Source organism: Streptomyces anulatus (assembly GCF_000721175.1).
Classification (GTDB): Bacteria; Actinomycetota; Actinomycetes; order Streptomycetales; family Streptomycetaceae; genus Streptomyces; species Streptomyces anulatus_C.
Map to the genome: position 1 here is coordinate 112916 of NZ_JOEZ01000005.1, position 55530 is coordinate 168445.

General features: G+C 73.6%; 53 protein-coding genes, 1 tRNA gene and 1 pseudogene (2 of these 55 only partly in view). 29 read left to right on the forward strand and 26 right to left on the reverse strand.

The features are described from left to right. The 3 genes in view from IG90_RS0107030 to IG90_RS0107040 are tightly spaced (at most 9 nt apart) and all read left to right on the forward strand, a layout consistent with a single transcriptional unit that may run on beyond the window. Positions 1-13 carry the 3' end of a SigE family RNA polymerase sigma factor gene (locus IG90_RS0107030; RefSeq protein WP_030579170.1) on the forward strand. It extends 497 nt beyond the left edge of the window, so only the last 13 of its 510 coding nucleotides appear in the window; the start codon falls outside the window, past its left edge; it ends in the stop codon at positions 11-13. A 9-nt stretch (positions 14-22) separates the two neighbouring features. Then, complete coding sequence (locus IG90_RS0107035) at positions 23-937, forward strand: superantigen-like protein SSL4 (protein WP_030579174.1); 915 nt, start codon at positions 23-25, stop codon at positions 935-937. Further along, positions 934-1947 (forward strand): DUF3152 domain-containing protein, encoded by a 1014-nt coding sequence (locus IG90_RS0107040; RefSeq protein ID WP_030579176.1) that lies wholly within the window; start codon positions 934-936, stop codon positions 1945-1947. The genes IG90_RS0107035 and IG90_RS0107040 overlap by 4 nt, the downstream gene beginning before the upstream one ends. A gap of 20 nt (positions 1948-1967) precedes the next feature. Here IG90_RS0107040 and IG90_RS0107045 read toward each other — a convergent pair whose 3' ends face one another. From IG90_RS0107045 to IG90_RS0107060, 4 genes are all read right to left on the reverse strand, one after another. Next, complete coding sequence (locus IG90_RS0107045; RefSeq protein ID WP_030579179.1) at positions 1968-2618, reverse strand: imidazolonepropionase-like domain-containing protein; 651 nt, start codon at positions 2616-2618, stop codon at positions 1968-1970. A gap of 8 nt (positions 2619-2626) precedes the next feature. After that, entirely contained in the window at positions 2627-3826 is a 1200-nt protein-coding gene (mqnC, locus tag IG90_RS0107050) for a cyclic dehypoxanthinyl futalosine synthase (RefSeq protein ID WP_030579183.1), read from the reverse strand. Positions 3827-4043: 217 nt separating this feature from the next. Then, complete coding sequence (locus tag IG90_RS0107055; protein ID WP_030579186.1) at positions 4044-6089, reverse strand: serine/threonine-protein kinase; 2046 nt, start codon at positions 6087-6089, stop codon at positions 4044-4046. 254 nt (positions 6090-6343) lie between these two features. Beyond that, entirely contained in the window at positions 6344-7225 is an 882-nt protein-coding gene (locus tag IG90_RS0107060; protein WP_030579189.1) for a menaquinone biosynthetic enzyme MqnA/MqnD family protein, read from the reverse strand. Between the two features lie 330 nt (positions 7226-7555). On the opposite strand from IG90_RS0107060, the gene IG90_RS0107065 reads away from it, so the two are divergent. Both IG90_RS0107065 and IG90_RS0107070 read left to right on the forward strand, forming a co-directional pair. Further along, positions 7556-7759: a cold-shock protein gene (locus IG90_RS0107065; protein ID WP_003967102.1), complete on the forward strand. Its 204-nt coding sequence runs from the start codon at positions 7556-7558 to the stop codon at positions 7757-7759. 181 nt (positions 7760-7940) lie between these two features. Next, positions 7941-8768: a MerR family transcriptional regulator gene (locus IG90_RS0107070; RefSeq protein ID WP_030579192.1), complete on the forward strand. Its 828-nt coding sequence runs from the start codon at positions 7941-7943 to the stop codon at positions 8766-8768. Positions 8769-8849: 81 nt separating this feature from the next. Here the strand turns inward: IG90_RS0107070 and IG90_RS0107075 are convergent, their stop codons facing one another. Continuing rightward, positions 8850-10070, reverse strand: coding sequence for an amidohydrolase family protein (locus IG90_RS0107075; RefSeq protein WP_030579195.1), 1221 nt, complete (start codon positions 10068-10070; stop codon positions 8850-8852). A 291-nt stretch (positions 10071-10361) separates the two neighbouring features. Between IG90_RS0107075 and afsR the strand changes: the two genes are divergently transcribed. The 4 genes from afsR to IG90_RS0107095 all read left to right on the forward strand — a co-directional run bounded on the left by afsR (position 10362) and on the right by IG90_RS0107095 (position 14801). After that, entirely contained in the window at positions 10362-13319 is a 2958-nt protein-coding gene (gene afsR / locus IG90_RS0107080) for an SARP-family global regulator AfsR (protein WP_030579198.1), read from the forward strand. Between the two features lie 207 nt (positions 13320-13526). Beyond that, a complete protein-coding gene (locus IG90_RS44700; RefSeq protein WP_164493874.1) occupies positions 13527-13679 on the forward strand; it encodes a hypothetical protein in 153 nt (50 codons plus the stop codon). A 448-nt stretch (positions 13680-14127) separates the two neighbouring features. Continuing rightward, the gene (locus IG90_RS0107090; protein WP_030579201.1) at positions 14128-14406 is read left to right on the forward strand and encodes a hypothetical protein; all 279 of its coding nucleotides are present in this window, start codon (positions 14128-14130) and stop codon (positions 14404-14406) included. Then, positions 14403-14801 carry a type II toxin-antitoxin system VapC family toxin gene (locus IG90_RS0107095; protein WP_030579203.1) on the forward strand — a complete coding sequence of 133 codons (399 nt, stop codon included), beginning with the start codon at positions 14403-14405 and terminating at the stop codon, positions 14799-14801. Before IG90_RS0107090 ends, IG90_RS0107095 begins: the two co-directional genes overlap by 4 nt. A 186-nt stretch (positions 14802-14987) precedes the next feature. Here IG90_RS0107095 and IG90_RS0107100 read toward each other — a convergent pair whose 3' ends face one another. Further along, entirely contained in the window at positions 14988-16544 is a 1557-nt protein-coding gene (locus IG90_RS0107100; protein ID WP_030579206.1) for a FadD3 family acyl-CoA ligase, read from the reverse strand. 96 nt (positions 16545-16640) lie between these two features. On the opposite strand from IG90_RS0107100, the gene IG90_RS0107105 reads away from it, so the two are divergent. From IG90_RS0107105 to IG90_RS0107115, 3 genes are read left to right on the forward strand one after another with little or no spacing between them, the layout of a single operon-like run. Then, positions 16641-17789 carry a lipid-transfer protein gene (locus tag IG90_RS0107105; RefSeq protein WP_030579209.1) on the forward strand — a complete coding sequence of 383 codons (1149 nt, stop codon included), beginning with the start codon at positions 16641-16643 and terminating at the stop codon, positions 17787-17789. Between the two features lie 4 nt (positions 17790-17793). Further along, a complete protein-coding gene (locus IG90_RS0107110; protein WP_030579212.1) occupies positions 17794-18255 on the forward strand; it encodes a Zn-ribbon domain-containing OB-fold protein in 462 nt (153 codons plus the stop codon). Positions 18256-18258: 3 nt separating this feature from the next. Further along, a complete protein-coding gene (locus IG90_RS0107115) occupies positions 18259-19041 on the forward strand; it encodes an enoyl-CoA hydratase/isomerase family protein (protein WP_030579215.1) in 783 nt (260 codons plus the stop codon). A 50-nt stretch (positions 19042-19091) separates the two neighbouring features. On the opposite strand, the gene IG90_RS0107120 is transcribed toward IG90_RS0107115, so the two are convergent. Further along, positions 19092-19625 carry a hypothetical protein gene (locus IG90_RS0107120; protein ID WP_030579218.1) on the reverse strand — a complete coding sequence of 178 codons (534 nt, stop codon included), beginning with the start codon at positions 19623-19625 and terminating at the stop codon, positions 19092-19094. 213 nt (positions 19626-19838) lie between these two features. On the opposite strand from IG90_RS0107120, the gene IG90_RS0107125 reads away from it, so the two are divergent. Next, a complete protein-coding gene (locus tag IG90_RS0107125) occupies positions 19839-20525 on the forward strand; it encodes a hypothetical protein (RefSeq protein WP_030579222.1) in 687 nt (228 codons plus the stop codon). Positions 20526-20590: 65 nt separating this feature from the next. On the opposite strand, the gene afsK is transcribed toward IG90_RS0107125, so the two are convergent. Beyond that, a complete protein-coding gene (afsK, locus tag IG90_RS0107130; protein WP_030579224.1) occupies positions 20591-23020 on the reverse strand; it encodes a protein serine/threonine kinase AfsK in 2430 nt (809 codons plus the stop codon). Positions 23021-23238: 218 nt separating this feature from the next. Further along, positions 23239-24048 carry a VOC family protein gene (locus tag IG90_RS0107135; protein WP_030579226.1) on the reverse strand — a complete coding sequence of 270 codons (810 nt, stop codon included), beginning with the start codon at positions 24046-24048 and terminating at the stop codon, positions 23239-23241. Positions 24049-24371: 323 nt separating this feature from the next. On the opposite strand from IG90_RS0107135, the gene IG90_RS0107140 reads away from it, so the two are divergent. Then, positions 24372-25019 (forward strand): TetR family transcriptional regulator, encoded by a 648-nt coding sequence (locus IG90_RS0107140; RefSeq protein WP_030579228.1) that lies wholly within the window; start codon positions 24372-24374, stop codon positions 25017-25019. Between the two features lie 159 nt (positions 25020-25178). On the opposite strand, the gene IG90_RS0107145 is transcribed toward IG90_RS0107140, so the two are convergent. Further along, the gene (locus IG90_RS0107145; RefSeq protein ID WP_030579229.1) at positions 25179-25664 is read right to left on the reverse strand and encodes a nitroreductase family deazaflavin-dependent oxidoreductase; all 486 of its coding nucleotides are present in this window, start codon (positions 25662-25664) and stop codon (positions 25179-25181) included. Then, positions 25661-26935, reverse strand: coding sequence for an acyl-CoA dehydrogenase family protein (locus IG90_RS0107150; protein ID WP_030579230.1), 1275 nt, complete (start codon positions 26933-26935; stop codon positions 25661-25663). Before IG90_RS0107150 ends, IG90_RS0107145 begins: the two co-directional genes overlap by 4 nt. A gap of 162 nt (positions 26936-27097) precedes the next feature. On the opposite strand from IG90_RS0107150, the gene IG90_RS0107155 reads away from it, so the two are divergent. From IG90_RS0107155 to pspAB, 4 genes are all read left to right on the forward strand, one after another. Further along, positions 27098-28300, forward strand: a complete 1203-nt coding sequence (locus tag IG90_RS0107155; RefSeq protein WP_030579231.1) for a thiolase C-terminal domain-containing protein — start codon at positions 27098-27100, stop codon at positions 28298-28300. Between the two features lie 98 nt (positions 28301-28398). Further along, complete coding sequence (locus IG90_RS0107160; protein ID WP_030579232.1) at positions 28399-29079, forward strand: pyridoxine/pyridoxamine 5'-phosphate oxidase; 681 nt, start codon at positions 28399-28401, stop codon at positions 29077-29079. 143 nt (positions 29080-29222) lie between these two features. Further along, the gene (gene htpX / locus IG90_RS0107165) at positions 29223-30131 is read left to right on the forward strand and encodes a zinc metalloprotease HtpX (RefSeq protein WP_030579235.1); all 909 of its coding nucleotides are present in this window, start codon (positions 29223-29225) and stop codon (positions 30129-30131) included. A gap of 40 nt (positions 30132-30171) precedes the next feature. Beyond that, a complete protein-coding gene (gene pspAB, locus IG90_RS0107170; protein WP_030579242.1) occupies positions 30172-30756 on the forward strand; it encodes a PspA-associated protein PspAB in 585 nt (194 codons plus the stop codon). Positions 30757-30781: 25 nt separating this feature from the next. Here pspAB and IG90_RS0107175 read toward each other — a convergent pair whose 3' ends face one another. Then, entirely contained in the window at positions 30782-32002 is a 1221-nt protein-coding gene (locus IG90_RS0107175) for a cytochrome P450 family protein (protein ID WP_051860038.1), read from the reverse strand. 422 nt (positions 32003-32424) lie between these two features. Here IG90_RS0107175 and IG90_RS0107185 point away from each other — a divergent pair, with 422 nt between their 5' ends. Beyond that, a complete protein-coding gene (locus IG90_RS0107185; RefSeq protein WP_157846299.1) occupies positions 32425-33678 on the forward strand; it encodes a cytochrome P450 in 1254 nt (417 codons plus the stop codon). 132 nt (positions 33679-33810) lie between these two features. On the opposite strand, the gene IG90_RS0107190 is transcribed toward IG90_RS0107185, so the two are convergent. From IG90_RS0107190 to IG90_RS0107205, 4 genes are all read right to left on the reverse strand, one after another. Beyond that, positions 33811-34482, reverse strand: a complete 672-nt coding sequence (locus IG90_RS0107190) for a hypothetical protein (RefSeq protein WP_030579249.1) — start codon at positions 34480-34482, stop codon at positions 33811-33813. After that, complete coding sequence (locus IG90_RS0107195; RefSeq protein WP_030579252.1) at positions 34479-37952, reverse strand: CHAT domain-containing protein; 3474 nt, start codon at positions 37950-37952, stop codon at positions 34479-34481. The genes IG90_RS0107190 and IG90_RS0107195 overlap by 4 nt, the downstream gene beginning before the upstream one ends. A gap of 181 nt (positions 37953-38133) precedes the next feature. Further along, complete coding sequence (locus tag IG90_RS0107200) at positions 38134-38577, reverse strand: Zn-ribbon domain-containing OB-fold protein (protein ID WP_030579255.1); 444 nt, start codon at positions 38575-38577, stop codon at positions 38134-38136. Continuing rightward, entirely contained in the window at positions 38574-39026 is a 453-nt protein-coding gene (locus IG90_RS0107205; protein WP_030579258.1) for a hypothetical protein, read from the reverse strand. Before IG90_RS0107205 ends, IG90_RS0107200 begins: the two co-directional genes overlap by 4 nt. Before the next feature lie 170 nt (positions 39027-39196). On the opposite strand from IG90_RS0107205, the gene IG90_RS0107210 reads away from it, so the two are divergent. The 5 genes from IG90_RS0107210 to IG90_RS0107230 all read left to right on the forward strand — a co-directional run bounded on the left by IG90_RS0107210 (position 39197) and on the right by IG90_RS0107230 (position 42551). Beyond that, positions 39197-40393 carry a flavin-containing monooxygenase gene (locus IG90_RS0107210; RefSeq protein ID WP_030579261.1) on the forward strand — a complete coding sequence of 399 codons (1197 nt, stop codon included), beginning with the start codon at positions 39197-39199 and terminating at the stop codon, positions 40391-40393. A gap of 43 nt (positions 40394-40436) precedes the next feature. After that, complete coding sequence (locus tag IG90_RS0107215; RefSeq protein WP_030579264.1) at positions 40437-40934, forward strand: hypothetical protein; 498 nt, start codon at positions 40437-40439, stop codon at positions 40932-40934. Beyond that, entirely contained in the window at positions 40934-41281 is a 348-nt protein-coding gene (locus IG90_RS0107220; RefSeq protein WP_030579267.1) for a VOC family protein, read from the forward strand. Before IG90_RS0107215 ends, IG90_RS0107220 begins: the two co-directional genes overlap by 1 nt. 109 nt (positions 41282-41390) lie before the next feature. Next, positions 41391-41552, forward strand: a complete 162-nt coding sequence (locus tag IG90_RS44230; protein ID WP_157846298.1) for a hypothetical protein — start codon at positions 41391-41393, stop codon at positions 41550-41552. A 39-nt stretch (positions 41553-41591) separates the two neighbouring features. Then, entirely contained in the window at positions 41592-42551 is a 960-nt protein-coding gene (locus IG90_RS0107230) for an AraC family transcriptional regulator (RefSeq protein ID WP_030579270.1), read from the forward strand. Positions 42552-42621: 70 nt separating this feature from the next. Here the strand turns inward: IG90_RS0107230 and IG90_RS0107235 are convergent, their stop codons facing one another. Beyond that, positions 42622-43488 (reverse strand): NAD(P)H-binding protein, encoded by an 867-nt coding sequence (locus IG90_RS0107235; RefSeq protein WP_030579272.1) that lies wholly within the window; start codon positions 43486-43488, stop codon positions 42622-42624. A 146-nt stretch (positions 43489-43634) separates the two neighbouring features. Continuing rightward, a tRNA-Met gene (locus tag IG90_RS0107240) sits at positions 43635-43708 on the reverse strand. A gap of 234 nt (positions 43709-43942) precedes the next feature. Between IG90_RS0107240 and IG90_RS0107245 the strand changes: the two genes are divergently transcribed. Both IG90_RS0107245 and IG90_RS0107250 read left to right on the forward strand, forming a co-directional pair. Next, positions 43943-46171, forward strand: a complete 2229-nt coding sequence (locus tag IG90_RS0107245) for an acetate--CoA ligase family protein (RefSeq protein WP_030579275.1) — start codon at positions 43943-43945, stop codon at positions 46169-46171. Next, positions 46162-47133 carry an enoyl-CoA hydratase/isomerase family protein gene (locus IG90_RS0107250; RefSeq protein ID WP_030579278.1) on the forward strand — a complete coding sequence of 324 codons (972 nt, stop codon included), beginning with the start codon at positions 46162-46164 and terminating at the stop codon, positions 47131-47133. The genes IG90_RS0107245 and IG90_RS0107250 overlap by 10 nt, the downstream gene beginning before the upstream one ends. 88 nt (positions 47134-47221) lie before the next feature. Here the strand turns inward: IG90_RS0107250 and IG90_RS0107255 are convergent, their stop codons facing one another. Together IG90_RS0107255 and IG90_RS0107260 are read right to left on the reverse strand one after the other, a co-directional pair. Further along, positions 47222-48157 carry a pyridoxamine 5'-phosphate oxidase family protein gene (locus tag IG90_RS0107255; protein WP_030579281.1) on the reverse strand — a complete coding sequence of 312 codons (936 nt, stop codon included), beginning with the start codon at positions 48155-48157 and terminating at the stop codon, positions 47222-47224. A gap of 27 nt (positions 48158-48184) precedes the next feature. Further along, a complete protein-coding gene (locus tag IG90_RS0107260) occupies positions 48185-48640 on the reverse strand; it encodes a VOC family protein (protein WP_030579284.1) in 456 nt (151 codons plus the stop codon). 169 nt (positions 48641-48809) lie between these two features. On the opposite strand from IG90_RS0107260, the gene IG90_RS0107265 reads away from it, so the two are divergent. Both IG90_RS0107265 and IG90_RS0107270 read left to right on the forward strand, forming a co-directional pair. Next, positions 48810-49427, forward strand: a complete 618-nt coding sequence (locus IG90_RS0107265; protein WP_030579287.1) for a CGNR zinc finger domain-containing protein — start codon at positions 48810-48812, stop codon at positions 49425-49427. A 103-nt stretch (positions 49428-49530) separates the two neighbouring features. Next, positions 49531-50142 carry a flavin reductase family protein gene (locus IG90_RS0107270; protein ID WP_030579289.1) on the forward strand — a complete coding sequence of 204 codons (612 nt, stop codon included), beginning with the start codon at positions 49531-49533 and terminating at the stop codon, positions 50140-50142. Between the two features lie 144 nt (positions 50143-50286). On the opposite strand, the gene IG90_RS0107275 is transcribed toward IG90_RS0107270, so the two are convergent. The 5 genes and pseudogenes from IG90_RS0107275 to IG90_RS0107295 all read right to left on the reverse strand — a co-directional run bounded on the left by IG90_RS0107275 (position 50287) and on the right by IG90_RS0107295 (position 54374). Further along, the gene (locus IG90_RS0107275; RefSeq protein WP_078585225.1) at positions 50287-50766 is read right to left on the reverse strand and encodes a ribosomal maturation YjgA family protein; all 480 of its coding nucleotides are present in this window, start codon (positions 50764-50766) and stop codon (positions 50287-50289) included. Beyond that, positions 50763-51125: pseudogene (locus tag IG90_RS0107280) on the reverse strand (MFS transporter); the annotation flags it as partial. The pseudogene IG90_RS0107280 and the gene IG90_RS0107275, both read right to left, overlap by 4 nt. 25 nt (positions 51126-51150) lie before the next feature. Beyond that, positions 51151-52200, reverse strand: coding sequence for a Zn-dependent alcohol dehydrogenase (locus IG90_RS0107285; RefSeq protein WP_030579298.1), 1050 nt, complete (start codon positions 52198-52200; stop codon positions 51151-51153). Next, on the reverse strand, positions 52197-53321 hold the full coding sequence (locus tag IG90_RS0107290; protein ID WP_030579301.1) for an acyl-CoA dehydrogenase family protein: 1125 nt from the start codon (positions 53319-53321) through the stop codon (positions 52197-52199). The genes IG90_RS0107285 and IG90_RS0107290 overlap by 4 nt, the downstream gene beginning before the upstream one ends. A 120-nt stretch (positions 53322-53441) precedes the next feature. Further along, positions 53442-54374, reverse strand: coding sequence for an SDR family oxidoreductase (locus tag IG90_RS0107295; protein WP_030579305.1), 933 nt, complete (start codon positions 54372-54374; stop codon positions 53442-53444). Between the two features lie 84 nt (positions 54375-54458). Here IG90_RS0107295 and IG90_RS0107300 point away from each other — a divergent pair, with 84 nt between their 5' ends. Beyond that, positions 54459-55385 carry a cyclase family protein gene (locus IG90_RS0107300; protein WP_030579308.1) on the forward strand — a complete coding sequence of 309 codons (927 nt, stop codon included), beginning with the start codon at positions 54459-54461 and terminating at the stop codon, positions 55383-55385. Between the two features lie 30 nt (positions 55386-55415). Here the strand turns inward: IG90_RS0107300 and IG90_RS0107305 are convergent, their stop codons facing one another. Then, a protein-coding gene (locus IG90_RS0107305) for an ATP-binding protein (protein ID WP_030579311.1) crosses the window boundary here: on the reverse strand, positions 55416-55530 show its 3' end. Its footprint extends 383 nt past the window's final position; the window shows 115 of its 498 coding nt (coding positions 384-498); its start codon lies off the right edge, out of view; the stop codon is at positions 55416-55418.

Consider the following 55530-nt stretch of genomic DNA (forward strand, 5'->3'; position numbering starts at 1 on the left):
CTCCGGAAGCTGAGGGCCGGTCATGACCCCTGAACCGTACGAGCGCCTGTCGCCCAGCGCGCGTGACGAAGAGCTGTTCCGGGACGCCCTGCGGCGGACCGCCGGACCGCTGTCCCTCCAGCCGGATCTGGTCCCCGACGCCGTACGGGAGGGGCACCGGCGGCGGGCCAGGACCCGGGCGCTCGCGGTCGCGGGTACCTTCGTCGCGGTCACCGCCGTGACCCTGGGCCTCGCCGTCCTCGGCCCCTGGCTGGTGGCGGGGCCGGAGGCGGATCCCGCCGCGCCCGCCGGACCGTCCCTCTCCTCGCCCGCCCCTGCCCCCTCTCCCCAACGTACGGAGCCACGCCCCGAGATGCCGAGCCCTACGTCCACCCCCGAGTCGAAGGGGCCCGAGGCCGGGCCGACGACATCCCCCACCGCGACGCCGCTCCTGTCGGCCCCACCGCCCGGCCCCGGGGAGGCCACGCGCCTGGAGGACTTCCGGCGGCGGGCGGCCGGGGCGCTGGACGCCCTGCTGCCCGCGTCGATCGGGACCGTCCTGCCGGTCGGCGACGACGGGCGGAGCTACCAGGGCCGGCGCGGTGGCATCGTGCACTCCGTCCGCCTGTCGGTGCACCCGGATCCGGGGAGCGCGGCGCCCGCCTGCCGCGACATCCCCGAGCAGGGGCTGACCTGCGAGGGCCTCACCCTGGACGACGGCACGCCCGCCCACGTCTTCCGGCAGCCCGCCGCGGGGCGGACGGGCACGGAGGTCTCCCTCCGCTACCGGTCCGGCCGCAGCACGGTGGCCCTGTCCGTATCGCCCGCACCGACCGGGGCGGGCGGCACCCCCGTCACCGCCGGGGATCTGGTCCGGGTCGCCCAGAGCCCACGGTTCCGGGAGCTGATCGCGTACGCCGACGAGCATCCGGTGCCGCGGAGCGGGGCCGCCTCGTGACGCGCCGCCGCCCCACGGGCACCCTGCCGCCCGGGTACGGGGAACCGGACCGCGACGAGGACACGTTCCGGCTGCGCGTACCGCCTCCCCGGGCCCCGGAGCACACCCGGAGCGGTTCGCGCGACGGCTCCCGGTCCGCTCCCCGTTCCCGGTCCGCGGCGCGGTCCCGGGTGCGGCGCCGGCAGCGGAGCCGGCGCCGGGCGGTCTCGCTCGCCGTGCTGGGCCTCGCGGTGGTGGCGGGGGCGGCGCTCCTCGTCGGCCGCCCCTGGCAGGACGGGGGCGGCCCGGCGGACGCGGCGCCCGCCCCGTCCCGTACGGCTCCGGCGGGCGGACCGGACAACGCGTCGGTGCCGCTGGAGGACTCCCCCGCGCCCACTCCCCCGCCGTCCCCGGCCCCGTCCGCCTCCGCTTCCACCTCCGACGAGGAGGACACCCCCCGGGCCGAGGACGTCCCCGCCTCGGGGCCCGGCACGTTCACCGTGGCGCGGGCGGGCGTCACGGCGAAGGGCAGGGGCAGCGCCTACCGGGTCGAGGTGGAGGACGGCACCGGCGTCGACCCCGACCGGGCCGCCGCGGACATCGCCGCCGTCCTCGCCGATCCGCGCGGCTGGAGCCATGGCGGCGAGCGCTCGTTCCGCCAGGTCGCCGACGGGTCGGCCGGGCTGGTGATCCGGATCGCCACCCCGGCGACCACGGACCGGATGTGCGGTGAGTACGGCCTGAACACGCGCGGCGAGGTCAACTGCCGGGGCGGCGAGAAGGTGATGGTCAACCTGAAGCGCTGGCAGCTCGGTTCGCCGCAGTTCGACGGGCCCGTCTCGGAGTACCGGGCGCTGATCGTCAACCACGAGGTCGGCCACTGGCTGGGGCGCGGCCACGAGACCTGCCCGGGGAAGGGCCGTCCCGCGCCCGCGATGATGCAGCAGATCGCCGGGCTGAAGGGCTGCGTCGCCAACGCCTGGCCGTACGACGCGAAGGGACGCTATCTGGGCGGCCCGAAGGTGCCCTGACCCCCTCCGCGGAGCGGGCCTCAGCGGGCGCGGTGCACGAGCCGCCCCGCGAGGACCGTCGCCACGCAGGCGCCCGCCCCGCCCGCGCGCAGCGCCGCCTCGTCGGGCACGTCGAAGACGGCGAAGTCGGCGCGCCCGCCCACGGTCAGCGGCCCGTGGGCGGTGGCGGCCAGGTCGCCGCCGGCCGCGAAGGGGTCCAGGTCCGGCGCGCCCTCGCGTCCGGGCGGGGGCGGGACCTGGACCAGGCCCGACCGGGAGACGGCGGTGCGCAGCGCCGGGTCGTCCGCGCCGAGGGGGCCCGCCAGATGGGTGGTGCCGTGCCGCAGCATCCGCTGGAGCCCGCGCCGGACGCTGCCGGCCCGCCGGGTCGCGTCCATCGTCGCCGCAAGGCGCTCGAACTCCTCGCCCCACAGGGGGAGTTCACCCACCTCGTCGGCCTCGCGCGGGTCGGGGTGGTAGCAGCGGGTGAGCAGCTCCCGGGCCCGGTCCTGGCGCAGCCCGGGCGTGAGGAGGCCGGGCCAGCGGCGGACCCGGGCCGCCGGGTACGCGGCGACGACCTCCTCGTACGGGCCGATGGCCGCGATCCGGCCGCCGTCCACCGCGACCGCACCGTCCGCGACGGCCGCCGCGCCCACCGGAAGGACCAGGGGCGCGGCGTGAATCGTCAGCACAGGACGTACTAGTTGGCGTTGAGGAGCTTCAGCTCCGGGTGGGCCGTGCCGCCCTCGATCGCGGTGGACGAGATGTGCGAGACGACGCGCTCGTCGACCGGGTCCATCGCCGGGTCGTCGTGCACGACGAGGTGCTCGTACGTCGTGGCGCGCTGGGCGGGGACCCGGTCCGCCTTGCGGATCAGGTCGATGATCTCCAGCCGGTTGGAGCGGTGCCTGGCTCCGGCCGAGGAGACGACGTTCTCCTCCAGCATGATCGAGCCGAGGTCGTCCGCGCCGTAGTGCAGCGACAGCTGGCCGACCTCCTTGCCGGTGGTCAGCCAGGAGCCCTGGATGTGGGCGACGTTGTCGAGGAAGAGCCGGGCGATGGCGATCATCCGCAGGTACTCGAAGAGCGTGGCCTGCGTCTGGCCCTTCAGCTTGTTGTTCTCCGGCTGGTAGGTGTACGGGATGAAGGCGCGGAAGCCGCCCGTACGGTCCTGGACGTCCCGGATCATCTTCAGGTGCTCGATGCGCTCGGCGTTGGTCTCGCCGGTGCCCATCAGCATGGTGGAGGTGGACTCGACGCCGAGTCCGTGCGCGATCTCCATGATCTCCAGCCACCGCTCGCCGGACTCCTTGAGCGGGGCGATGGCGGTGCGCGGCCGGGCGGGCAGCAGCTCGGCGCCCGCACCGGCGAAGGAGTCGAGCCCGGCGGCGTGGATCCGGCTGATGGCCTCCTCGGCGGAGACCTTCGAGATCCGGGCCATGTGCTCGATCTCGGAGGCGCCGAGCGAGTGGATGACCAGCTGCGGGAACGCCTTCTTGATCGCGGAGAAGTGCTCCTCGTAGTACTCCACGCCGAAGTCCGGGTGGTGGCCGCCCTGGAACATGATCTGGGTGCCGCCCAGCTCCACGGTCTCCGCGCAGCGGCGCAGGATGTCGTCGAGGTCGCGGGTCCAGCCCTTGTCGGTGGCCTTGGGCGGGGCGTAGAAGGCGCAGAACTTGCAGGCCGTCACGCACACGTTGGTGTAGTTGATGTTCCGCTCGATGATGTACGTCGCGATGTGCTCCGTACCGGCGTAGCGGCGGCGGCGTACGGCGTCGGCGGCGGAGCCCAGCGCGTGCAGCGGCGCGGACCGGTAGAGGTCGAGCGCCTCCTCCGGGGTGATCCGACCGCCTTCGGCGGCTCGGTCGAGGACGGGCTGAAGGTCGGCCTTCTCGGTCACCGGGCTGTCACCTCTCGGCGTTCTTCTACGGGTCGTCGGACCGATCCAGCGTACGTCAGCCCGGCGCGCCCTCAGCGCCTACCGGGTGGCCTTCGATCGGAAAGCGGACGCGGTCCGGCGCATGCGATTCCAAGGTGTCGAGAGGTCCTCGTAGCGGAGCTGCCAGGGCATTTCGGCAACGCCGTGGCCACCCGGTCAGAGGTCACCCGACAGGCTCTCAGCCGCCGGACCTGGTGAGCTTCCCGTACGGCAGACCCGCGGCGCGTTCCTCGGAGCGGTAGTCCAGGGTGCCGTCGTCGGCGAGGCGGAAGACGAGGTCGGCCTCGGTGGTGGTGCACAGGCCGGGGGTGCTGGGGCGGTCCGGGTCGGTGGCCTCACGGATGTTCAGCTCCTTCGCGGTGCCGGAGGCGAGGGTGCCGACGCTGTTGCAGGTGACGGTGATGCCGAGCTGGGAGATGGTCGTGCTCATCCGGACGACCTGCTCGCCGCGCTTCCCCGCGGTGAAGACGGCGGTGAGGGTGCCGTGCGGCTGACCGGTCGTCCTCTCGGTGACCGGCCCCTTCCAGGTGCCGACGTACGCCTTCGGCAGCGCGCCGACCGGGGCGTCGGTCGCTTCGGTGGAATCGTCGGGCGTGGGCTTCGCGGGGGCGGGCGTGGAGGCGGAGGGGGACGGGCGGTTCGCCGCTCTGTCGTTGCCCCGGTCGGCGTCGCCGCCCGGGAAGAGGCCGTCGAGCAGGCCCGTGCCGAGGGTGACGACGGCGAGCGCGCCCGCCACGGCCAGGGCGACCGTGCAGCTGACCCGGCGGCTGCGGCGTTCCCCGGCGCCCTGACGGTTCTCGGCGCTGACGGTCAGGGAGAAGCGCGGGTCACCGGCACGCTGCCCCGGCAGCCCGCTCCCGCCGTGCACGCCGTCGCCGCCCTGCCGGTAGGTCCCGGCGTGTGTGGGGGGCGGGGGCGCGGTGGAGGCGGGCTTCGCGCGCGGAGGCGTCGGTGGCGGGGGCGGGGGCGGCGTCCCGTACGCGTCGTCCTGCGGATGGGGTGTCCCGTACGCGTCGTCCTGCGGGTGCGGCATCCGGTAGGGCACGTCCTGCGGCGCTTCCTGCGGGCTCGGCGTCCGGTACGGGGCCTCCCGCGGCGCTTCCTGCGAGGCTTCCTGCGGACGTGGCGTCCCGTACGGCGCGTCCTGCGGGCGCGGTGTTCCGTACGGCGCTTCCTGCGGGCGCGGTGTTCCGTACGGCGCGTCCTGCGGGCTCGGGGCGGGCGGGCCGAATTCCCCGGCCCGGCCCGGTGCGGCCGCTTCCGCTCCCGGTCCCGCACCCAGCGAAGCGCTGCTGAACGGCACGGGCCCCGACTGCACCGGCGCGTCCTGCGGTTCCAGGTCCAGCAGCGCCACCGCGGACCGGCTGACCTCGCGCACCAGCCCGCCCGGCAGCCAGCCGCCCGCCACCATCGCCGCCGCCCCGCCGGGAGCGAGCGCCCGGGCGAGTTCGGCCGGGGCGGGGCGGGCCGCCGGGTCCTTGGCGAGACAGCCCGCGACCACCTCGCGCAGTTCGCCCTCCAGGTCGCCCAGTTCGGGTTCCTCGTGGACCACCTTGTAGAGGAGTACGGCGGAGGAGTCGCCCGGGAAGGGGGCCGCGCCCGTCGCCGCGTACGCCAGGACCGCGCCCAGCGAGAAGACGTCGGCCGCGCCGGAGACGTCCCGGCCCCGGATCTGCTCGGGCGCCATGTAGCCGGGCGAGCCGACGGAGACCCCGGTGGAGGTGAGCGAGACGGTCGCGCCGAGGGCCCGGGCGATGCCGAAGTCGATGAGGCGGGGGCCGTCGAGGGCGAGCAGCACGTTGGACGGCTTCACGTCGCGGTGGACGATGCTCTGGCCGTGGACGACGGCGAGGGCCTCGGCGAGGCCGGCGCCCAGGGTGCGTACCGCGTGTTCGGGCAGCGGGCCGTGCTCGGTGATCGCCTGGGAGAGCGGCGGCCCGGCGACGTACCCGGTCGCCACCCACGGCACCGGGGCGTCCGGATCGGCGTCCAAAACCGGGGCCGTCCACTGGGCGCCGATGCGCCGGGCGGACTCCACCTCGCGCCGGAACCGGGCGCGGAACTGCTCGTCGAGGGCGAAGTGGGGGTGGACGACCTTGACCGCGACCGTGCGCCCGCCCGCGCTGCGGCCGAGGTAGACCCGGCCCATGCCGCCCGCGCCGAGCCTGCCGAGCAGCCGGTAGGCACCGATGGTGTGCGGTTCGCCCGCTTCCAGCGGCTGCATATGGACTCCCCCTGTGAACCCTGCGGACGGTGAACCCCTGGACGGTAATCGCTGTGGACGGTCCGGACCCGGACCGAAGCCTAGGGGGCGCCACCGGCGCGGTCACCGGGAAACGGCCGGACCATTCTCCCTTCTCCGGTCAGGAGGGGATCATTTCGCCCCGGGGAAAGGCGCGAATGCGTTGTTCCGCCGGCCCTCGCATCCCTCGCATTCCCTGTCCCGGGACGGAAAGGGAATTCCCTCCATTCCCCGGCTCAGCCGCCGAGCAGTTCCACGCGGACGTCGGCCGGGTAACCGGTGTCCCGGCCCGTCCGGCGGGCGAACTCGTGGACTCCGGCCAGCTGGTCCGGGCCGAATCGGAAGTCGAGCGTCGTGAAGTACCGCTCCAGCACCTCCGCGTCGAAGGCCTCCCAGCGGGCCGCCTGCTCCGCGACCTTGGTGACCTCCTCCAGGGAGAGGTCCCGGGAGGCCAGGAACGCCTCGTGGACCTGGGCCGTCCGTTCGGGGTGCGCGGCGAGGAAGTCCTTGCGGGCGGCCCAGACGGCGAAGACGAACGGCAGCCCCGTCCACTCCTTCCACATCTGGCCCAGGTCGTGGACCTGGAGCCCGAGCCGGGGGGCGTCGTGCAGGTTGGCGCGCAGCGCGGCGTCGCCGATCAGCACCGCGGCGTCCGCCTCCCGCATCATCAGGCCCAGGTCGGGCGGGCAGGTGTAGTAGTCGGGCCGGACCCCGTAGCGCTCGGCCAGCAGCAGCTGCGCCAGCCGCACCGAGGTGCGGGAGGTCGAGCCGAGCGCCACCCGGGCCCGGTCGAGCTGCTCCAGCGGGAGCTGGGAGACGATCACGCAGGACATGACGGGCCCGTCGCAGCCGACCGCGATGTCGGGGAAGGCCACCAGGTCGTCGGCGTTGCGCAGGTACTCCACGAGGGTGACCGGGCCGATGTCCAGGTCACCCCTGATCAGCTGCTCGCTGAGCCGCTCCGGGGTGTCCTTGGAGAGCTCCAGGTCGAGCAGGGTCCCCGTCCGCGCCAGGCCCCAGTACAGCGGGAGGCAGTTCAGGAACTGGATGTGGCCGACGCGGGGCCGGCTGCGACGGTCGTCGTCGCCTTCGCGGGGGGAGACGGTTGAATTGTCCACATCGCGAGGCTAGACCCGCACCCGGCCACGAGCACCACCGGGGCGCGCGCCCGCCCCACGCCCCGTCCGTACCCCGGGCCCGCGCTCCCTTCGGGAGGCCCGCACGAGGCCCTTCCTCCGGACGCCTCACGAGGGCCGTCAAACATCCGGGTGAAGTGATCTTTCCCTCTACCGCTCGCCAGAGACCGCGTGCTAGGCTCGCCCGCAAGTTGCAGTTTGGTTTCCCTTGCAGTACAGAGCCTGCGGAGCATGTAACCCGCAGGCTTTTGTAGTTTTCAGACTTGTTTGCAGGTTCTGGAGCAGGGCAACCCTTTGGCCCAAGGAGGGCTTATGGCTACCGGAACCGTCAAGTGGTTCAACGCTGAAAAGGGCTTCGGCTTCATCGCCCAGGACGGCGGCGGCCCGGATGTCTTCGTTCACTACTCCGCGATCAATGCGTCCGGGTTCCGCTCCCTCGAGGAGAACCAGGTCGTGAACTTCGACGTCACTCAGGGACCCAAGGGTCCGCAGGCTGAGAACGTCACCCCGGCCTAGTTGCCCGGGTCGGTCGATCGCGGCCGTACACAGCAGTACCCAAGGAGCCCCGCTCCCCCGCTCCGGCGGGGGAACGGGGCTCCTGCCTGTGTGCGGTCGGGCCCGCCACGCCGATCGTGGTCCCGTAGCCGGGCCGGCGCTTGACCTTGCCCCCGTGTGAAGGGGTGCAGTGGGAGACATCATGTTCACCATCGGAGACTTCGCCAGGTACGGACGGGTGTCGCCCCGGATGCTGCGCCACTACGACGCCATCGGGCTGCTGCGACCCGACCGCACCGACCCCGCCACCGGCTACCGCTTCTACGGCGCGGCCCAGCTCGCCCGGCTCAACCGGATCATCGCGCTCAAGGACCTCGGCTTCACCCTCCAGCAGGTGGGGGCGGTCCTGGACGAGCGGCTGGGCCCGGAGGAGCTGCGCGGGATGCTGCGGCTGCGCCGGGCCGAGCTGGCGGAGGCGGTGGCGGCCGCTTCGGCGCGGCTGGCCCGGGTCGAGGCGAGGCTCCGGTCGATCGAGAGCGAGGGACGCATGCCTGCCGACGACGTTGTGATCAAGACCGTTCCGGCGGTCCGGGTGGCCGAGCTGACCGGGACCGCCGCGAGCTACCAGCCGCAGGACATCGGGCCGGTGATCGGCCCACTGTACGAGCGGCTCTTCCCGCTCCTGGAGAGCGCCGGCGTACGGCCCACCGGCCCCGGGATCGCGAGGTACGAGGACGCCCCCGAGGGTGGCGGCGCGATCACGGTGCACGCCGGGGTCACGGTGTCGGCCCCGGCGGGCGCGGTCGGGGACACGGGGGTGCGGGTCGTGGAGCTGCCGCCGTTCGAGGCGGCCACGATCGTGCACCGGGGCGCGATGGACGACGTGCTGCCGGCGTCCCACACCCTGGCCCGCTGGCTGGACGCGAACGGCTACCGCTCCACCGGCTACGCCCGCGAGGTCAACCTGGAGTGCCCGGCGGACCGGGGCGCGTGGGTGACGGAACTCCAGGAGCCGGTGGCGAAGGCCTGACCCGGCGACGGCAGGGAGGGGCGGCGTCCCGTACGGGAGGGGGCGGCGCACCCTCCCGTACGGGGCGCCCACGCCCGGGTTCTACGCCCCCACCCAGAGCCCGTCCTCCGTGAGCCCCAGCAGGCCGATCGCGTTGCCGCGCACGATGCGGTCGACGACGTCCGGGTCCAGGTGGCCCATCTGTTCCTCGCCGACCTCGCGGGAGCGGGGCCAGGTGGAGTCGGAGTGCGGGTAGTCCGTCTCGTACAGGACGTTGCCGACGCCGATCGCGTCGAGGTTCTTCAGCCCGAACGCGTCGTCGAAGAAGCAGCCGTGGACATGCTCGGCGAACAGCTCGGACGGCGGCCGGTGGACCTTCTCGGCGACGCCGCCCCAGGCCCGGTTCTCCTCCCAGACCACGTCGGCGCGCTCCAGGATGTACGGAATCCAGCCGATCTGCCCCTCCGCGTACATGATCTTCAGGTTGGGGAAGCGTTCGAACTTGCCGCTCATCAGCCAGTCGACCATCGAGAAGCAGCAGTTGGCGAAGGTGATGGTGGAGCCGACGGCGGGCGGGGCGTCGGCGGAGGTGGACGGCATCTTCGACGAGGAGCCGATGTGCATGGCGATCACGGTGCCCGTCTCGTCGCAGGCCGCGAGGAACGGATCCCAGTCGTCCGCATGTATGGACGGAAGCCCGAGATGGGGAGGTATCTCGGAGAATGCGACCGCGCGCACGCCTCGCGCCGCGTTGCGCCGGACCTCGGCGGCGGCGAGCTCCGCGTCCCACAGCGGGACGAGTGTGAGCGGGATGAGGCGGCCGTGCGCCTCGGGGCCGCACCACTCCTCCACCATCCAGTCGTTGTACGCGCGCACGCCGAGGAGCCCCAGTTCGCGGTCCTTCGCTTCGGTGAACGTCTGCCCGCAGAAACGGGGGAAGGTCGGGAAGCAGAGGGCGGACTGCACGTGGTTGACGTCCATGTCGGCGAGCCGGTCCGGCACCGAGAAGGAGCCGGGCCGCATCTGCTCGTAGGTGATGATCTCCAGCTTGATCTCCTCCCTGTCGTAGCCGACGGCGGTGTCGAGGCGGGTGAGCGGGCGGTGCAGGTCCTCGTACACCCACCAGTCGCCGACCGGTCCGTCGTCGCCCTTCGCGCCCATCACAGGCGCGAACCTGCCGCCCATGAAGGTCATTTCCTTCAGCGGTGCGCGGACGACGCGCGGCCCGGAGTCCGCGTACCTGGACGGGAGCCGGTCCCGCCAGACATGAGCGGGCTCCACCGTGTGGTCGTCCACCGAGATGATCTTCGGGAAGGTCTCCATGCGTTCCACGGTAGCGTCGATCTGACGAACCGTCAGCTACCGTGCGCGCATTGGCCCCGGACACGGCACGGGGCACGGTTCCCGAATCGTTGTCGAGGGCTTGTGCAGAGCGTCACCCACTGCTGACGAGTCCGCCCGGGACAAGGCAGACTGTTGAGCGCGATACCAGCGGTACCGCGCCATCCGGATGCATACCGCACGTCGACGCACGGGCGGACATCCGGGCGCGGGCACCACCGGCAGGATCCGCAGACGAGCGGGACCGGCAGGCGAGCAGGACAGGGGGCATCAATGGACCGTGACAGCGGGCCACGCGTGCGCGTACCGGAGCAGCGTGCTCCGGAGAAACCGGGTACGGCGGACTCCCTCAGGTTCACCGTGCTCGGCCCCGTACGGGCCTGGCGGGGCTCGGAGCTGCTCTCCTCAGGCTCGCCCCAGCAGCGCGCCCTGCTGGCCGCGCTGCTGCTGCGCGAGGGCCGGACGGCCACCGCGGGCGAGCTGATCGACGCGTTCTGGGGCGAGGACCCGCCCTCGCAGGCGCTGGCCACGATCCGGACGTACGCCTCCCGGCTGCGCAAGATCCTGGGCCAGGACACCCTGGTGAGCGAGTCCGGCGGCTACGCGATCCGGGCCGACCGGGCCGCGCTCGACCTGACGCTGGCACAGGACCTGACGGCCGAGGCCGAGAAGGCCCGCGCGGCCGGCGACCGCTGCCAGGCGCGCACCCTGATCAACAAGGTGCTGGGCCTGTGGGACGGCGAGGCGCTGGCCTCCGTCCCCGGGCCGTACGCGGACAACCAGCGCACCAGGCTGGAGGAGTGGCGGCTCCAGCTCACCGAGACCCGGCTCGACCTGGACCTGGAGGTCGGCTGCCACGCGGAGGCCGTCTCCGAGCTGACCGCGCTCACCGCCGCCCACCCGCTGCGCGAGAGGCTGCGCGAGCTGCTGATGGTGGCGCTGTACCGCAGCGGCCGGCAGGCCGAGGCGCTCGCGGTGTACGCGGACACCCGCCGGCTCCTCGCGGAGGAGCTGGGCGTCGACCCGCGCCCCGAACTGGCCCAGCTCCAGCAGCGGATCCTGCGCGCCGACGAGGAGCTGGCCCGCCCTGCGGACGAGCCTGCCCCCGCGCCCGCCCCGCTGCGCCCCGCGCAGCTTCCGGCGACGGTGCCGGACTTCACCGGCCGGTCCGCGTTCGTCTCCGAGCTGGGCGGCCGTCTCGCCACCGCCGAGGGCTCGGTGATGGCCGTCTCCGCGGTGGCCGGGATCGGCGGCGTCGGCAAGACGACGCTGGCCGTGCACGTCGCCCACCAGGCCCGCCGGCACTTCCCGGACGGGCAGCTCTACGTCGACCTCCAGGGCGCGGGAGCCAGGGCCGCCGAACCGGAGACGGTGCTCGGGGCGTTCCTGCGGGCGCTCGGCACGGCGGACTCGGCGATCCCGGACACGCTGGACGAGCGGGCCGCGCTGTACCGCTCGACGCTGGACGGCCGCCGCATACTGATCCTCCTCGACAACGCCCACGACGCGGCCCAGATCCGCCCGTTGCTGCCCGGTACGCCGGGGTGCGCGGCCCTGGTGACGAGCCGGGTGCGGATGGTGGACCTGGCCGGGGCACATCTGGTGGACCTGGACGTGATGTCGCCCGAGGAGGCGCTCCAGCTCTTCACCCGGATCGTCGGCGCGGAGCGGGTCGGCGCGGAGCGCGAGGCGGCGCTGGACGTGGTGGCCGCGTGCGGCTTCCTGCCCCTGGCGATCCGCATCGCCGCCTCCCGGCTGGCCGCCCGCCGCACCTGGACGGTCTCGGTCCTCGCCGCCAAGCTCGCGGACGAGCGACGCCGGCTGGACGAGCTGCAGGCGGGCGATCTCGCGGTGAAGGCCACGTTCGAACTCGGCTACGGCCAGCTGGAACCGGCCCAGGCCCGCGCCTTCCGTCTCCTGGGCCTCGCGGACGGCCCGGACGTCTCGCTGGCCGCGGCGGCGGCCCTGCTGGACCTGGACCCGCACGTGGCGGAGGACCTCCTGGAGGCCCTGGTCGACACGAGCCTGGTGGAGTCGGCAGCGCCTGGCCGCTACCGGTACCACGACCTGGTGCGACTCTACGCGCGTGCGTGCGCGGAGCGGGACGAGCAGTCACCGGTGGAGCGGGAGCTGGCGCTGTCGCGGCTGCTGGACTTCTATCTGGCCACGGCGGCGGGGGTGTACGCGCTGGAGCGGCCGGGGGACCGGCTGGTGGATCACCTGGAGCCGACGGACCGCGCGGGGCTCTCGTTCGGCGACCGGCACGCGGCCCTGGACTGGCTGTACACGGAGGCGACCAACCTGCTGACCTGCGTACGCCAGGTAGCACGCCCGGCCACCCTGCGCCGCGCGGTGGATCTGCTGTACGCCGCCCTGGACCTGGGCGAGTCGGGCGCGAACGCGAAGCAGTACGAGGCGGCGGCCGTGACGGTGCGCGAAGCCGCCCGGGAGTGCGGCGATCCCCGGACGGAGAGCCGCGCCGTCATGTGCCTTGCCAACGCACACCAGTTGGCGGGGCGATTCGACCATGCGGACGGGGAGGCCAAGGAGGCGATGCGGCTGGCCGAGACCGCCCAGGACCTGCTGGCGGTCAGCTGGGCGGCCAACGCCCGGGGCATCATCGCGCTCTACCACAGCCGCCACCAGGACGGCGAAGCCTTCCTGAACCAGGCGATCGAGGCATTCCGCAGCGACGGCAACCGCCCGGGCGAGGCGAGCGCCCTGTGCAACCTCTCCCGCATCCACCTCGCCACGGGACGTACCGGCAGCGCCATCACCCTGGCCCGCTCCGGCATCGAGATCTACGACCTCCTCGGCCATGCCCTGCGCGGCGCGAACGGCCGCTACGCCCTGGGCATGGCGCTGACCCAGAGCGAGGAGTTCTCGGCGGCCACCGCGAAGCTGACCGAGGCGCTGGAGATATTCCGCGAAAGCCGCCAGCGACTGTGGGAGGGCATGACTCTGTTCCGGCTGGCGGAGGTCGAGATCGCGTCCGGGCAGCCCGCACAGGCCGCTCAGTACGCGGAGGTGGCCCTGACGGTCCTGCGAGGCATCGGCGGCGAGTGGCGGCGGGGGAACGTCCTGACCGTGCTGGGGCGGGCGCTGGCCGGCATCGGCCAGACCGGCCGTGCCCAGGTCTGCTGGAACGAGGCGCTGGACATATACGACGAGCTCGGCTCGACCGAGGCGGACGGCGTCCGATCACTGCTGACGCGCATCTCGACGCACTGAAGCAGCCGCGTTCATCGTTCGTTTATCGCCGCCCGCCATGCTCAGTCATGTCGATCCGTCGCGTCGGGGGGCAGACGGGGGCGACATCGGGCGCGCTATTAAGGTGAGCGGCCCCGAGAGGCCCGTCCGGCAGTCCACGGGGGAACAGCCGGACGGGCCTCGCCAACCCACTGCTGACGCACCGCACAAGAGAAGGAGTTGACCATCATGGCCGACGCCACGAAGAAGGACCCTGTCTTCAAGCCCGCCGACCAGCACGCCACGGGCGAGCCGACGACGCAGGACCAGCACGCCACCGGCGAGCCGGTGACCACGCAGGACCAGCACGCCACGTCGGAGCCGTTCGAGCCGAAGAAGTAGACCTTCCCGACGGGGTACGGGGGAAGCGGCCGCGGTGGCACCGAGGGGGAGCCACCGCGGCCGCTGCATGTGCAGGAACGACCTGCTCACGTAATCGCGTAAACGTTCGACCCCTTCCCGCCATGGGGGTACCGCCATCGCCCCCCCTTGTCACTAGCGTCACTCCACGTCCGGAAGCTCGCTACACCACAGGAGCGGGAATGACCCGCACCAAGAAGACGTCCGTCGCCGCCGCGTTCGCAGTCGCCCTCGGCCTCGGCTTCCCGGGCCTTGGCCGACAACCACGCGACCGGCGACACCCCCGTCACCACGCAGGACAACCACGCGACCTGAGCCAGAAGCATCCCGGGGCCCGAGCGTGCGCTCGGGCCCCTCCGCACGCCGTCTCCGCCCCTTCCTCTAAGTACCCACCCGGGCCATATGGCATTGAAAATGCTAAAGTCGGTCCATGACCGAAGCCCCCGACTTCCCCCCCGGAGACGGCCCCAGCAGCGGCATCTCCGTCTCTCTCACCGCCGGCACCCTTCATGCGATCCGCGAGCGAGTCGGCAAGCGCGGCGTGTCCGCCTACCTCGAGATGGCCGCACAGCGGCAGATCGAGCGCGACCACCTGGACGAGCTCCTCGCCGACTTCGAGGCGACCAACGGTCCCACCGACCCCGCCGCTGTGGCCGACAAGCGCGCCAAACTGACGAGCGACCCGCCCCAAGCCGGAGCGGCCGCGTGAGCGGTGCCCTGGTCCTCGACAGCGAAGGACTCGCACAGGCCGTCCAGCGGGGCCGAGAGGTTCAGGAATGGCTGGAGGCCGCCCGCGACGCAGACCTCCCGGTGATCACTTCGGCGGCGGTCCTGGTCGAGGTGATTCACCCACGGCTCAGTCCTTCAGCGCTGTCCTGGACACTGTCACGCCTACGCGTCGAACCGGTCACCCAGGTCCTCGCGCACACAGCCGCATCCCTGCTCCGTAACGCTGGACTGCACGGCCACAAGTACGCCATCGACGCGATGCTCTGCGCGACCGCTCTGGCGCACCCGGGCCGGGTGACCATCCTGACGTCCGACGTGGAGGACATCGGTATCCTCACCGCCGACCACCCTCGCGTGACCACGGAGAAGGTCTGAGGCCCTCGGCCCCGGCGGGAGTCGGCGTCTACGATCCCCGCACCTGAACCTTCGCCGCGCACAGCTTCGCCAGGTCGTCCACGTCGGACGTGAAGAGCGCCCTCCGGCCCGGCTGCCGGTTCGCGATCGCGGCGAGCGCGGCGTCGATGGCGTACTTGTGGCCGCGCAGGCCGGCCTCGCGCCGGCCTACCCCCGCCCCCGCAGCTCCCCCTTCACCACCTTGCCGCTCGCGTTGCGCGGCAGCTCGGGGACGAATTCCACCGCCCTCGGCACCTTGAAGTTCGCCATCTCGCGGCGGGACCAGGCGATCAGGTCGTCCGCGGTGAGCGTCGCGCCCCGGCGGCGGACCGCGTAGGCCTTGCCGACCTCGCCGAGCCTCGGGTCCGGGATGCCGATGACCGCGACGTCGGCCACGTCCGGGTGGAGGCCGAGGAGCTGCTCTATCTCGGCCGGGTAGGCGTTGAAGCCGCCCACGATGAACATGTCCTTGATCCGGTCCGTGATCCGCAGGTTGCCCGCCGCGTCCAGGACGCCCACGTCGCCGGTGCGGAGCCAGCCGTCCTCGGTCATCGTGGCGGCCGTCGTGTCCGGGTCCTCGAAGTAGCCGGTCATCACGGTGAAGCCGCGGACCTGCACCTCGCCCGGAGCGCCCGGTTCCGCCTGGACGCGGATCTCGGTGCCGGGGATCGCCCGGCCGGACGTGGTGGCCACGACCTCGGGCGCGTCGCCCCGGCGGCACATGGTGACGATGCCGCTCGCCTCGGAGAGGCCGTACGCCGTGAGGACCGTCGCGATGTGGAGCTCGTTGCGCAGGCGCTCCACCAGCCGGAGGGGGACCACCGCCGCGCCGGTGACGACCAGGCGGAGGGCCGAGAGGTCGTGCGCGTCGCGTGCCGGGTGGTCCAGGAGCGACTGGTGGAGGGTCGGCGGGCCGGGCAGGACCGAGATCCGTTCCGCCGCGATGTTCGCCAGCACCGTGTCCACGTTGAACACCGGCTGCGGCACCATCGTGGCCCCCCGCATCAGACAGGCGATGATGCCCGCCTTGTAGCCGAAGGTGTGGAAGAACGGGTTCACGATCAGGTAGCGGTCGCCTTCACGCAGGCCCGCCAGGTCGCTCCAGATCGCGTACGCGCGCAGCGTCTGGGCGTGGGTGATCACCGCACCCTTCGGGCGGCCCGTGGTGCCGGAGGTGTAGATGATGTCGGAGGGGTCCGTGGGGGCGATGGCCGCCGCCCGTTCCCGTACGGCGGAGGACGGGACGCTCTCCCCCGACGCCAGGAAGTCCGGCCAGCTCGTGTAGTCCTCGGGGGCCGTGTCCGCCAGCACCACCACCCGCTCCAGGTCCGGCAGCTTCACCTCCGCCCGCCGCAGCGACGCCACGTACGAGGTGCCCAGGAACGTACCGGTGACGAACAGCAGCCTGGCCCGGCTGCGCCGCAGGATGTACGCCGCCTCCGTGCCCTTGAAGCGCGTGTTCAGCGGGACCAGCACCCCGCCGGCGGTCACCGCCCCGAGCGCGGAGACGATCCAGTCCAGGGTGTTCGGGGCCCAGACCGCGACCCGGTCCCCCGGCTCCACCCCGGAGGCGATGCACGCGGCCGCCGCGCGCTCCACCCGGTCGCCGAGCTCGGCGTACGAGAGCCGGGTGCGGCCGTCGGCCACCGCCTCGGCGGTGCCGTGACGCCGCGCCGCCGTCCGCACCAGCTCCGGGATGGTGCACCATTCCTCGTCGCCTCGCATCTCGCGCCCTCCCGCTGCCGCATTAGCTGACTATCCGTCAGATTAGCGGTAGCCTCTGCCGCTGTCAGCAGGCGCGACGGTGCGGGAGGTCAGCGGATGGCAACGCTCAAGGACGCGACGGCGATAGCCGGGATCGGGCAGACGGCGTTCGCGAAACGGCTCCCGGAGTCCGAGAAGACGCTCGCCTGCCGGGCGATCCTGGCGGCCCTCGACGACGCCGGGATCGCGCCGTCGGAAGTCGACGGCTTCGCCTCGTACACCATGGAGGAGACCGACGAGGTCGAGGTCGCCAAGGCGATCGGGGCCGGAGACGTCACCTTCTTCAGCAAGGTGGGGTACGGCGGCGGGGGCTCCTGCGCCACCCTCGCCCACCTCGCCTCCGCAGTCGCCACCGGACAGGCGAGCGTCGGCGTCGCCTGGCGGTCCCGCAAACGCGGATCCGGGCCCCGGCCGTGGAAGAACACCGCCGTTCAACTCCCCACGCCCGCCCAGTGGACCCGGCCCTACGGGCTGCTGCGGCCCGCCGACGAGATCGGCATGCTGGCCCGGCGCTACATGCACGAGTACGGAGCCACCCGCGACCACCTCTTCAACGTCGCGCTCGCCTGCCGCAACCGGGCCAACCAGAACCCGGCCGCGATCATGTACGAGCGCCCGCTGACCCGCGAGATGTACATGAACTCCCGCTGGATCAGCGAACCCCTCTGCCTCTTCGACAACTGCCTGGAGACCGACGGGGCGTTGGCCTGCGTCATCGTCTCCGCCGAACGCGCCCGCGACTGCCGGCGGAAGCCGGTCTACCTCCACTCCGTGGCCCAGGGGCTGCCCGCCCAGCACCACGGGATGGTCAACTACTGGAACGACGACCCGCTCACCGGGCCCGCCTGGACGGCCGCCCGACAGCTGTGGAAACAGGCCGACTTCGGGCCCGACGACGTCGATGTGGCCCAGATCTACGACGCGTTCACCCCGCTCGTCCCCCTCTCCCTGGAGGGGTACGGCTTCTGCGGGCGCGGCGAGGGCGGCGCGTTCACCGAGGGCGGGGCCCTGGAGAGCGGCGGGCGGCTGCCCGTCAACACCGGCGGCGGCGGCCTGAGTGAGGCGTACGTCCACGGCTTCAACCTCATCACCGAGGGCGTGAAGCAACTGCGCGGCACCTCCACCGCCCAGGTGCCCGACGCCGCCACCTGCCTGGTCACCGCCGGTGAGGGCGTCCCGACATCGGCCGTACTGCTGAGGAGTTGAGGAGATGGCCGTGAACGATTCCCTGCTGCTTCCCGTCGTCGACGAGGACGGCGCGCCCTTCTGGGAGTACGCCGCGCGCGGCGAACTGCGCGTGCAGGCCTGCGCCTCCCCCGCCTGCGGCGAACTGCGCTTCCCGCCCCGGCCCTGCTGCCCGCACTGCGGGTCGTTCGGGAGTGAGTGGCGGGAGACGAGCGGGCGCGGCCGGCTCTGGTCCTACGTGATCCCGCATCCGCCACTGCTCCCCGCCTACGCCGAACAGGCGCCGTACAACGCGGTGCTGGTCGAGCTGGCCGACGCCCCGCACATCCGGCTGGCCGGGAACGTCGTCGCCTCCCCCGACGCGCCGCTGAACTCGGTGGACCCGGCGCGGCTGCGGATCGGGGCTCCGGTGCGGGCGGTCTTCTGCCCGGTCGAACCCGGTGGCGCACCCGGCGTCACGCTCGTCCGCTGGCTCCTGGAGCGGTGAGCGATGGCCCTGCGCACCGAGCGGGACGAGGAGGCCGGGGTCGCGCTCGTCACCCTGGACCGGCCGGCGAAGCTCAACGCGATCGACCTGGAGACGGCCGGTGAACTCACAGCGATCTGGCGGGAGTTGCGATACGACGAGTCGGTGCGGGCCGTGGTCCTCACCGGGGCCGGAACGCGTGCCTTCTGTACGGGGATCGACCGGGGCGTCACCGTTCCGCAGCCCCCGTCCCCGTACGCCGTCGACGATCCCCTCCTGCGGATCGGACCCAAGGCGAACGACCTGTGGAAGCCGGTGCTCGCGGCCGTGGAGGGGATGGCCTGCGGCGGGGCGTTCTATTTGCTGGGCGAGGCGGAGTTCGTCGTCGCGTCCCGGGAGGCGACGTTCTTCGACCCGCACACGACGTACGGGATGGTCTCGGCGTACGAGGCGATCGCGATGGCCCAGCGGATGCCGCTCGGGGAGGTCGCCCGGATGTCCCTGATGGGCACGGCGGAGCGGGTGAGCGCCGAGCGGGCGTACGCGGTCGGGCTGGTCAGCGAGGTGACGGAGCCGGGCGGCGCGGTGGCGGCGGCGCTGCGGTCGGCGGCGGTGATCGCCGGGTACCCGACGGAGGCGGTGCAGGGCACGGTCCGGGCGGTGTGGTCCGCGAAGGAGGCGGCCAGGACCCAGGCGATGTCCCAGGCCCCGGCGCTGATCGCCCTGGGCAGCTTGGCCCCGGAACGGCAGGCGGAGCTGTTCGAGGGGCGGGGCGGGGGCAGGGGCGGGGAGCCCCGGGTGCGGTGAGCTGAGCACGCGCGGTACCCGTCCGCCCGCCCCGTGCGGGCAGAGCCCGCTCAGAGCGCCTCGGCGGTCACTTCGCAGCGCTTGACCCTGGACACCTTGCCGGGGCTCTCCATCCGCAGGGTGAGGGTGCGGGACTCGCCGCCGTCGAGGTTCACTATGGTCTCGGCGGTGTCCACGGTGTTCCCCAGGCCGTCGACGAACCGCACGTCGATCTCGTACTCCTGCGAGCCCGGCTCCTTCGCCCGCAACTCCACCAGCGACGAGGTGACCGCCTTGCGCTTGCCCTTGCGCGGCACGGCGCAGCGGATCACCCGGACGGCGGGGGCGTCGGAGGCGGTGGGCGTCGGGGTTCCGTAGGAGCCGGACGAGCCGGAGGACGAGGAGTCGCCGTAGTCGTCATGGTCGGTGTCGCGGTAGCCGTTGTTGCTCTTCTTCGAGCTGGAGCAGCCGCCGCCGCCCGAGCTGCTGCTCTTGCCGCTCCTGCTCTTGCCGCCCTTGCCGCCGCTGCTGGAGGTGGAGAATCCGGTGAGTGCGAGCACCACCACGACCAGGACCGCCGCGAGCTTCGTCTGTCGCCGCATCATGGATGCAGCCCCCCTTGAGTTTCGTTGCCGGTACGTCGCGCCGATGGCGGGCGTCGCGTTGTCACCCCCAGCATGCCGTGCGCGACCCATGCCCAAGTCATGACCCTGTCACGGTCCCGTCATGGTCTGCGTGGCGGGGGTGATCGTCCCGCAGTAGCGTCGGCTGCGGGGGGATGCCCGCGTACGCGCTGGACGACGCCCTGGAGGCCGACGATGATCCGCAACGTCCTCGGCTCCCTCGTCGCCCTGGCCGGGGCGGCCTCCGCCGTGCTGAGCCCGTTCCGTGCGTGGTACGACGGTCGGGTCGGGCGCGACTACCGGGTGCGGGACCTCTTCGAGGGGATCACCGCCACGGAGTCGGGGGTGCTGGTCTCGATCCTGCTGCCGTTCCTGGCCGCGGCACTGCTGGTGGTCGTGGGCGTGCTGCTCCGCTCGCGGCTCGTGGTCGCCCTCGCGGGGCTGGTCGTGCTGGGCTTCACGATCCTGTGGATGGTCCGCCAGGGGCAGGCGGCGGGCTCGCTGGTGGTGGGCGGGGACGGGGCGGGTTTGCGGGTGGGGGTGGCGAACGCGCTGGCGGGCGGGTTGCTGATGCTGATCGGGGCGTTGCTGATGAAGGGCCGGCGGGGGCGGCGGGAGCGGGGGCCCGGGCGGGTGCGGGAGCCGGTGGAGCCGTATGCCGCGCCGGCGGCGGACCAGGTGGACACGTGGCCGCCGACGCAGGAGCCGGGGATGTCCGTGCAGACGTCGCCGTGGCCGGAGCCGGAGGTGGACCCGTACACGGGGCCCGATCCCCGTGACCCCCGTACGCGGTCCTATCCGCGGGCGCCGCATCCGGAGGACGACCCCCGGGACCCGGTACATCCGCCGCACCGGCCGCCGCCTCCGCCTCCGCAGGGTTGACGGTCACCCCGTCGAGGGTCCGGACATCTTTCAAGCCCGTCCGGCGATTGAGGACAGGACCAGGCTCAGGTCCGGGCCCGGTTGCCCGTGCCCGTGCCCTTCAGGGCGTCCAGTGCGTACACGCAGCGGTCCTTGCTGCAGGCGTACACCACGCCCGCCCGGGCCACCGGCGAGCCCGTGATCTCGCCGCCCGTCGCGAGCTTCCAGCGCAGCTGGCCCCCCGCCGCGTCCAGCGTGTAGAGGACATGGTCCGCCGAGCCGAAGTGGACCCGGCCGTCCGCCACCACCGGGGAGCCCACCACGTCGCCGCCCGCCGCGAAGCGCCACTTCGGGGTGCCGGTGACCGCGTCCAGGGTGTACAGCGCGCTGCCGCTGCCCACGTGGACGTTGCCCACCGCGACGAGCACCGGCTCGATCGAGGCGCGGGCCTCCGTGGCGATCCGCCAGCGGTCCTTGCCGGTCGTCGCGTCCAGCGCGTACACCGTGCCGAGGTAGTCCGCGAGGTACACGCCGCCGCCGGTCACCGCCGGGCCCGGCGCGAACGCGGGCGGGGAGAGGAACACCGCGGGCGACTCGAAGTGCCAGCGCACCCGTCCGGAGCCGGTCTCCACCGCCAGCACCCGGGTGCCCGCCGCGACGTAGACGTAGCCGTCGGGGGCGGGGGTGACCCGGACCGGGACGCCGCCGCAGGAGGCCGCGTCGCCGATGGGGTACGACCAGCGCTCGATGCCCGTACGGGCGTCCAGCGCGCGCAGCCGGGCGTCCTGCCAGACGTACACCGTGCCGTCGTGGATGACCGGACCGGCCTCCGCCGTCTCGAAGTCGCTCTGCGCACCGGTGACTTCCCACAGCTTCTCGCCGTTGGAGGCCTCCCAGCCCTGGACGCCGCCGCCCCGGGTCGCGGTGAGGACCGTGCCCCGGTCGGCTTTGAGGGCGTACACCCAGGCGTCGGTCGACAGCCGCCACTGCTCGGCGCCGGTCGTGGCGTCCAGCGCGTACAGCGAGGGGCCGTCCGAGGCGTGGATCCTGCCGCCCTCGACGGCCATCGCCCAGGCCACGTCCCGGGTCTTGAACTGGCGTCGGCCGTTGCCCACGTCCAGGGCGTGGACCTCGAAGGACGTCACGTACAGCAGGTCGCCGACAACGACGGGCGTCCCCCACACGTCGTTGGACATGCGGAAGCGCCAGGGCCGCCAGCGGTCGGGGGCGGGGGCCGCGCCGTCCGGGGAGGGCCCCGGGGCCGGGACGGGGGCGGTGGGCGCCGTGGCCGCCTGCGAACCGTTCACTCCGGCGGGCGGGCGGACCCACCCGGTCGCGGCGGCCGGGTGCGCGGCGGCCGCCCCGCGCCCCTCCCCCGCACGCGGTCCGGGGCCGATCGGCACCTTGGCGCCGGGCAGGTGGACGGGACCGCTGTCGCGAGCGGCGGAAGGGCCCGCAGAGGGGGCCGGGCCGGACGCGCCGGACATCGGCGAGGGCGAGGCCAGCGGGGAGGGCGAGCGCAGGTCGGCCCCGCTGCGCCAGGCGATGTCCCGCTCGGGGGCCCTGGGGGGCTGCGGCGGGGGCGGCGGGGGCGATACCGGGGCGGGCGGTGCGGTGCGCCCGCCGCCCCTGCGCCGCTCGATCATCGCGGTGGCCGGGGACGGCAGCCAGGCCGAGGCCGTGCCGCTGTCGTCGCTGCCGGAGGCGAAGAGGTGCGGGGCGAGCCGCGCCTGGAGGTCGGCGGGGCTGGGCCGCCGGGTGGCGTCCATCTGCATGCAGGACTCGATCAGCGGCCGCAGGTCGTGGGGCAGGCCTTCGGTGTCGGGGCCCTCGCGCAGCAGCATGAACACCGTCTCGACCGGGTTGGCCCCGTGGAAGGGGGCGTGCCCGGTGGCGGCGAAGACGAGCGTGGAGCCGAGCGAGAAGATGTCGCTGGCCCCGGTGACGCTGCGGGAGTCCCGGGCCTGCTCGGGCGACATGTACGCGGGCGTGCCGACGGCGACGTTCGTCATGGTCAGCCGGGTGTTGGAGACGCCGGAGGCGATACCGAAGTCGATCACCCGGGGACCGTCCTCGACGACGAGGACGTTGGACGGCTTCAGGTCTCGGTGGACGAGACCCGCGCCGTGGATGGACTGGAGCGCCTCGGCGATGCCGGCGGCCAGCCAGCGCACGGCCTGGGTCGGCATGGGACCGCACTCGTTCACTATCTCTTCGAGCGAGGGTGCGGGCACATAGGCGGTGGCGAGCCAGGGCACGGCGGCACGCGGGTCGGCGTCGACCACGGCGGCGGTGTAGAACCCGCTGACCGCGCGGGCGGCCTCGACCTCGCGCGTGAAGCGGACCCGGAAGAGCTGGTCCTCGGCGAGCTCGGTCCGCACCGTCTTGATCGCCACCCGCCGGCCGGACGCCGAGCGCGCGAGATAGACCAGCCCCATGCCGCCGGCCCCGAGCCGCCCCAGCACCTCGAACGGGCCGATCCGTCTCGGGTCGTGCTGCGTCAGCTGCTCCACCACTTGCCTGCCACCTCCCCGTAACGGACCTCGGCGACGAAGTCCGCGAATTTCCGCCCGGTCGAATACCGCCCTGCGCAGGGCACCCTGTGCAGGGTCTCACCACTGGGTATCACCTGGCGGTACGCACCCCGATTCTTCCTGGCCCGGGCGTCTGTTGCGAACCCGGGGGCGGATGGGGGTGTCTCATGTCACTTCGGGTGGTATCCCCCCACACCGGGTTACGGGAGCGGCTCGCCGGGCTCCAGTACCGCGAAGACGGCCCCCTGGTCGTCGTGCAGGACGGCCATCCGGCCGTAGGGGATGCCGAAGGGCGGCTGGGCGACCCGGCCGCCGAGCTGGACGGCGAGTTCGGCGGCGGCGTCGCAGTCGGCGACGGCGAAGTAGACGAGGAAGTAGCTCGGCATCTCGGCGGGGAGCGCGTCCGTGATGACGCTGCGGCCGCCGACGGCGGTGTCCGGGCCCGGTTCGGCGCCCTTCGGGGTCCACATCCGGAAGTCGACCAGCGCCTCGGCGTCGTCGGAGACGCCGTGGCCCGACTCGTCTAGGTCGGTGCCGTGGAAGCCGAAGACCTTCTCGTAGAAGGGGTCCACCCGGTCGGGGTGCCGGGTGTACACCTCGGTCCAGCAGAAGGACGCGGGGTCGTTCTGCTTCTCGAAGCCCGCGCGTTCCTCCGGCTGCCAGAGCCCGAAGACCGCGCCCCCGGGGTCGGCGGCCTGCGCCACGATCCCGGCGCGTCCCGCCCGTACCGGGTCGGTGATGATCTGGCCGCCGTGCTCGCGGATCGCGGCGACGGTGGCCCGGATGTCGTCGGTGGCGAAGTAGACGCCCCAGGCCGTGGGCATCCGGCCGTCCTTCTTGGCGGCGAGCCCGGCGACCAGGCGGCCGTCGCTGAGCGCGTCCGCGAAGGGCATGCCGTCGCCCGCCTGGAAGGTCCAGCCGAAGAGCCCGCCGTAGAAGCGCTTGCCCGCTTCGAGGTCGGAGAGCTGCACGTCCGCCCAGCACGGCGCGGAATGCGCGAATGCGGCCATGGGACCGGGTCCTTCCGTAGCAGTGACGCCCGTCACAGTCAACGTAACGTCGCCTCCGGTCCCGCGCGCCCCGGACGCACCTGAAGGGAACCTTTGACCGATTGATGAAGGGTGCGCCCACCACGTGGACGAAAGTTGTCCACCGAAGTTGTCCACAGGCTGTTGATAACATTTTCACCCGGCAACTTCCCCGGCTGCGGGGCCTTCCACACCGCGGCCGAAAACCGTCGCTCCCCGCCCCCGCGCACCCCGCAGGTCCTGCGGCGTTCCCCATTTGCAGTCGGCCGAATCGCGCTCCCATCGCCCCTCGGTAAGCTGACGGCATGACAGGACAAGTACGCACCGTCGACGGCCGCGTGGCCGGTCGACGCGGTCAGGCGACGCGGCAGAAGCTGCTCGACTGCCTCAGCGAGATGCTCAGTTCCTCGCCGTACCGGGACGTCAAAGTCATCGACGTCGCCCGGAAGGCCGGGACCTCACCCGCGACTTTCTACCAGTACTTCCCCGACGTGGAGGGCGCCGTCCTCGAAATCGCCGAGGAAGTCGCCAAGGAGGGTGCCGGACTGACCGAACTGGTCGCCGGACGCTCCTGGGTCGGCAAGGCCGGCTGGGCGACCTCCGAGCAACTCGTCGAGGGATTCCTCGACTTCTGGCGGCACAACGACGCGATCCTCCGCGTGATCGACCTCGGTGCGGCCGAGGGGGACAAGCGGTTCTACAAGATCCGCATGAAGATCCTGAACTCGGTCACCAACTCCCTCACGGATTCCGTGAAGGAGCTGCAGAGCAAGGGCAAGGTCGACAAGGACGTCAGTCCGGCGGCGATGGCGGGCTCCCTGGTCGCGATGCTGGCCGCGGTCGCCTCGCACCAGAAGGGCTTCACCACCTGGGGCGTGAAGCAGGCCGAACTGCGGCCCAATCTCGCCCTGTTGGTGCACCTCGGCATCACCGGCAAGAAGCCGACGAAGTAGGCCGGGGCGCAGGAGGCCCACCGGCCCCGGACGCCCCTCGCCACCGGGCGGGCACCCGCTCGCCCGGACGCCCCACGTCCTGTCTCACCGACGGCGGACCACCCACGCACCCCTGCGGGTGGTCCGCCGTCGGCGTTCCCGGACGGGGAGCCGCACCCGCTACCGGCGCTCCAGCCTGAACAGCCGGATCTGCCGCTCGATCCGTCGCTGGTACGCCGCGTACGGCGGCCAGAAAGCCAGCGCGGCCTCCCACACCCGGGCCCGCTCCTCACCCTCCAGCAGGGTCGCGCGCACCGGGATGTCCCGGCCGCGCCAGCTGACGACGGCCTCGCCCCCGCGGGCCAGCAGGTTCGCGGTCCAGGCCGGATGCCCCGTACGGCCGAAGTTGCTGCCGACGAGGATCCAGCCGCTCTCCGCCTCGCCCTCCGGCATGCAGGCCAGCGGTGTGGTCCTCGGCCGACCCGTGCGCGCCCCGGGCACCGTGAGGACGAGCCCCGGCAGCATCCGGGCGCTGAGCAGCACCTTTCCCCGGGTGAGCCGGTGTACGGCCCGGTCCAGGGCGGGGACCACGTGTGGGGCGGTCCGCGCGAAGGCACGGGTCGAGGAGACCTTCTGGACCAGACGTGCGCCACGGGAACCGGTCATCGGACGCCCGCCCTGTGCCCGAGGCCGGCGGACGGGGAAACGGCGGCGGGCCCGTGGGGCGCCGCACCCGCCGGCGCGGATGCGGCGGCCCCGAAGAGTCCGGCCCGCTGCGCCGCGTGGTCGCGCAGCCGGTGGACCGGGCCGAAGAGCAGTTCGTCGCCCGCGGCCCGCTTGAGGTACCGGTGCGCCTCGTGCTCCCAGGTGAAGCCGATGCCGCCGTGCAGCTGGACCGCCTCACCGGTGGTGATCCGGGCCGCCTCCAGGGCCTGGGCGAGCGCGAGCGGCCCGGCCTCCGGGTCCCGGGCGGCGTGGTACGCGGCGGAGCGGGCCGCCTCGACCCGTACGTACAGGTCGGCGAGGCGGTGCTTGACGGCCTGGAACGAACCGACGGCCCTGCCGAACTGTTCGCGCTCCTTCACGTACGCCACGGTGCGCTCCAGGGCGCTCGCCGCCGTCCCGACCGCCTCGGCGGCGAGGATCGCGGCGGCCGTGCGCCCGGCGGCGGCGAGCGCGTCGGCCGCGTCGGCGCTGTCGTCCGCGCCGAGGAGCTCGGCCGGGGCGTCGCGCAGTTCGACGCGGGCCAGCGGGCGGGTCTCGTCGAGGGCGGTGAGGCGGGTGCGCACCAGCCCCGCCGTGCCGGAGCCGGTGTCGGCGTCCACCAGGAACAGGAGCGTACGGCTGCGCGGATAGCCCCCGGTGTGGGCGGCGACCAGGAGCAGCCCGGCGCTGTGGCCGTCAAGGACCCGGTCGGCCTCCCCGTAGAGCCGCCAGCCGCCGCCCGCAGCGCCCCCGGACCCGCGGGCCTGGATGCCGCCCGCCCGGCCGCCGCCCGCCCAGGCCCCGTCGCGGTTGTCTCCGGTGAGGCCGAGCGCGGTGGCGAGCGAGCCGCCGGGGACGGCGAGGGCTGCGGTCAGGGCGCCCTCGGCGATCCGGGGCAGCAGGGCGGTCCGCTGGTCCGGGGTGCCGAGGGCGGCGATCAGGGGTGCGGTGAGGGCGGCGGTGGCGAGCAGCGGCGAGGGCAGCAGGGCGCGCCCTGTCTCCTCGCAGGCGAGGGCCAGCTCGGTGGCCGTGCAGCCGGCCCCGCCGTACTCCTCCGCGACCGCCAGGCCGGGCAGTCCGAGGTCCCGGGCGAGCCTCCTCCAGAGGACCGGGTCGTAGCCCTCGGCGGTGGACACGGCGGCGGGGATCGCGTCGGGTCCGGCGCCCCGGGCGAGCAGTTCGCGCAGGGTGCGGCGGATCTCGTGCTGTTCCGCGGTGAAGGCGGCGTCCATCTGCGGGCTCCTTCCACCCAGGGGCAGGCCACCCCTGATCTGACGAGGCGTCATGTTAGGTGCGGGGGGCGGGAATTCCCAGGGTCGCGCACCCGTGCGGGCGAAGGAATCCGTTGCGCACACCCGGTTGCGGGGACCACTATCTGATGTACCGTCAGATCCATGACGCCCGCCTCGGCCTCCGCCGCACCTGCCGTCTCCCGCCGTCCGCGCAAGGTCGCCGTCGTCGGCACATCACTCGCGGACTGCGGTCGCGTCGACGACGCCACTCCGTACGCCCTGCACGCCCAGGCGGCCCGCCGCGCGCTCGCCGACTCCGGCCTCGACCGCTCGGTCGTCGACGGCTTCGCCTCCGCGGGGCTCGGGACGCTCGCCCCGGTGGAGGTCGCCGAGTATCTGGGGCTGCGGCCCACCTGGGTCGACTCCACGGCGGTGGGCGGCGCCACCTGGGAGGTGATGGCCGCCCACGCGGCGGACGCCATCGCGGCGGGCCGCGCGCGGGCGGTGCTCCTCGTCTACGGGTCGACGGCCCGGGCCGACATCAAGGCGGGCCGCCGCACGTCGAACCTGTCGTTCGGGGCGCGCGGGCCGCTCCAGTTCGAGGTGCCGTACGGGCATTCGCTGATCGCCAAGTACGCGATGGCCGCCCGCCGCCACATGCACGAGTACGGCACGACGCTGGAGCAGCTCGCCGAGGTGGCGGTGACGGCGCGGGCGAACGCGGCGGCGAACCCGGAGGCGATGTTCCGGGACCCGGTCACGGTCGACGACGTCCTCTCCGGCCCGATGATCGCGGACCCGTTCACCAAGCTGCACTGCTGCATCCGCAGCGACGGGGGGTGCGCGGTGCTGCTGGCCGCCGAGGAGTACGTCCCCGACACGGCGAAGGCGCCCGTCTGGATCCTGGGGACCGGGGAGCACGTCTCGCACTCCACGATGTCCGAGTGGGAGGACTTCACGGTCTCCCCCGCCGCCGTCTCCGGCCGCCTCGCCTTCGAACGGGCCGGGGTGCGGCCCGCCGACATCGACCTGGCCGAGATCTACGACGCGTTCACGTACATGACGCTGGTGACGCTGGAGGACCTGGGCTTCTGTGCGAAGGGCGAGGGCGGCGCGTTCGTCGAGAAGGGCCGCACCGGGCTGCGCGGCGAGCTCCCGGTGAACACGGACGGCGGCGGCCTGTCCGCCTGCCACCCCGGGATGCGCGGGCTGTTCCTGCTGGTGGAGGCGGTACGGCAACTGCGCGGCGAGGCCGGCGAGCGCCAGGTCCACCGGCCGGGCGGCGCACTGCCGGAGCTGGCGGTGGCCTCGGGGACGGGCGGCTGGTTCTGCTCGTCGGGGACGGTGGTGCTGGGGCGGGGGTGAGGGGTCCGGCACCGGCCGGCCCGCCCGGCTCACAGCCCGACGACGGTGAGCGCGCTCTCCAGCCCCTTGAAGGACGCGGACGGGCCCCGTGCGGTCCAATGGCCACCATGAGCGACCACACCCCCCGCCCCTTCCTCGGCCTCCTGCACGCCCAGCGCGTCTGGGACACCGAGCTGCCGTCCTTCGACCCGGAGGCGGCCCCGCCCGCCCCGGTCCCCCTCTTCCACGCCTGGTTCGCCGAGGCCGTGGCGGCGGGGCAGCCGGAGCCGCACGCGATGTGGCTGGCCACGGCCGACGCCGAGGGTCTCCCCGACGTACGCACACTGCTCCTGCACGACGCGGACGGGCGGGGCTTCCACTTCGCCTCGCACGCCACCAGCGCCAAGGGCCACCAGCTCGCCGCCCACCCGCACGCCGCGCTGGGCTTCTACTGGCCCGCGCAGGGACGGCAGGTACGGGTCCGGGGCCCGGTCGTCCGCTGCACCCCCGCCGAGAGCCACGCCGACCTGCACGCCCGGTCCACGGGGGCGCTGGCCGCAGCCCTGACCGGGGCCCAGAGCGAGGTCGTGGAGTCGACGGCCGCCCTCCACCGGGCGGCGGACGCGGCGTGGGACCGGGCCCGGGCGGAACCGGACACGGAGGCCCCGACCTGGACCCGGTACGTGGTCGAGCCGGCCGAGGTCGAGTTCTTCCAGGGCGACGCCCGGCGACGCCACATCCGGCTGCGCTACCGCCGGACGGCGGACGGCGACTGGACGCGCGAGCTGCTGTGGCCGTGACCGGTGCAGCCTGACCGATGCGGTCCCTGTGCGGTCCCGGACCTGTGTGGTCCCTGACCTGCGCCGACAGCACGTTTACCCGGTTCTCACCGTAAAGGGGCACTATGGGAGTCAGGTGAGAGGTGAGCTGTTGGGAGGCACCGATGCCACGAGCCCGTTCACGCTACGCCCCCGACCGGGGCCTGACCGGCCGCATGGTCACCACCATGTTCCTGATCGGTCTGCTCTACGTCGTCTTCGTGGGCGTGCTCCTCGCGGCCCTGCGGGGCTCCTGGCCGATCATCCTGATCATCGCGGGCGGTCTGTTCATCGCCCAGTTCTGGTTCAGCGACCGCATCGCCGCGTACGGCATGGGGGCCCGCGAGGTCACCCCCGAGCAGGCCCCCGAGCTGCACGGCACCATCGACCGCATCTGCGCGCTGGCCGACATGCCGAAGCCCAGGGTGGCCATCGCCGAGAGCGACGTACCGAACGCGTTCGCCACCGGCCGCAGTGAGAAGACGGCCCTGGTCTGCGCGACGACGGGTCTGCTGCGCAGACTGGAGCCGGAGGAGCTGGAGGGCGTCCTCGCGCACGAGATGTCGCACGTCGCGCACCGGGACGTCGCCGTCATGACGATCGCCTCGTTCCTCGGGGTGCTGGCGGGAATCATCACCCGCATCGCCCTGTGGGGCGGCTTCGCCCGCAGCCGGCCGGGCAACGACCCGGCGGGCATCCTGCTCCTGCTGATACCGCTGATCAGTGCCGTCGTGTACGCGATCAGCTTCCTGCTGACCCGGCTGCTCTCCCGCTACCGCGAGCTGTCCGCCGACCGGGCCGCCGCCCTGCTCACCGGCCGGCCGTCCGCGCTCGCCTCCGCCCTGACGAAGGTCAGCGGGCAGATGGCCCGCATCCCGACCGAGGACCTGCGGAAGGCGGAGCCGTACAACGCCTTCTACTTCGTGCCGGCGTTCTCCGCGAAGGAGAGCCTGGGCCGGCTGTTCTCCTCCCACCCGACGCTGGAGCAGCGTCTGGACCAGCTGTCCCGCATCTCCACCGACCTGTCCCGCTGAGCAGTCAAGAGCAGTTGAAAGCAGTTAGGGAGTGACGCCCGTGGGCCTGCTCGACGCCATCCTCGGCCGCAGCAAACCCGTCCGCCCCGACCTCGACCAGCTCTTCGCCGTCCCCTCCGCCGCCCTCACCCTCCAGGCCGCCACCGGCTTCACCCCGACCGGCCTGGGCTCGGTCTGCTTCGCGGGCGTGGAGGGCGGCGGTTTCGCGCGCCTCCAGGAGGACGTACGGGAGCTGCTGGACGCGGACACGGAGCGCGGCGGCATCCCGGTGGAGTTCAGCCGGGACGCGTACGGCTACACCTGGCTGCTGGCCAGCCAGCCTGCCGACGACACGGCGGGCCTGGTCAACGACCTCCACGCGGTGAACACCCTGCTCCAGGACGGCGGCTTCGGCCCTCATCTGCTCTGCTCGCTGATCGGCTTCCGGGACGCGGAGGGGCGGGCGCTGGCCCTGGTCTACCTGTACAAGCGCGGCACGTTCTATCCGTTCGCCCCGCTGCCCGGCGGTGCCGAGAAGCGGGACAACCAGCTGGAGCTCCAGGTGCGGGGCGCGCTCGGGGACGACCTCCGGGTGGAGAAGGACCTGTCGCGGTGGTTCCCGGTGTGGGGGGCTCCGGGGCTGTGAAAGCCCGCGCCGGCACTCCGGCGCCTCACCACCGGACCGGAACCTTCCGTTCTCCGCGCACGAGCAGCCCCGACATCCGGTCCTCCCCCGGAGCCCCGTCCGGGGCGAGCGTCGGGCAGCGGTCGAGCAGGGTGCGGAAGACGATGCGCCCTTCCAGACGGGCCAGCGGTGCGCCCAGGCAGTGGTGGACGCCGTGGCCGAACGCCAGATGGCCCCGGCCCCCGGCCTGCGTGCGGCGGATGTCGAAGCGGTCCGGGGCGGCGAAGCGGGCCGGGTCCCGGTCGGCGTCGGCCAGAGCGATCAGGACCACGGCGCCCGCGGGGACGACCCGGCCGCCGATCTCCACCGGCTCGACGGCCACCCGGGGCGGTGCGGTCTCCACCGGGGCGTCGTAGCGCAGCATCTCCTCCACCGCCCCCTCCACGAGGCCGTCCAGGTCGCCGCGGAGCAGGGCGAACTGATCGGGGTGGGCGAAGAGGGCGCGGACGCCCTTGCAGAGGAAGTTCACCGTGGACTCGTGCCCTGCCAGGAGCAGCAGGAGAGCCATCGATAGCAGCTCGTCCTCACTCATCCGGTCCCCGCCGTCGTCGACCGTGTGGATCAGGTCACTGAGCAGGTCGTCCCCCGGCGCATCGCGCTTGGCGGCGATCAGCCCACCGAGATACGGCACCGCCTCCGCCTGCGCGGCCCGCGAGGCCTCCGCACCGGTGGGCGCGGTGATCTCGTCGGACCACCGCCGGAAGGAGTCCCGGTCCAGGTCCGGGATGCCGAGCAGCTCACAGATGACGGTGATCCGGAGCGGGTAGGCGAGCGCGTCCACCAGATCGGCCCGGCGGTCCTCGGCGGCGAGCATGTCACTCACCAGCCCGTCGGTGACTTCCTGGATGCGCGGGGCGAGAGCGGCGACGCGGCGCGGGGTGAACGCGCGGGCGGCCAGCCGCCGCAGCCGGGTGTGGTCAGGCGGGTCGCTCAGCAGCATGTGGGCGTTGCCGGGGCCGTCCGTGGCGGGCGGCGCGTCGAGACCGGTGGCCAGGTGGCCGTTGCGCCGCCAGTCCCGGCTGAGCCGGGGGTCGGTGAGCGCTTCCCGGCAGGCGTCATGGCCGACGACGAGCCAGAACCGCTCCTCGCCGCCCCCGCGGATCTCGTGGACGGGTCCTCTGGCCCGCAGCACGGCGTAGGCGGGGTAAGGATCGGACCCGAAGGCGGGGTCGATGTCGAGCAGATCGACCGCGGCCGGGTCCGTCACAACAGCTCCCCTGATGAGTCGTGGTGGTGGCGGCCCGCGGGCCGGGTGGGCCCGGAGGCCGTACCGGGCCCGGTGCAGCCGGGGTGGGGCCGCGAGCCCGGCGGTCCTTTCGGTCACCCTAGCCCGCCAAACTTCCTGCCGTAACGGCAAGTTGCCGAAACTTCTCCTGCAACTCTGTTTATCTGTCGCCACGTTGGGCTAGGTATTCACCGCTGACGACGGTGGTCACACCGTCGATGTTCCCCACGTACGAGGAGGTGTCCGATGGCTAAGCGCATTCTTTACAAGGCTGCGAGCAAGTTCGGCTTCACGACCAAGGGAGCCGCCGGGGCCTACCCCTGGATCCCGTAGCTCGTCAGGCCCGATGACGGCCCGGCCCCGCCTGTCGGGGCCGGGCCGTTCTCCGATCCAGGGGTGTCCCGTTGACCGAACAGACCATGCCCCGCCGCCCGGTCCGCACGGGAGCGACGCAGGCCGGACTGATGGAGCAGTACGAGAAGGACCGCCTCGGCCATCTCCTGGCCTCGGTCGAGCGGCACGGTCCGGTGGTGGAGCTGACCGGGGGCACCGTCCTGGTGAACGACCCGGCCGCCGTCCACGACGTGCTCCGCCGCACGAACACCGACTTCCTCGTCACCGGCAACATCCGGCGCGACGAGGTCAGCGGCGTGCGCGGCGACCCGGCCACCGAAGCGTGGATGCGGGGCCGGCGTGCCACCCAGAAGGGCATGTCTCCCCCGGCGCTGGAGGCCCACCGGGCCTGGCTGGCGGAGGAGACCGGCCGGCTGTGCGACCGCTGGCGGACCCGCTCCTCGGTCACCGACCCCGTCGCCGAGCTGGAGCAGCTGTCCGCCCGCTCCTTCGCCCGGTTCTGCTTCGGCACCCGCGACGCCGGGGCCGCCGCCCCGCGCACCGGCGACCTGCTGAACGCGCTCACCCCGCTGATCAGCAGTCCCTTCCACTTCCCGCCCGCCGTACGCCGTCTCCTGCCCCGCTACCGCCGGTCGGTCAGCGCGCAGAAGAAGCTCGAGGAGGAGCTGCGCCGGGTGCTCGACGGGCCGGGCGAGGGCGGACTCGTCGCGTCGCTGGCCGCCTCCGGTCTGGACGGCGAGGCGACGGTCCGCATGCTCGTCTCCAACGGCCTCGCCTCCTACCGGGTCCCGGCCGCCGCCATGACCTGGGCCCTGGTGGCGCTGGCCCGCGAGCCGGACGTGGCCGAGGAGTGCGCCGCCGCCGTGGACCAGGTCAGCGGTGACACCACCCCGGACATCCTGCGCTGGACGATCGCCGAGTCACTGCGCCTGTGGCCGCCCAACTGGCTGATCCTGCGCACGGCCGACGGCGAGCAGACCTGTGGCGGCTGGAGCCTCCCGGCGGGCGCGGCGGTCATGATCTCGCCGTACGTCATGCACCGCACCGCACCGGTGTTCAGCGACCCCTCGGCGTTCCGCCCGCACCGCTGGGCGTCGCTCCAGCCGGCCGCCGGGGAGTACCTCCCGTACGGCATCGGCAGCCGCTGGTGCGTCGGCAAGGCGCTGGCGGACCTGGAGCTGGCGACCGTCCTGTCCACGCTCGTGGCCCGGTTCCGCTTCACCGTGGAGCGCATGGCCCCGCTCCCGGACGTACGGACGACGCTGCTCCCGGCCGGCCTCACCCTGGGGCTGCGGCCCCGTTGACGCGTATCGGCCCCGGCTCGGCCGATGAGGCTCAGCCGTTGACGGTGGCGTGCTCCAGGAACGCGTTCCAGGCGGCCGGGGCGACGGCGAAGGTGGGCCCGTCGGTGGGGTGTGCGGGCGGGCGGAGAGGGTTCAGGGGCCCAGCGTGATGCCGTGGGACGCGGGCCCCAGGCGGGCCCGGTAGCGGCGGATGCCCCAGCTGCGGTGCTCCAGCTCGGCGGCGACCAGCACCTCGGCCGTGTTCACCGCACCGGGGACGAGCTCCACCAGGGCGGCCACCGGGTGATCGCCGACCAGCGGCACGCGGCGCAGGCGTCGGAACTCCCACTGCGGGTCCGGCTGGGACGCCCCGTGGCCGCGCACGATCCACTCCTCCCGGCCGGGGCCCGCCTCCGGCTGCCGCTCGACGCCCACGTCCACGATGCCGGTGCTGACCGTGAAGCTGAGTCCGGTGCCGGGGCCGGCCGCCGCCGGGCGGGTGCGTACGCCCGGGTCGATGAGCCGGGCGACGGGCCGTACGGCGGGGTCGGGGGTGGCCAGGGCGACCGCCAGGGAGGCGTGCCGGAACGCGCCCGGTGCCTGCGGGGTCTCCGGGCGGAAGGAGCACACCAGCAGCAGGTGGCGGTACTCCCGCCCGGGTGTGGCCCGGGTGTGGGCGAGCCAGTCGGCGGGGGCGCTCCCGTGGTCGGCGGGCAGCAGGTCCCAGCCGAAGGTGAGCCGGCCGCGCAGCGCTCCGTCGTCGGCCGGGGCGCCGAGCGTGCGCTCCGGCACGAGGGCGACGTCGTGCAGCTGGACCTCGGTCATGCGTCGGCTCCCTTGCTCCGGCCCAGTAGGCAGGTGAACGCTCCCCAGTCACGGTATGCGGGGTACCGGGCCCGGGTGGCGATCTGTGCTTCGCGGAACGCCTGCTCGGGGTCGTCGGCCGACCCGGCCCGCAGGTGCAGGCGATGGTAGAAGTACGCGGCCGGTTCGGGGCGGACCGCCCACAGGCAGCCGACGACGGCCTGCACACCGGCGGTGATCAGCGCCGCCGGGACGCCGCGCACGTTGTCCGCCCGGTCGAAGCGGCCCAGCGCCGACTCGCAGGCGGCGATCGTGACCAGGCGGACGCCGCTCAGGTCGAGTTCGAGGAAGTCGTGGGCGAAGAGCCGGCCGTCGTCGTCATCGTCCGGCGTGAGGTAGAGGCAGTGCAGCCAGGGCGCGTCCTGGTCCATCGTGCCGTGGACGGCGAGGTGGACCACGTCGGCCGTGGCGAGTTCGGCGAGCAGTCCGGCACGGGTGGCGGCCGGACCCGTCAGCGCGTTCGCACCGACCGCTGCGGCGACCGTCCGGGCGTGGTCCTCCAACGCGGGCTCGGCGGAGAGTCCGTAGGGGACGCCACCGGCCGCGGAGGCGAGCACCGCCGTGCGGCGGGGGCGTGCGGGGCCGGCGGCGGGCAGGAGCGCTTCGAGGCCGGCGACGGTGATGACGGTCCACTCGTCGGCGATCATGAGGTCACCGGCGGCGCACAGCGCGACCGGCAGGTAGTGCAGTGCGCCGTGCGGCCAGAGCAGGAGGCGGTCCTTGCCCCGGGCGCGCCACGCGGCCCACCGGTCGCCGTCGGGGAGCGGCAGTTCGTGCCCCGTCAGCAGTCTGCGGCCCTCCGGTGTCACATCGCCGAAGAGCGGATCGCGTTCGACCTCCGTCCGGACCGCCTCGACGAGGTCGGCTGCGGGATGCCGGTCGGCGTACGCTTCGGCGCCCTCCGGTCCGCCGCCGTCGGGGTCGCCGAGCCACACGATGATCTCGCTGCCCTCGCGGGTGACGGCGAGCAGGACGGCCGCGCCGTTCACCGCGGTGGGCAGGAACCAGCTGAGCAGGACCGTGCGGTCGTCGAGCAGCTCTCCGGTCCGCGCCCACAGGCGCTCGTCGTCCACGAACGCCGCCGAGCGTGCGCGCAGTTCGTCGTCGATGAACGAGGAGATGCGCCGGCGCAGGTTACGGGCGAACTCCTCGCGCTCGTCGTCGGCTTCGCCGGGGTGGTGGTCCGCGTCCAGCACGTCGAGCAGGTTCGCCGTCGTACCGCCGAGGGCGGTGGGACTCTCCAGGGCGCGGAGTCTCCCGACGTAGTTCTCGATGTGCGCGGGCCGCGTGACCGGGCCGTCGATCCGGCGCCACGCGCCCGCCTCCGGCCCCTTGCCCGCCTGGTGGAGGCCGAGCACCAGCGCCACCGGCATCGTCTCGATCTCGACGGTGAGCTGCCACAGGGCGGCGTGGACGAGGTCGCGCAGCACCTCGCCGAGCTCGGGGGCACCGCTGGTGTCGAAGTTCGGGACGTCCACGATGATCGCGTACACGGCGTTCCTGAGGTCGTCGCCGCGGAGCCGCGGTAGGTCGTGGAGGACGGGCAGCAGGCAGGCCTGGGCCAGTTCCCGCTGGTTCAGCGAGGCGTAGCAGAGCGCGGCGTAGGTGGAGTGCCCCCACGGGAACGGGACCCGGCCGGCCACCGGCTCCCCCCGCTCCACGGCCAGCCGGTAGAGGTCCGCCGTCAGCAGTCTCACCCCCGCGCCGTCTCCCGGCCCCGCCTGCCGCAGGAGGGCGACGCCCAGCGCGGGCTGCCCCCGGTCGCGGGCGTGGGCCGCCGTGTGCAGCAGTGCGGCGGAGCGCCGCGCCGCGGGCCAGTCCGCCGGAAAGGACTCCGGGAGCGGGCCGGGGCCGGGGCAGTCGGTGGGGTCGTCGGGCAGGGCGTGCAGCCGGGCCTCCGTCAGCTGCCGGCGGTGTGCCGGGCCCCGGACGGGGGAGCAGCTGTCGGCCCAGTCCAGTGCGGCACGGAGCAGCGGCCGGTCGGAGCGTTCCCGGGCGAGGTTGACGCCCTGGTCGACGGTGCGGGTGGCGACGGCACCGCCGTGCGCGGCGAGGAAGGCACGGACGTCCGAGCCGAACACGTTCTCGCGTACGACGTCGACGAGCGTGTCGGGGGCGTCGGGCAGCGACCGGAGCAGGAAGAGCAGCAGGTCCGGTGGAGCGGCCCCGGGCGCCTCGTACAGTGCGGCGAACGCGGCCCCCGCGGTCTCCTGGTCCACGCCGCCGTCCTCGCCAAGCACCTGGGCCAGCGCGGCCAGGATCACCGGACGCAGCGCACTGCCCGGCCCGTTCTCCCGGCCGTCCGACTCGGCCGCCCGTAGCAGCAGTTGCCCTGTCTCCACACGCAGCCGCGCGTCGAACCGCAACGGCCACCCGGCGCCGGACCGCTGCCGGTGCGGCGGAGAGCGGTACAGGTCCGCGGCGAGCTGGGCGGCCCGTACGGTCCACCGCTCACCGGCGTACAGGTCGCCGCCGCGATCCTCCGGCCCCAGTACCGCCAGGCGCAGCCTGGCCGCGGCCAGGAGGGCGGCGGCCAGGCCCGGGGAACCCTCCAGCTCCGCGATCAGGCGGCCCGCCACCGCGTCGGCCTCCTCGAACACCGAGCGGTCGCACCGTTCCGCGAGAACCGGCGCCGCACTCTCGACCGTACGCAGCGCCGCCTCCCGCCAGGTGGGCTCCGCCCCGCACTCCTCGGCGACCTCGGCCACCAGCCGCCAGTAGAGGTGCAGGACATCGGCGGGCGCTTCCTGACTCCGGGACGCCTCCACGGTCAGTGCGTGCAGCATCGCTTCGGCGGTCGGCCCGTGCGCTTCCGCCAGCTCCCGCTCCAGTCCGCGCCGCGTCCGTTCCGTTTCGCGGGCCCGCAGCTTGGCGGTGTCGAGCGACAGCACCCGGTCCTTGACATGGAGCGCCAGCTCCAGCAGGACGGACACCGGGTCGAGGACGTAGGTGACGGTGGGCGGCCCGGCCGCCGCGTGGCCGGGCGGACCGAACCGCACCCGGCCCGCGCAGACCATGCCCCGCCGCGTCTCGTCGGTCAGCACGGCGACCATGTCGCCCGCGGCCGGCAGCACGTGGGACACCACCAGGACGAGCGATCCGGCACCGGCGACCGTCTCCAGCCAGCCGGGCGGCAGGTCCAGGCCGAGGTCGTACGCCAGCTCCAGGCCGCCGGGGCCGAAGACGGCGACGTCGCCGGCCGCGTCCCGGTCGACGCACCACCGTGCGTCGACGGGGGCCGCGAACGGCAGTTCGTCCAGCGAGGTGAGCGCGGCCAGCCCCCGCGCGTACGCCCGGGTGAACAGGCTTCCGCCGGCACCGGCCCCGGTGAACGGGCTGAGCCCCGCCTGCCCCACCGCCAGCCCGGCGTGCCGGGCTCCGTCCACTTCCGCCAGGAACGCCCAGCCCGTGACATCCCCCGACCGTCGCACGCCGCCCCCTCATACCCGCGGATCATGGCCCCGGCGCCACCCTTCCACAGGTGGCGAACGCGGACAGGCCGTTTCCGGGCGGAGTCCAGCCGAGCCCCGGCCCCACCTGGCCGCCCGGCTCCTCCCGGACGTCGCGGCTCCTCCCGGACGTCGCGGCCCCACCCGGACGTCGCGGAGCCTGTCAGCCGCGGGGCCGGAAGACCGCCACGGCCTCCCCGCCGCCCTCCCCCGCGCCCCGGAACGTGACCGTCAGCCCCATCCCGATCCGGAGGCCGGCGTGCGCGCACTCCACGATCTCCGTCATCATCCGGGGCCCCTCCGCGAGGTCGACGACGGCGGCGACGTACGGCACGCGCCCGCCGAACGGCGGCAGGTCGTTGCGGTGGACGACGGACCACGTGTAGAGGCTCGCGTCCCCGCTCGCGCGCTCCCACCCGACGTCCTCGCTCCAGCAGTACGGGCAGAACTCACGCGGGTAGTGATGCGCCCGGCCGCACGCGCCGCAGCGCCGCAGGAGCAGGTGTCCTTCCGCCGCCGCGTCCCAGTAGCGGCGGGTGAAGGCGTCCGGCTCCGGGAGGTCGAAGCGCGGGGCCGCCGCGCGCCCCGGGGGCGTCCCCGGGCTCACAGGAACAGCCCGAACGCCGCGTCCAGCGACCACGTCTGCCAGGCCATGGCGAACAGGGCCACCAGGGAGATCAGCGCCATCATCGCGTTCTGCCCCTGCTCGGCCCAGTCGTGGATCATCAGGACCAGGTAGAGCAGGTTGAGCAGGAGTCCGGCGATGAGGGCGACCGGGGTCAGGAATCCCGTCACCAGGCCGAGCCCGAGGGCCAGTTCGGCGTAGACGACGACGTACGCCATCGGCTTCGGGTGCGGCGCGACGATCCGCCGGAAGCCCGTGCGCACCACACCCCAACGGTGCTTGCCCGCGACGTCCGCCGCCCAGGCGATGCCCGTACCGCGTTCGAACCAGCCCTTCTTGTCCTTGTGCCGCCAGCTCTCCAGCCACCACAGGCCGAGGCCTATCCGCAGGACGGCGAGCCATTCCGCACCGCTGAGCCAGATCGTCCGCACCGGGCCTCCGGTCGCTAGTTTCTGACGGTACGTCAGTTCACCGGATCCCCGGGCCCGGCGCAAGGGGTGCGCACGCGCCCCGGCGTCACCACGGTGCCCGTGATCAATTCGCAATCGTTTTCCCTCTTGACCGAGACCCATCAACAGACTGGGCGATTACGCTCCGAACCATGCCCAACAGCCCGTCCACCGCAGCCCGTGACGACGCCGTCGCCCTCACCGACCGTACGGACGACCGTCCCGTCTACGTCATCGGCGGCGGCCCCGGAGGCCTCGCCGCCGCTGCCGCGCTGCGCGCCCGGGGCGTACGGGCGGTGGTCCTGGAGAAGTCGGACCGGGTCGGCGCCTCCTGGCGCGGCCACTACGACCGGCTGCGTCTGCACACGACCCGCCGCTGGTCGGCGCTGCCGGGGCTGAAGATGCCGCGCGGGTTCGGGCGGTGGGTGGGCCGGGACGACGTCGTGCGGTACCTGGAGAGGTACACCGAGCACCACGGGCTGGAAGTGGTGACCGGCGTCGAGGTGACCCGGATCGACCCGGCCCCCGACGGTTCCGGCGACTGGCAGCTCACCGCGACGGGCGGGCGGGTCCTGCGGGGCCGCGCGGTCGTCGTCGCCACCGGCTTCAACCACACCCCGCGCATCCCGCGGTGGCCGGGCAGCGAGACGTTCACGGGCGAGCTGCTGCACGCGGCGGGGTACCGCAACCCGGCCCCGTACGCGGACCGGGACGTCCTGGTCGTCGGCATCGGCAACACGGGTGCGGAGATAGCGGTGGACCTGGCGGAGGGCGGGGCCTCCCGGGTACGGATCGCGGTGCGCACCGCCCCGCACATCGTGCGCCGCTCGACGGCGGGCGTGCCCGCGCAGGCAGCGGGCATCCTGATACGCCGCCTGCCGGTGCGGCTCGTCGACCGGGCGAGCGGCCTGCTGAGCCGCGTCGCCTCCCCCGACCTCGGCGACCGGGGCCTCCCCCGCCCCACGACGGGCCTGTACTCCCGCGCGAGGCAAGGCGCGGTCCCGGTCCAGGACGTGGGCCTGGTGGCGGCGGTGAAGACCGGCCGGGTGGTGCCCGTGGCCACGGTCGCCTCCTTCGACGAGGACGCCGTGGTCCTGGCCGACGGCACCCGCCTCACCCCGGACGCCGTCATCACGGCCACCGGCTACGACCGCGCCCTGGAGCCGCTGGTCGGCCACCTGGACGTCCTCGACGGCCGGGGACGCCCGGTCACCCACGGCGGCCGCTCGCCGAAGGGGGCCCCGGGGCTCTACTTCACCGGCTTCACCAACCCGATCAGCGGGATGCTCCGCGAACTGGCCCTGGACGCCGAGAAGATCGCCAAGAGGGTGGCGCGGGCGTCGCGCTGAGGGCGGGAACGGCCGTCCGAGCCGGTGGGTAGGGTCCGGCCCCATGAGCGATGTCTACGAGCTGACCGTGACGGTCGACCTGCGCGACGAGCTGTCGGAACAGCAACTGGCCGAGCTGCGCTGGCATCTGGGGCTCGGCCCGCAACCCGGGCACCTGACCGTCCTGACCGGCTTCCCGTGCGTGGTGGTCGACGACGACGGGGTACCGCAGATCGAGAACGAGCCCCGTCCGCTGCTGGCCGGCAGCGGACCGGCGTGGCGGACGGGGGGCGCACTCTGCTCGGCGCTTGCCGCCCGTACCGGTCTCCCCGGCGGGGGCTGGGCGCTGACCTCCCGGACCGAGATCCACCCGGACGAGGTGGAGGAGGTCGGCGCTCTGCTCCGCTGGCTCGCCGAGCGCGTCCACGACACCCACCGGCAGGACGACGGCACGGTGTGGATCGGGTACTACCGTGCACACGAGGACCGGACGCCGAGGGCACTGGACGTCGGCGGCGGCCGGGTCAGCCTGGTGCAGGACCTTCTCCCGGGGAGTCGATGATGACCGTTCGCCGCGTCGTGCCCAACATCCGTTCGCAGGCGGTGGAGGAGAGCCGGGAGTTCTACGGCCTGCTCGGCTTCGAGGAGGTCATGAACCTCGGCTGGATCACCACCGTCGCCTCGCCGTCCCGGCCGCATCAGCAGGTCAGCTTCATGACACACGACCTGACCGCCCCGGTCGTCGCCGACATGAGCGTCGAGGTGGACGACGTGGACGCCGCCTACGCGGCGGTGCGGGAGAGCGGGGCGGAGATCGTCCACCCGCTCCAGGACGAGGAGTGGGGCGTGCGGAGGTTCTTCGTCCGCGACCCCGACGGCAAGGTGGTCAACGTCCTGGGCCACCGCTGACGGGCGGATGCCGCCGGAGGTGACGCCCCTCGTGCTCCCGCATGTCACATCACCCGGGGCCGGTTGCGTCCTGTGTGTGCGGCCAGTGACGACAGCGGAGGAGCACACCATGAACGCCCGGCTCGACGCCTTCGCCGGCCCGGTCGCGGGCGAGCTCGTGAAGCACCTGGTCCCGGCGAACGGACGAAGCCGCCGCAGCTGCCGGCCGGGCCACCAGGTGGGTCAGCTCGGCCAGGAGGCGCATGGGCGTCCGTCCGCCGTGCATGGGTGATCGTCCGGGACGGCCGCGGCTCTGCATATCGTGGGCGTCATGGACGTGTTCGACGAGCTGTTGCGGGGCGTGCGGGGCAGGGGCGCGGTGTTCGGCCGTTCGGTGCTGAGGGCGCCGTGGTCGCTGCGGTTCACGGACGGGGCGTATCTGACCCTGTGCCTGCCGTTGCGAGGTGCGGGGTGGATCGTGCCGGAGGGCGGCGAGCCGCTGCGGGTGAAGGTCGGCGAGGCGGCGATCGTCCGGGGGCCGGCCCCGTTCGTCTTCACCGACGACCCGGCGGACGGTACGGGGGCGGGGCGGGCCGACGGCGCACGTGAGGTGCACTGGGGCCGCCTCCGGGACACCGGCGCCCCGCCGGACCCCGGTCCCGAGCTCGACTGCTCCACCGTGCTGTTGGCCGCCACCTATGACGTGCAGGCGCAGGTTCCCCAGCGGCTGCTGCGGGCGCTTCCACCGGCCCTGGTGGTGCCCGACGAGCAGGACTGCGGGCCGATGCGCGACTATCTGGAGGCGCAGCTCGGCGGCGGGCGGCCGGGTGATCAGATCGTGCTCGACCGGCTGCTGGACTGGATGCTGGTGTGCACGCTGCGGGACTGGTTCGACCGGCCCGAGGCGGATCCGCCGGGGTGGTACGGGGCGCTCGGCGACGAGGTGGCGGGGCCGGCCCTGCGGGCGATGCACGAGGACCCGGCGCACCCCTGGACGACGGCGGAGCTGGCGAGCCGGGCGGGGGTGTCCCGGACGACCCTGGCGAAGCGGTTCACCGAGCTCGTCGGGGACGGCCCGGTGGCCTATCTGACCGAGTGGCGGATGACGCTGGCGGCGGACCTGCTGGCCCGCCCGGAACTGACCGTGGCGGCCGTGGCCCGGCGGGTCGGCTACGCGGACGCGTTCGGCTTCAGCGCGGCGTTCAAGCGGCTGCGCGGCGAGAGCCCGAGCGCGTTCCGGCGGGAGGCGGCGACTCTCGGAGCGGTGGAGGCGGCCGCCCCGGCGGGGTGAGCCGCCCCCGGGCCCTCGGGGAGCTCCCCGAGGGCCCGGGGACGTGCCCCCTCAGCCCCACAAGCCCTTCTCAGCCCCACGCGCCCTTCGCCGCCGCGTCCCGGACGAAGTCGGCGAAGTCGCGCGGCTCCCGGCCGAGCGCCCGGCGCACTCCGTCCAGGACGGGCGCCTCCCGGCTCGTGGTGATCGGCTTCAGCGCGTCGGTCCAGAGGCCGGCCTCCTCGTCCGGGAAGCCCTGGGCGACGAGCCCGGCCCGGAAGTCGGCCGCGTCGACGGGGACGTACGCGGCGCGCTTCCCGGTCGCCTTCGCGATCTCGTCCAGGACGTCGGCGATACCGAGCGCGCGCGGGCCCGAGAGCCCGTACTCCTGGCCCGCGTGGCCGTCCTCGGTGAGCGCGGCGACGGCCACCGCCGCGATGTCGTCGGCGTCGACGAACGCGGCCCTCCCGTCCCCGGTGGGCAGCGCCAGTTCGCCATCGCGTACGCCGTCGAGGAAGACGCCCTCGCTGAAGTTCTGGGCGAACCAGCCGGGCCGCAGGATCGTCCAGGTCACCCCGGAGGCGCGGACGGCCCGTTCGCCCTCGCCGTGCGGGCCGCCGTCGTCGTAACCGGGGCCGAAGTAGCCGGGCTCGTTCGTGCCCCGGGCCGAGAGCAGTACCAGCCGCCGCACCCCGCTCGCGACGGCCTGCTCGACGAAGGCGGGGGTCGGGGAGGGCGAGGCGTCGAGCGGGACGATGTAGACGGCGGCGGCCCCTTCCAGGGCGGCCGCCCAGGTGGTGGGGTCCGCCCAGTCGAACGGGGTGTCGCCGGACCGCGAGGCCGCCCGGGTCTCCACTCCCAGCTCACGGAGCCGGGCCACCACCCGGCGGCCGGTCTTGCCGGTGCCGCCGGTCACGAGTACGGGTTCCTGCGCGGAGGTCGCGTCTGTCTGAGTCATGGCACCAGCCTCACGCGGCGGGCGGCCCCCGCCCATGGCTCAGCGTCCGGGAGGGATGTCCGGGCGTCCGGCACGCAGCACCGCCGGGGGGGGGGAACGACTGAGGCCCGGATCCTTGGGATCCGGGCCTCAGTCGTGTTCATCAGTAGCGGGGACAGGATTTGAACCTGCGACCTCTGGGTTATGAGCCCAGCGAGCTACCGAGCTGCTCCACCCCGCGTCGGTGAACACCACCCTACGCCACGGAACGCCTCTCCGTGACCACGGGAGGTTCCGCCCGCACGGCCGCCCCGTGAATCCGTGAGCCTTTGCCTGCACACCCATTGAATCCGTGAGCCTTTGCCTGCACACCCATTCCTGACGCAGCGTCAGTTCAGTAACCTGACAAGGTGTCAGCTAACCGGCCGGCCCCGCCTGTTCACCGGCGGGCCATCGAGCAGGAGTGGGCGGAACGATGCTTGGATCGACTCACGGCACCCTCACCACCGGCTTCCGCGCCCGGGTGGTGGCCTGCGGCGAGGAGCCGCACGCCGCCGTCGTCAGCCTGCCGACGGCCTCGGCCCGGGGCGGCCTCGACGTCAGCGGGCGACCGCTGCACCTGACCGTGCCCGACCTGGACCGCTTCTTCCGGCCCCGATCGGTGGCCGTCGTCGGCGCATCGGACTCCGAGGGCCGTCCCAACACCGGCGTCACCCGGCAGCTCATCGCCTGGGCCGAGCGGGTCGGGGCCCGACTGCACCCGGTGCACCCGACCCGGCAGGCCGTGTTCGGCAGGGACTGCTTCCCCTCGGTCGCCGAGGTCCCCGGGCCGGTAGACCTCGCGGTGCTCCTCGTCGCGGACCCGCTCCCGGTGATCGAGGAGCTGGGCGAGGCCAAGGTGCCCTTCGCCGTGGCCTTCGCCTCCGGGTTCGCCGAGACCGGGGAGGCGGGCGCGGAGGCCCAGGCCCGGCTGGCGGCGGCCGTGGAGCACTCGGGGCTGCGGCTGCTCGGACCGAACACCAACCTGAACGCCTTCGAGAGGTTCCGCGAGGACCTGGAAGGCCCCGCCATCGCCCTGATCACCCAGTCCGGGCACCAGGGCCGCCCGCTCCACGCCCTCCAGGAACTGGGCATCCGGCTCTCGCACTGGGCCCCCACGGGCAACGAGGCCGATCTGGAGACCGCCGACTTCCTCGCCTACTTCGCGCAGCTCCCCGAGGTCGGGGCCATCGCCTGTTACGTCGAGGGGTTCAAGGACGGCCGTTCCTTCCTGCTCGCCGCCGACCGGGCCGCCCGCGCCAAGGTCCCCGTCGTCGCCGTGAAGGTGGGCCGCACGGAGGCCGGGGCCAGGACCGCCGCCTCGCACACCGGGAAGCTGACCGGGGCGGACCAGGTGGTGGACGCGGCGATGCGGCAGTTCGGGGTGATCCGGGTGAACGGCCTGGACGAACTCCAGGACACCGCGGCCCTGCTGGCCCGCGCCCGGCCGCCGCAGGCCGAGGGGGTCGCGGTGTACTCGATCTCCGGCGGCACCGGCGCGCACTTCGCGGACCTGGCGACGGCGGCGGGACTCTCCCTGCCCACCCTCTCCCCCGGGAAGCAGGACGAGCTGCACACCTGGATACCCGGCTACCTGAACGTCGCCAACCCCATCGACAACGGCGGCCACCCGGTCGGCGACTGGCGCGGCCGGAAGATCATCGACGCGATCCTCGCGGACCCGTCCGTCGGGGTGCTGATCTGCCCGATCACCGGCCCCTTCCCCCCGATGAGCGACCGGCTCGCCCAGGACCTGGCGGACGCGGCGGAGGCCACCGACAAGCTGGTCTGCGTGATCTGGGGCTCCCCCGTCGGCACCGAGGACGCCTACCGCACCACCCTGCTGGGCTCCTCCCGGCTCGCCACCTTCCGTACGTCTCGCAACTGCGTCACCGCGGTGAAGGCCTACCTGGACCACCACCGTTTCACCGGCCGCTACCGCTCCCCCTTCGAGGACGCCCCGCGCACCCCGTCGCCCTCCTTCCGCAAGGCGCGGGGCCTGCTGCGGCCTGGGCAGCAGCTCAGCGAGCACGCGGCGAAGCAGCTCCTGCGCGCGTACGGGATCCGGGTGCCGCGCGAGCAGCTGGTGACCAGCGCGGCGGCGGCGGTCCGGGCGGCGGGCCCGGTCGGCTACCCGGTGGTGATGAAGGCCTCCGGCCCCCGGCTCGCCCACAAGACGGAGCTGGGCCTGGTGAAGGTCGGCCTCACCTCGGCCAGCCAGGTCCGCGACGCCTACCGCGAGCTGACCGACATCGCCCGGTACGAGTCGGTGGACCTGGACGGCGTCCTGGTCTGCCAGATGATCGACCGGGGCGTCGAGATGATGGTCGGGGTCACCCACGACGCCCTCTTCGGCCCGACCGTCACGGTGGGGCTCGGCGGGGTCCTGGTGGAGGTGCTGCACGACGCGGCGGTCCGGGTGCCGCCGTTCGGCGAGCAGCAGGCCCGGGACATGCTCGGCGAGCTGCGCGGCCGGGCCCTGCTGGAGGGGGTGCGCGGCGGGCCCCCTGTCGATGTGGACGCGCTCGTCGAAGTGGTGCTGCGGGTACAGCGCATGGCCCTGGAGCTGGGCGACGACCTGACCGAGCTGGACATCAACCCGCTGGTGGTGCTGGGCCGCGGGCAGGGCGCGGTGGCCCTGGACGCACTGGCGGTGTGCCGGTGAGCGGGGAGGCGGCGGGCACCGGCCCGGAGGCGGGTGCGGACGCGGGCACGCCGAGCACCGGGCCGGGGGCACGGCCGGAGGAGGAGGCGGCGGGCACCGGGGCGAGTGCGGACACGAGCACGCCGAGCACCGGGCCGGGGGCGGCCACGGGCACACCGGCCAGCGGGCCGGAGACGGAGACCGTCCTGCACTCGCTCGGCGGCGGCGTCTCCTGGATCACCCTCAACCGGCCCGAGGCCATGAACGCCGTCACCTGGGACCAGCGGGAACGCATCATCGCCCTGCTCGCCGAGGCCTCCGCCGACCCCGCCGTACGGGCCGTCGTGCTCACCGCCACCGGCCGCGGCTTCTGCGCGGGCGCCGACCTGCGCGGCACCCGGGCCCCCACCCGCGAACGGGTCGCCGGGGACGTCGCCCGGACGATACGGCTCGGCGCACAGCGGCTCATCGCCGCCGTGCTCGACTGCGAGAAGCCGGTGATCGCCGCCGTCAACGGGACGGCGGCCGGGATCGGCGCGCACCTGGCGTTCGCCTGCGATCTGGTCCTGGCGGCCGACACGGCGAAGTTCATCGAGGTCTTCGTACGCCGGGGGCTCGTCCCGGACGGCGGCGGCGCGTATCTGCTGCCCCGGCTGGTGGGACCGCAGCGCGCCAAGGAGCTGATGTTCTTCGGGGACGCCCTCACGGCGGCGGACGCCGAGCGCCTGGGCCTGGTCAACCGCACCGTCCCGGGCGGGGAGCTGGAGTCCCTCGCCGAGGAGTGGGCCGGCCGGCTGGCGGCGGGCCCCACCCGGGCCCTCGCCCTCACCAAGCAGCTGCTGAACGCCTCCCTGGACGGCGACCGGGCCTCCGCGTTCGCGGCCGAGGCCGCCGCCCAGGAGATCAACATGACCACCCGCGACGCCGACGAGGGCGTGGCGTCCTTCGTCGAGCGCCGGTCGCCGGAGTACCGGGGCTCCTGAGAGGGGCGCCCCCGCCGCGGGGCTCAGAGCCTGTCGGGTGGCCTTCGACCGCCCGGTCAGAGGTCACCCGACAGGCTCTTGAGGGGGATCAGTCGGCCACCGGCGGGTTGAAGCGGTGGAAGTCGGGTTCCGACCAGCGCAGCGGGGACGCGGCGGCGATCTCCCGTACGGCGGTGACCTCGAACTCCACGAGGCGCTCCGCCCCCGGCACCCGGGCCACCTCGTCCGCGTCCCAGACCGTGCGGGCGGAGCCGGTCAGGTGGAGGGAGGACCCGGTCTCCCAGTCGGGCACGAAGAGGCCGGCGGCCGGGTTGAGTTCGAGGTTGCCCAGGGTCAGGAACATGCCGTTGCCCGCGTAGTCGGGCCAGCGCAGCAGCCGGGGCGTGAGCACCTGGACGAAGCCCGGGTTGCCGCCCCGGTGCGAGGCGTCGGCGTCGCCCCGGTCGGAGGCGGTGGCGACGAAGAAGGTGTCGGCGGCCTGCACCGCCTGCTGCTGCGCGGGGCTCAGGGCGTCGCCGTCCGTGACCGTGTGCAGCGACCCGGTCTCCTCGCCCGGAGCGATCCGGTGGGCTTCGCGCACCTGGATGTACTTGGGGCAGTTGGCGATGGTCTCGTCGAGGTCGACGCGGAGCCCGTCGCCGTCACGGACCGCCCGGCCGTTCATCCGCATCCGCCGACGGGTGGCCGGTTCGATGCCGATCATGCCGATCCGGACGGGGGCGGAACCACCCGTGCCGGCGCCGGACAGCAGACCGGCCAGCGGGTCGCCGGGCAGGGGCAGTGCGCCGATGGCCAGGGTGTCGGGCGCGGGAACGCTGAGGAATCCCGGTTCGCCGGTGAGCTGGGTCGCCCAGATCCGCCCTCGCTCGTCCGCGCCGCCCACCACCAGGAAGGGCTGCTGGGCCAGGAAGTCCACCGCCACCTCCGGGATGTCGGAGCGGATGGCCCGCTGCGCACTCGCCGCCCGCCGGGCGAGGCCCGCCCGCTCCTGCACGGCGATCTCACCCTGGTGGTATCCGCTCATGGCCCTGCACCTTTCCTTTCCGCCGGTCTAGAAGAAGCCGCAGGTGGGAGCACCGGCGGTCGGGGCGTCCGCCGGGTCGGCGCCGGTCGGCGCGTAGACCTCCAGGCGGATGCCGTCGGGGTCGGTGAAGAAGATGCCGCCCGAGGTGCCGCTCTCGCCGTGCGGTACGACGCCCTCGTGGGCGAACTCCGTGCCCAGCCCGCGCAGAACCTCTTCGGTGGCCCGGACCTCCTCGACGGAGTCCACCTGGAACGAGAGGTGGTGGAGACCGGGGAGGTCCGTCGCGAACGTGCCCTCGCTCTGCTGCCACAGGGTCACCACGAGCCGGGAGTCGCGCCCCAGGAAGACCCAGCGGCGATCGGCGTCCTTGCCTTCGGCCAGCACCTCGAAGTCGAAGACCTCGCGGTAGAAGGCGGCCGAGCGTTCCAGGTCGGTGACGTTGAGGCCGACGTGACCCGTCTGGAGGTTCTTCGCCTTGCTCATGGTCGATCCCGTTCCTTCGGTCAGGGCCGCGAGGTTTCTCGTAACCGTTGATATCGAGTTTGAGGGTTAGAAGAGAGATACGTCAACCGGTGATCTTCATTTGGCTGGTTATGATCGATGGATCAGTCACCCCCCTCCCGCGTCCCCGCGGGGCGGAAGGAGCCCAGTCGTGCCGCATCCCCCCGGGGCCGACCCCCGGCCGCTGACCGGCGAGCCGCTCGCCCTCGATCTGCTCAACACCCGCTGGATCGACGGGGACGGCCCGCACGACCTGCTGGACTCCGTGGCCGGTCTGGCCGTCTGGCTGGACAGCCCTCCGGTACGCGAACACCTCCACCCCGCCCCGGCCGCCGGCCGGCCCCCGGGCGCCGCCCCCGCCCCGGCCGCCGACCGCGCCACGCTGGACCGGCTGCTCCGCGCCCGGGCGGCGCTCGACACCCTGGCCGCCGCGGCCGCCCGTCAGGATCCGGCCACCCCCGAGGGCGCCGACCGGCTGAACGAGGTCCTCTCCCACGGGCGCATCCGCCGCACACTGGGGGCCGACGGGGCGCCGGAGTCCGTGGTGGAGGTGGACGACCCCTCCTGGGTCCCCGCCTGGCACGCGGCGGAGAACTGGCTGCGGCTGGTCGCGGACCGGCCCGACCGCATCCGCCCCTGCGCGAACCACGCCTGCGTCCTGCACTTCTACGACGTCTCCAAGAACGGAACGCGCCGCTGGTGCTCCATGGCGGGCTGCGGCAACCGCGCGAAGGCGCAGCGCCACTACGCCCGGCGCTCCGGGAACTGACACCCGGAGCCCGGCATCCGGTCCCGCCCGGACCGGCCGTCCCCACGGGTTCACATCTGACGACCTGTCAGCTCTAATGGACGGTGTGATGGGACACGCAGGCATGGCCGCCACCGCCGTCCGGTACCTCAGGTCCGTCGGCGCCGCCACGACAGCCGCACCGGGGGCACCGGCCGGGACACCGCCCGAGGCCCTGCCCCGGCCGGATCTCAGGGCCGTCCGGGACGACGAGCGGCCACCCGTCGCCCCGGAGGAGTTCCGGCGCGTGCTGGGGCACTTCGCCAGCGGCGTCACCGTGGTCACGGCCCGCGACGCGGACGGGCCGGCGGGCTTCGCCTGCCAGTCCTTCGCCTCGCTCTCGCTGGACCCGCCGCTGGTGTCCTTCATGGTCGCCCGTACGTCGACGACCTGGCCGCGCATCGCCCGCGCCGGGGCGTTCTGCGTGAACATCCTGGGGGCCGGACAGGGTGCGCTCTGCCGGGGGTTCGCGGTGAGCGGGGCCGACAAGTTCGCGGGGGTGGCCTACGAGGACGCCCCGGCGACCGGATCGCCGCTGCTGGACTCCGTACCCGCCTGGATCGACTGCCGCATCCACGCCGTCCACACCGGCGGCGACCATCTCATCGTGGTCGGCCGGGTGGAGGCGCTGGGGGCGGCGGAGGAGGGCGAGCCCCTCCTGTTCCACCGGGGGGCGTTCGGCCGGTTCAGCCGCTAAGCCCTTAGGCCCTGTCTGACGATTTCCGTCATGGTTCGCAGGGATCGGGCCACGACTGGTCCCCCGTTCGGGCCGATCGGTCTCCGAGGTGATCCGGGGGAGACGGCCCAGGTGTGTCGTCCCCCGGACCAGGGCCGGACCCGGTCAGGATCCGCCGGACCCGCCCTGACGCGTAGCGAGCCGCCGGGCCGCCGCGTGGACGGCCCAGGCCGCCGCCGCGCCCACCGCATACCAGAGCAGGTCCGGTGCGTTGAAGGTCGAGCCGAGCACCAGCCGGGCGACCGTGCTGTGCGCCGACAGCTCCGCCGGTACGCCGGTGAGCTGCGCGAACTCGACCGCCCAGCTCACCGCCAGCGCCGTGGAGGCCACCACGACCGGCCGTGCGCGGGGCGCGCAGAAGGCGACGAGGGTGCAGAGCAGCACCGTGTAGAGCGCGCTCCCCGCGTACTTGGCGAAGGCACCGTCCGCCCCGGCGCGCACGGCGAGGCCCGAGGCGACGGTGACGACGGCCGCCACCGCCGCGACCGCACGAATCCTGGACGCGCGGGCCGGGACCGCGCGGACGGTGAGCGGGCGCACCGCGGAGTCGTCGGAGGGCTCCGAGGGCCGGGCCGGGAGCCTCATACGAGCCCGATCCTCTTGAACCGCCGGACCGGCCGGGCCACCAACAGCACTGCCACCACCCCCATGTTGATCACGGCCGCCGCCACCAGGAGCTCCGGCGCCCCGACCGCCTCGGCCACCGGGCCCGCCAGGGCGCGGCCCGCCGCGACCATCAGGAGCGAGCCCGCCACATCGTAGGCGTGCGGCAGGTTCAGGGCCTCCGGCGGGACGTGCGTCTGGACCGTCGTGGACCACATCACCAGCCAGAACGCGGCCGACCCGCCCGCCGGCACCAGCACCGGCATCCCGAGCGCCGGCACCAGCAGGCTCACCGCCACCAGCGGCAACGCCACCGCCACCGCCGCCGGCGGGTGCGAAGGGGCCCGGTCGTGCTGAACCGGCTGCTCAGAAGACCAGGACCCCCCGGGCCACCCGCCCGTGGTGCGCGTCGTCGGCCGCCTTGGCGAAGTCCTCCAACGGGTACGTCTCCGTCACCAGCTCGTCCAGCAGCAGCCGGCCCTCCCGGTAGAGGTCCGCGTACAGGGCGATGTCCCGCTGCGGCCGCGATGAGCCGTAGCGGCAGCCGAGGATCGACTTGTCCAGGTACATCGAGGAGACCAGGAACGACGCCTCAGCGCTCGCCGCCGGTACGCCCAGCAGCACGGCCTGGCCGTGCCGGTCGAGCAGGTCGACCGCCCGGCGGATCAGCTCGGTGCGGCCGACGCACTCGAAGGCGTGGTCGGCCCCGTCGGGCAGGATGTCCCGCACCCCTTCGGCGCTCGTCAGGAAGTGCGTGGCGCCGAACTGCCGGGCCACCGCCTCCTTGGCCGGGTTGCTGTCGACGGCGACGATCGTCAACGCGCCTGCCAGCCGGGCTCCTTGGAGCACGTTGAGGCCGATGCCGCCGGTGCCGATGACCACGACGGTGTCGCCCCGGTCGACCTTCGCCCGGTTGAGGACGGCCCCGACGCCGGTCAGGACCCCGCATCCGATCAGGGCGGCGGAGGTGAGGGGCAGATCGGCCGGGATCCTGACGGCCTGGACGGCGCGCACCACCGTACGTTCCGCGAAGGCGGAGTTGGAGGCGAACTGGAACAGCGGCTTCCCGCCCCGCGAGAACGGCCGGCCCGGACGCCCGATCGCCTTGCGGCACATGGTCGGTCTGCCCCGGTCGCACTGGGCGCAGGCCCCGCAGTTGGCGAGGGTGGACAGCGCGACGTGATCACCGGGCCGTACGTGGCCGACGCCCGGCCCGACCGCTTCCACCACGCCCGCGCCCTCGTGGCCGAGCACGACGGGGACGGGGAAGGGGATCGTGCCGTCGATCACCGACAGGTCGCTGTGGCAGAGTCCGGCGGCGGCGACGGCCACCAGCACCTCCCCGGGGCCCGGGTCGCGTATCTCCAGGTCGTCCACGACCTCGGTCCGTGTGCCGTCGAAGACGACGCCTCTCATCTGGGCTCCCTCGGTAGGCCGAGCACCCGCTCGGCGATGATGTTCCGCTGGATCTCGTCGGAGCCGCCGTAGACGGTGTCGGCCCGGCTGAAGAGGAACAGATGCTGTGCGTCGGTGAGTTCGTAGGGCCGCTGCGCCGTCCAGGGCTCCGGGCCGATGGCTCCCGCCTCGCCCGCGACCCGCACGGCCAGTTCGCCGAGCCGCTGGTGCCAGCCGCCCCACAGCAGCTTCGCCACGCTGGGCGCGCCCGGGTCGCCGGTGGAGCCGAGGGTGCGCAGGGCGTGCCGGCGCATGGTGTCCAGCTCGGCCCACTGGGCGACGAGCCGGGCCCTGATGACCGGGTCGTCGGCGGCCCCGCTCGCCACGGCGGCGGCGACCACCTGGTTCAACTCCTCGGCGAACCCGATCTGCTGGGCGAGGGTGGACACCCCGCGCTCCAGGGCGAGGAGGCCCATGGCGACCTGCCAGCCGTTGCCCTCGCCGCCGACGACCTCGGTGGCCCGCGCCCCGTCGAGGAAGACCTCGTTGAACTCGCTGGTCCCGGTCAGCTGCCGGATCGGCCGCACCTCGATCCTGCCCGGCTGATCCATCTCCAGCAGCAGGAAGGACAGCCCGTGGTGGCGGGTGGAACCGGGGGCGGTGCGGGCGAGGACGAAGCACCAGTCGGCGTCCAGGGCGAGCGAGGTCCAGATCTTCTGCCCGGTCACGGCGTACCCGCCGGCCCCGTCCGGTACGGCGGCGGTCCGCACCCCGGCGAGGTCGGAGCCCGCGCCCGGTTCGCTGTACCCCTGGCACCAGAGGGTCTCGCCCCGGGCCACGGGGGGCAGGTGGCGGTTCTTCTGCTCCTCGGTGCCGTACGTGATCAGCGTCGGGGCGAGGAGGTTCTCCCCGATGTGCCCCATCCGGGCGGGGGCTCCGGAGCGGGCGTACTCCTCGGCCCAGACGACCTGCTCGGTGAGGGTGGCGCGGCGGTTGCCGTAACTCTCACCGTCCTCGCCGGGCCAGCCGATCCCGATCCAGCCCGCCTGCCCCAGCTCGCGTTCCCATGCGCGGGGGTCGGGGGCGGGGGTGTGGGCGAGGTGGCCTTCCAGCCAGGTGCGGGCGCGGGTACGAAAGTCCATGCTTGCCTCCTGTTCCCGGGGGCTCCGCCCCCGCCTCCTCCGCTCGTGAAGCGGCCACCACCAGCCCGTCAGGCGATTGAGGACCGGGGGGCCGAGGGCTCCGCCCCGGACCCCCGGTCCTCAATCGCCGGAGGCGCTCGAAGTGTTCGGCCGGTCCCCGGCCTTCGCCGCCGCCGCCATCTCCTCCAGCCGCGCCAGCATCGGCATCGGGTCCACGCCCACCGTCCCGGGCAGGAAGTCCGCGATCCGTTCCGGGGTCCAGGCCCCCTCCCCGTACGCCGCCCGCAACTCCCTCGGCTGGGCCCAGACCGCGATCTTCGGGCCCGCGATCGTGTACACCTGCCCGGTGATCCGCTCCGCCCGCGCCCGCTCGCTCAGCAGGTAGACGACGAGCGCCGCCACGTCCTCCGGCTCCCCGATCTCCTTCAGCTCCATCGGCACCCCGGCCGACATCCGGGTCCGGGCCACGGGCGCGACCGCGTTCGCCGTGACGCCGTACCTGTGCAGGCCGAGCGCCGCACTGCGCACCAGCGAGATGATCCCGCCCTTCGCCGCGCTGTAGTTGGCCTGGGAGACGCTGCCCTGGTGGTTGCCGCTGGTGAAGCCGATCAGTGTGCCCCCGCCCTCCTGCTTCCGCATCACCGCCGAGGCGGCCCGGAAGACCGTGAAGGTGCCCTTGAGGTGCGTGGCGAGGACCGGGTCCCACTCCTCCTCGGACATGTTGAACAGCATCCGCTCGCGGAGGATCCCGGCCACACAGACCACCCCGTCGAGCCGGCCGTACTCCGCCAGCGCGGTGTCCACGACCCGCTGCCCGCCCGCCATCGTGGAGATGTCGTCGGCGACCGCGACCGCCTCGCCGCCCGCCGCCCCGATCTCCTTGACGACGGACCGGGCGATCTCGCTGGTCGGCTCCGAGCCCTCGACGGAGACGCCGTGGTCGTTGACGACGACCCGCGCCCCCTGGGCCGCCGCGGCGAGCGCGACCGCCCGCCCGATACCCCGGCCGGCCCCCGTCACGGCGACCACCCTGCCTGCCAAGAAGTTCCCCATGCCCGGCCCCTTCCCGCGGTTTCTGACGGACCGTTAGATTTTACGGGCAGTCAGATGCCGCGGCACAAGACCCAGGAGGTCCCCATGTCCCTGCCGGCCGAGTTCCACGAGATCGCGAAGCGCGTCAACAACTGGGGCCGCTGGGGAGAGGACGACGAACTCGGGACGCTCAACCTGGTCACCGACGCCGTCGTGCGGGAGGCCGTCGCGGCCGTCCGCACCGGCCGCCGGATACCGCTCGCACTGCCGCTCCAGCAGGGCGGGGTGCAGAGCGGCCTCATCCCGGGCCGGATCAATCCGCTGCACACGATGGTCCAGATCAACCAGGAGATGTTCGGCCCCGGCACGGTCGCCATCAGCGACGACGCCGTCACGATGGGGCTCCAGGCCTCGACCCACTGGGATGCCCTGAGTCACGTCTCGCACAGCGGGAAGATCTACAACGGCCGCCCGGCGGACACGATCACCGCCCACGGCGGGGCCCGGTTCTCCTCGATCGCCACCGTGCGGCACCTCGTCTCGCGCGGGGTGCTGCTGGACGTGGCCCGTGCCCGGGGCGTGGACCGGCTGCCCGGGGACCACGCCGTGACGCCGGAGGACCTGGCGGCGGCGGAGGAGTTCGGGAACGTGACCGTACGGGCCGGGGACATCGTGCTCGTACGGACCGGGCAGGTGCGGGTGGCACTGGACGGGGACCGGAACGCGTACGGCTACCCGTCGCCGGGGCTTTCGGTGCGCACGCCCGAGTGGTTCCACGCCCGGGACGTGGCGGCGGTCGCCAACGACACCCTGACCTTCGAGATCTTCCCGCCGGAGATCGAGGGCCTGTGGATGCCGGTGCACGCGCTGCACCTGGCCGAGATGGGCCTGCTCCAGGGCCAGAACTGGAACCTGGAGGCACTGTCCGACGCCTGCGCGGAGGAGGGCCGGTACGCCTTTCTGCTCAGCGCGGCGCCGGAGCCGTTCGCCGGGGCCACCGGCTCACCGGTCGCCCCGGTCGCGGTCCTGTGAACGGCCTCCCCGAGGGGGAAGGGGCCGGGCTCAGGCCAGGTTGGTGAAGAGGCAGGAGGACGGTTCACACACCTCGCCGCCCCGGACGACGACCGGGGGCTTCTCCGGTCCCCGCACCGGGCCGCCCCGGTCGACCTCGCACCAG

Excerpts from the sequence above, each read along its gene's own strand:
- IG90_RS0107035 (WP_030579174.1), top strand. The coding sequence starts at position 23 with ATGACCCCTGAACCGTACGAGCGCCTGTCGCCCAGCGCGCGTGACGAA.
- IG90_RS0107055 (WP_030579186.1), bottom strand. The coding sequence starts at position 6,089 with ATGCAGCCGCTGGAAGCGGGCGAACCGCACACCATCGGTGCCTACCGG.
- IG90_RS0107065 (WP_003967102.1), top strand. The coding sequence starts at position 7,556 with ATGGCTACCGGAACCGTCAAGTGGTTCAACGCTGAAAAGGGCTTCGGC.
- IG90_RS0107070 (WP_030579192.1), top strand. The coding sequence starts at position 7,941 with ATGTTCACCATCGGAGACTTCGCCAGGTACGGACGGGTGTCGCCCCGG.
- IG90_RS0107075 (WP_030579195.1), bottom strand. The coding sequence starts at position 10,070 with ATGGAGACCTTCCCGAAGATCATCTCGGTGGACGACCACACGGTGGAG.
- afsR (WP_030579198.1), top strand. The coding sequence starts at position 10,362 with ATGGACCGTGACAGCGGGCCACGCGTGCGCGTACCGGAGCAGCGTGCT.
- IG90_RS44700 (WP_164493874.1), top strand. The coding sequence starts at position 13,527 with ATGGCCGACGCCACGAAGAAGGACCCTGTCTTCAAGCCCGCCGACCAG.
- IG90_RS0107090 (WP_030579201.1), top strand. The coding sequence starts at position 14,128 with ATGACCGAAGCCCCCGACTTCCCCCCCGGAGACGGCCCCAGCAGCGGC.
- IG90_RS0107100 (WP_030579206.1), bottom strand. The coding sequence starts at position 16,544 with ATGCGAGGCGACGAGGAATGGTGCACCATCCCGGAGCTGGTGCGGACG.
- IG90_RS0107105 (WP_030579209.1), top strand. The coding sequence starts at position 16,641 with ATGGCAACGCTCAAGGACGCGACGGCGATAGCCGGGATCGGGCAGACG.
- IG90_RS0107110 (WP_030579212.1), top strand. The coding sequence starts at position 17,794 with ATGGCCGTGAACGATTCCCTGCTGCTTCCCGTCGTCGACGAGGACGGC.
- IG90_RS0107115 (WP_030579215.1), top strand. The coding sequence starts at position 18,259 with ATGGCCCTGCGCACCGAGCGGGACGAGGAGGCCGGGGTCGCGCTCGTC.
- IG90_RS0107120 (WP_030579218.1), bottom strand. The coding sequence starts at position 19,625 with ATGATGCGGCGACAGACGAAGCTCGCGGCGGTCCTGGTCGTGGTGGTG.
- IG90_RS0107125 (WP_030579222.1), top strand. The coding sequence starts at position 19,839 with ATGATCCGCAACGTCCTCGGCTCCCTCGTCGCCCTGGCCGGGGCGGCC.
- IG90_RS0107135 (WP_030579226.1), bottom strand. The coding sequence starts at position 24,048 with ATGGCCGCATTCGCGCATTCCGCGCCGTGCTGGGCGGACGTGCAGCTC.
- IG90_RS0107140 (WP_030579228.1), top strand. The coding sequence starts at position 24,372 with ATGACAGGACAAGTACGCACCGTCGACGGCCGCGTGGCCGGTCGACGC.
- IG90_RS0107145 (WP_030579229.1), bottom strand. The coding sequence starts at position 25,664 with ATGACCGGTTCCCGTGGCGCACGTCTGGTCCAGAAGGTCTCCTCGACC.
- IG90_RS0107150 (WP_030579230.1), bottom strand. The coding sequence starts at position 26,935 with ATGGACGCCGCCTTCACCGCGGAACAGCACGAGATCCGCCGCACCCTG.
- IG90_RS0107155 (WP_030579231.1), top strand. The coding sequence starts at position 27,098 with ATGACGCCCGCCTCGGCCTCCGCCGCACCTGCCGTCTCCCGCCGTCCG.
- IG90_RS0107160 (WP_030579232.1), top strand. The coding sequence starts at position 28,399 with ATGGCCACCATGAGCGACCACACCCCCCGCCCCTTCCTCGGCCTCCTG.
- htpX (WP_030579235.1), top strand. The coding sequence starts at position 29,223 with ATGCCACGAGCCCGTTCACGCTACGCCCCCGACCGGGGCCTGACCGGC.
- IG90_RS0107190 (WP_030579249.1), bottom strand. The coding sequence starts at position 34,482 with ATGACCGAGGTCCAGCTGCACGACGTCGCCCTCGTGCCGGAGCGCACG.
- IG90_RS0107210 (WP_030579261.1), top strand. The coding sequence starts at position 39,197 with ATGCCCAACAGCCCGTCCACCGCAGCCCGTGACGACGCCGTCGCCCTC.
- IG90_RS0107215 (WP_030579264.1), top strand. The coding sequence starts at position 40,437 with ATGAGCGATGTCTACGAGCTGACCGTGACGGTCGACCTGCGCGACGAG.
- IG90_RS0107220 (WP_030579267.1), top strand. The coding sequence starts at position 40,934 with ATGACCGTTCGCCGCGTCGTGCCCAACATCCGTTCGCAGGCGGTGGAG.
- IG90_RS44230 (WP_157846298.1), top strand. The coding sequence starts at position 41,391 with ATGAACGCCCGGCTCGACGCCTTCGCCGGCCCGGTCGCGGGCGAGCTC.
- IG90_RS0107230 (WP_030579270.1), top strand. The coding sequence starts at position 41,592 with ATGGACGTGTTCGACGAGCTGTTGCGGGGCGTGCGGGGCAGGGGCGCG.
- IG90_RS0107235 (WP_030579272.1), bottom strand. The coding sequence starts at position 43,488 with ATGACTCAGACAGACGCGACCTCCGCGCAGGAACCCGTACTCGTGACC.
- IG90_RS0107245 (WP_030579275.1), top strand. The coding sequence starts at position 43,943 with ATGCTTGGATCGACTCACGGCACCCTCACCACCGGCTTCCGCGCCCGG.
- IG90_RS0107255 (WP_030579281.1), bottom strand. The coding sequence starts at position 48,157 with ATGAGCGGATACCACCAGGGTGAGATCGCCGTGCAGGAGCGGGCGGGC.
- IG90_RS0107260 (WP_030579284.1), bottom strand. The coding sequence starts at position 48,640 with ATGAGCAAGGCGAAGAACCTCCAGACGGGTCACGTCGGCCTCAACGTC.
- IG90_RS0107270 (WP_030579289.1), top strand. The coding sequence starts at position 49,531 with ATGGCCGCCACCGCCGTCCGGTACCTCAGGTCCGTCGGCGCCGCCACG.
- IG90_RS0107275 (WP_078585225.1), bottom strand. The coding sequence starts at position 50,766 with ATGAGGCTCCCGGCCCGGCCCTCGGAGCCCTCCGACGACTCCGCGGTG.
- IG90_RS0107285 (WP_030579298.1), bottom strand. The coding sequence starts at position 52,200 with ATGAGAGGCGTCGTCTTCGACGGCACACGGACCGAGGTCGTGGACGAC.
- IG90_RS0107290 (WP_030579301.1), bottom strand. The coding sequence starts at position 53,321 with ATGGACTTTCGTACCCGCGCCCGCACCTGGCTGGAAGGCCACCTCGCC.
- IG90_RS0107295 (WP_030579305.1), bottom strand. The coding sequence starts at position 54,374 with ATGGGGAACTTCTTGGCAGGCAGGGTGGTCGCCGTGACGGGGGCCGGC.
- IG90_RS0107300 (WP_030579308.1), top strand. The coding sequence starts at position 54,459 with ATGTCCCTGCCGGCCGAGTTCCACGAGATCGCGAAGCGCGTCAACAAC.